The 57,671-nt window shown below is 46.0% G+C and carries 51 protein-coding genes (2 of these 51 running past the window's edge); 5 read left to right on the forward strand and 46 right to left on the reverse strand.

All coding sequences use genetic code 11. The features are described 5' to 3' along the window. Nucleotides 1-46 carry the start of an ABC transporter ATP-binding protein gene (locus AB4114_RS02260; RefSeq protein WP_441986913.1) on the reverse strand. 1,709 nt of this gene lie to the left of the window's left edge, so 46 of the gene's 1,755 nt are visible here — the first part of the coding sequence; its start codon is at nt 44-46; its stop codon lies beyond the left edge, outside the window. A 182-nt stretch (nt 47-228) separates the two neighbouring features. On the opposite strand from AB4114_RS02260, the gene AB4114_RS02265 reads away from it, so the two are divergent. Continuing rightward, nucleotides 229-435, forward strand: coding sequence for a YrzA family protein (locus AB4114_RS02265; protein WP_436237274.1), 207 nt, complete (start codon nt 229-231; stop codon nt 433-435). Nucleotide 436: 1 nt separating this feature from the next. Continuing rightward, nucleotides 437-1,345: a helix-turn-helix domain-containing protein gene (locus AB4114_RS02270; RefSeq protein ID WP_441986914.1), complete on the forward strand. Its 909-nt coding sequence runs from the start codon at nt 437-439 to the stop codon at nt 1,343-1,345. A 27-nt stretch (nt 1,346-1,372) separates the two neighbouring features. On the opposite strand, the gene AB4114_RS02275 is transcribed toward AB4114_RS02270, so the two are convergent. The 32 genes from AB4114_RS02275 to AB4114_RS02430 all read right to left on the reverse strand — a co-directional run bounded on the left by AB4114_RS02275 (nt 1,373) and on the right by AB4114_RS02430 (nt 40,969). Next, entirely contained in the window at nt 1,373-2,332 is a 960-nt protein-coding gene (locus tag AB4114_RS02275; RefSeq protein WP_441986915.1) for an acetylxylan esterase, read from the reverse strand. A 24-nt stretch (nt 2,333-2,356) separates the two neighbouring features. Next, a complete protein-coding gene (locus AB4114_RS02280; RefSeq protein WP_441986916.1) occupies nt 2,357-4,003 on the reverse strand; it encodes a hypothetical protein in 1,647 nt (548 codons plus the stop codon). Between the two features lie 338 nt (nt 4,004-4,341). Beyond that, nucleotides 4,342-4,536: a hypothetical protein gene (locus tag AB4114_RS02285; RefSeq protein WP_441986917.1), complete on the reverse strand. Its 195-nt coding sequence runs from the start codon at nt 4,534-4,536 to the stop codon at nt 4,342-4,344. A gap of 7 nt (nt 4,537-4,543) precedes the next feature. Next, nucleotides 4,544-5,659 (reverse strand): alanine dehydrogenase, encoded by a 1,116-nt coding sequence (gene ald / locus AB4114_RS02290; RefSeq protein WP_441986918.1) that lies wholly within the window; start codon nt 5,657-5,659, stop codon nt 4,544-4,546. A gap of 122 nt (nt 5,660-5,781) precedes the next feature. Further along, nucleotides 5,782-7,437, reverse strand: coding sequence for a PucR family transcriptional regulator (locus AB4114_RS02295; protein WP_441986919.1), 1,656 nt, complete (start codon nt 7,435-7,437; stop codon nt 5,782-5,784). A 256-nt stretch (nt 7,438-7,693) separates the two neighbouring features. Further along, on the reverse strand, nt 7,694-8,968 hold the full coding sequence (locus AB4114_RS02300; RefSeq protein ID WP_441986920.1) for a hypothetical protein: 1,275 nt from the start codon (nt 8,966-8,968) through the stop codon (nt 7,694-7,696). A gap of 121 nt (nt 8,969-9,089) precedes the next feature. After that, complete coding sequence (locus AB4114_RS02305; protein ID WP_441986921.1) at nt 9,090-10,178, reverse strand: response regulator; 1,089 nt, start codon at nt 10,176-10,178, stop codon at nt 9,090-9,092. 5 nt (nt 10,179-10,183) lie between these two features. Next, entirely contained in the window at nt 10,184-11,980 is a 1,797-nt protein-coding gene (locus AB4114_RS02310) for a cache domain-containing sensor histidine kinase (protein WP_441986922.1), read from the reverse strand. An 86-nt stretch (nt 11,981-12,066) separates the two neighbouring features. Then, entirely contained in the window at nt 12,067-13,602 is a 1,536-nt protein-coding gene (locus tag AB4114_RS02315) for an extracellular solute-binding protein (RefSeq protein WP_441986923.1), read from the reverse strand. Nucleotides 13,603-13,643: 41 nt separating this feature from the next. Further along, a complete protein-coding gene (locus tag AB4114_RS02320; protein ID WP_441986924.1) occupies nt 13,644-14,522 on the reverse strand; it encodes a carbohydrate ABC transporter permease in 879 nt (292 codons plus the stop codon). A gap of 17 nt (nt 14,523-14,539) precedes the next feature. Further along, a complete protein-coding gene (locus AB4114_RS02325; protein WP_441986925.1) occupies nt 14,540-15,508 on the reverse strand; it encodes an ABC transporter permease in 969 nt (322 codons plus the stop codon). A 130-nt stretch (nt 15,509-15,638) separates the two neighbouring features. Next, a complete protein-coding gene (locus AB4114_RS02330) occupies nt 15,639-15,884 on the reverse strand; it encodes a Beta-galactosidase C-terminal domain (RefSeq protein ID WP_441986926.1) in 246 nt (81 codons plus the stop codon). Nucleotides 15,885-15,956: 72 nt separating this feature from the next. Next, nucleotides 15,957-16,655: a DUF1961 family protein gene (locus tag AB4114_RS02335; protein WP_441986927.1), complete on the reverse strand. Its 699-nt coding sequence runs from the start codon at nt 16,653-16,655 to the stop codon at nt 15,957-15,959. Nucleotides 16,656-16,852: 197 nt separating this feature from the next. Further along, nucleotides 16,853-19,714, reverse strand: coding sequence for an Ig-like domain-containing protein (locus tag AB4114_RS02340; protein WP_441986928.1), 2,862 nt, complete (start codon nt 19,712-19,714; stop codon nt 16,853-16,855). Between the two features lie 99 nt (nt 19,715-19,813). Next, nucleotides 19,814-20,923: a glycoside hydrolase family 172 protein gene (locus AB4114_RS02345; protein ID WP_441986929.1), complete on the reverse strand. Its 1,110-nt coding sequence runs from the start codon at nt 20,921-20,923 to the stop codon at nt 19,814-19,816. A 257-nt stretch (nt 20,924-21,180) separates the two neighbouring features. After that, entirely contained in the window at nt 21,181-22,341 is a 1,161-nt protein-coding gene (locus AB4114_RS02350) for a DUF2264 domain-containing protein (RefSeq protein ID WP_441986930.1), read from the reverse strand. Continuing rightward, nucleotides 22,334-23,455, reverse strand: a complete 1,122-nt coding sequence (locus AB4114_RS02355) for a glycoside hydrolase family 88 protein (protein ID WP_441986931.1) — start codon at nt 23,453-23,455, stop codon at nt 22,334-22,336. Before AB4114_RS02355 ends, AB4114_RS02350 begins: the two co-directional genes overlap by 8 nt. A gap of 502 nt (nt 23,456-23,957) precedes the next feature. Next, a complete protein-coding gene (locus AB4114_RS02360; RefSeq protein ID WP_441986932.1) occupies nt 23,958-24,740 on the reverse strand; it encodes an SDR family NAD(P)-dependent oxidoreductase in 783 nt (260 codons plus the stop codon). Between the two features lie 150 nt (nt 24,741-24,890). Beyond that, on the reverse strand, nt 24,891-25,976 hold the full coding sequence (locus AB4114_RS02365; protein WP_441986933.1) for a Gfo/Idh/MocA family protein: 1,086 nt from the start codon (nt 25,974-25,976) through the stop codon (nt 24,891-24,893). Nucleotides 25,977-26,624: 648 nt separating this feature from the next. Beyond that, entirely contained in the window at nt 26,625-27,290 is a 666-nt protein-coding gene (locus tag AB4114_RS02370) for a hypothetical protein (protein ID WP_441986934.1), read from the reverse strand. A gap of 97 nt (nt 27,291-27,387) precedes the next feature. Next, the gene (gene glpX / locus AB4114_RS02375) at nt 27,388-28,353 is read right to left on the reverse strand and encodes a class II fructose-bisphosphatase (protein WP_441986935.1); all 966 of its coding nucleotides are present in this window, start codon (nt 28,351-28,353) and stop codon (nt 27,388-27,390) included. A 45-nt stretch (nt 28,354-28,398) separates the two neighbouring features. Beyond that, entirely contained in the window at nt 28,399-29,202 is an 804-nt protein-coding gene (locus AB4114_RS02380) for a pyruvate, water dikinase regulatory protein (protein ID WP_441986936.1), read from the reverse strand. Between the two features lie 16 nt (nt 29,203-29,218). Then, nucleotides 29,219-29,854: a helix-turn-helix transcriptional regulator gene (locus tag AB4114_RS02385; protein WP_441987052.1), complete on the reverse strand. Its 636-nt coding sequence runs from the start codon at nt 29,852-29,854 to the stop codon at nt 29,219-29,221. Between the two features lie 336 nt (nt 29,855-30,190). Further along, nucleotides 30,191-30,733: a chromate transporter gene (locus AB4114_RS02390; protein ID WP_441986937.1), complete on the reverse strand. Its 543-nt coding sequence runs from the start codon at nt 30,731-30,733 to the stop codon at nt 30,191-30,193. Between the two features lie 19 nt (nt 30,734-30,752). Continuing rightward, nucleotides 30,753-31,397, reverse strand: coding sequence for a chromate transporter (locus AB4114_RS02395; RefSeq protein WP_441986938.1), 645 nt, complete (start codon nt 31,395-31,397; stop codon nt 30,753-30,755). Between the two features lie 142 nt (nt 31,398-31,539). Beyond that, entirely contained in the window at nt 31,540-32,454 is a 915-nt protein-coding gene (locus AB4114_RS02400) for a DMT family transporter (RefSeq protein ID WP_441986939.1), read from the reverse strand. Nucleotides 32,455-32,659: 205 nt separating this feature from the next. Continuing rightward, nucleotides 32,660-33,163, reverse strand: coding sequence for a hypothetical protein (locus AB4114_RS02405; RefSeq protein ID WP_441986940.1), 504 nt, complete (start codon nt 33,161-33,163; stop codon nt 32,660-32,662). A gap of 209 nt (nt 33,164-33,372) precedes the next feature. Then, a complete protein-coding gene (locus tag AB4114_RS02410) occupies nt 33,373-34,668 on the reverse strand; it encodes an ABC transporter substrate-binding protein (protein WP_441986941.1) in 1,296 nt (431 codons plus the stop codon). Nucleotides 34,669-34,886: 218 nt separating this feature from the next. Continuing rightward, nucleotides 34,887-35,108 (reverse strand): DNA-binding protein, encoded by a 222-nt coding sequence (locus AB4114_RS02415; RefSeq protein ID WP_441986942.1) that lies wholly within the window; start codon nt 35,106-35,108, stop codon nt 34,887-34,889. 3 nt (nt 35,109-35,111) lie between these two features. After that, nucleotides 35,112-36,260, reverse strand: a complete 1,149-nt coding sequence (locus tag AB4114_RS02420; protein ID WP_441986943.1) for a glycerate kinase — start codon at nt 36,258-36,260, stop codon at nt 35,112-35,114. Nucleotides 36,261-36,290: 30 nt separating this feature from the next. Continuing rightward, entirely contained in the window at nt 36,291-37,172 is an 882-nt protein-coding gene (locus AB4114_RS02425) for an NAD(P)-dependent oxidoreductase (protein WP_441986944.1), read from the reverse strand. A gap of 650 nt (nt 37,173-37,822) precedes the next feature. Further along, nucleotides 37,823-40,969, reverse strand: a complete 3,147-nt coding sequence (locus tag AB4114_RS02430; RefSeq protein ID WP_441986945.1) for a glycoside hydrolase family 2 TIM barrel-domain containing protein — start codon at nt 40,967-40,969, stop codon at nt 37,823-37,825. 131 nt (nt 40,970-41,100) lie between these two features. Between AB4114_RS02430 and AB4114_RS02435 the strand changes: the two genes are divergently transcribed. Then, a complete protein-coding gene (locus tag AB4114_RS02435) occupies nt 41,101-41,937 on the forward strand; it encodes an AraC family transcriptional regulator (RefSeq protein ID WP_441986946.1) in 837 nt (278 codons plus the stop codon). Nucleotides 41,938-41,993: 56 nt separating this feature from the next. Here AB4114_RS02435 and AB4114_RS02440 read toward each other — a convergent pair whose 3' ends face one another. The 6 genes from AB4114_RS02440 to AB4114_RS02465 all read right to left on the reverse strand — a co-directional run bounded on the left by AB4114_RS02440 (nt 41,994) and on the right by AB4114_RS02465 (nt 48,183). Further along, a complete protein-coding gene (locus AB4114_RS02440) occupies nt 41,994-42,287 on the reverse strand; it encodes a hypothetical protein (RefSeq protein WP_441986947.1) in 294 nt (97 codons plus the stop codon). 141 nt (nt 42,288-42,428) lie between these two features. Beyond that, nucleotides 42,429-43,301, reverse strand: coding sequence for a sugar phosphate isomerase/epimerase family protein (locus AB4114_RS02445; RefSeq protein ID WP_441986948.1), 873 nt, complete (start codon nt 43,299-43,301; stop codon nt 42,429-42,431). A 72-nt stretch (nt 43,302-43,373) separates the two neighbouring features. Then, entirely contained in the window at nt 43,374-44,234 is an 861-nt protein-coding gene (locus AB4114_RS02450; protein ID WP_441986949.1) for a sugar phosphate isomerase/epimerase family protein, read from the reverse strand. Between the two features lie 32 nt (nt 44,235-44,266). Further along, on the reverse strand, nt 44,267-45,331 hold the full coding sequence (locus AB4114_RS02455) for a Gfo/Idh/MocA family protein (RefSeq protein ID WP_216626054.1): 1,065 nt from the start codon (nt 45,329-45,331) through the stop codon (nt 44,267-44,269). Nucleotides 45,332-45,463: 132 nt separating this feature from the next. Further along, complete coding sequence (locus AB4114_RS02460) at nt 45,464-46,432, reverse strand: quinone oxidoreductase family protein (RefSeq protein WP_441986950.1); 969 nt, start codon at nt 46,430-46,432, stop codon at nt 45,464-45,466. Between the two features lie 104 nt (nt 46,433-46,536). After that, nucleotides 46,537-48,183 carry a putative bifunctional diguanylate cyclase/phosphodiesterase gene (locus tag AB4114_RS02465; RefSeq protein ID WP_441986951.1) on the reverse strand — a complete coding sequence of 549 codons (1,647 nt, stop codon included), beginning with the start codon at nt 48,181-48,183 and terminating at the stop codon, nt 46,537-46,539. A gap of 288 nt (nt 48,184-48,471) precedes the next feature. Here AB4114_RS02465 and AB4114_RS02470 point away from each other — a divergent pair, with 288 nt between their 5' ends. Together AB4114_RS02470 and AB4114_RS02475 are read left to right on the forward strand one after the other, a co-directional pair. Then, complete coding sequence (locus tag AB4114_RS02470; RefSeq protein WP_441986952.1) at nt 48,472-49,236, forward strand: phytanoyl-CoA dioxygenase family protein; 765 nt, start codon at nt 48,472-48,474, stop codon at nt 49,234-49,236. 82 nt (nt 49,237-49,318) lie between these two features. After that, nucleotides 49,319-50,149, forward strand: a complete 831-nt coding sequence (locus AB4114_RS02475) for a helix-turn-helix domain-containing protein (protein ID WP_441986953.1) — start codon at nt 49,319-49,321, stop codon at nt 50,147-50,149. 97 nt (nt 50,150-50,246) lie between these two features. Here AB4114_RS02475 and AB4114_RS02480 read toward each other — a convergent pair whose 3' ends face one another. From AB4114_RS02480 to AB4114_RS02510, 7 genes are all read right to left on the reverse strand, one after another. After that, complete coding sequence (locus tag AB4114_RS02480; protein WP_441986954.1) at nt 50,247-52,067, reverse strand: heparinase II/III domain-containing protein; 1,821 nt, start codon at nt 52,065-52,067, stop codon at nt 50,247-50,249. Nucleotides 52,068-52,239: 172 nt separating this feature from the next. Beyond that, nucleotides 52,240-52,872: an SGNH/GDSL hydrolase family protein gene (locus AB4114_RS02485; protein WP_441986955.1), complete on the reverse strand. Its 633-nt coding sequence runs from the start codon at nt 52,870-52,872 to the stop codon at nt 52,240-52,242. Nucleotides 52,873-53,148: 276 nt separating this feature from the next. Beyond that, nucleotides 53,149-53,319 (reverse strand): Spo0E family sporulation regulatory protein-aspartic acid phosphatase, encoded by a 171-nt coding sequence (locus AB4114_RS02490; protein WP_441986956.1) that lies wholly within the window; start codon nt 53,317-53,319, stop codon nt 53,149-53,151. A 128-nt stretch (nt 53,320-53,447) separates the two neighbouring features. Continuing rightward, nucleotides 53,448-54,245 carry a polysaccharide deacetylase family protein gene (locus AB4114_RS02495; RefSeq protein WP_441986957.1) on the reverse strand — a complete coding sequence of 266 codons (798 nt, stop codon included), beginning with the start codon at nt 54,243-54,245 and terminating at the stop codon, nt 53,448-53,450. Nucleotides 54,246-54,319: 74 nt separating this feature from the next. Then, the gene (locus tag AB4114_RS02500; protein ID WP_441986958.1) at nt 54,320-55,390 is read right to left on the reverse strand and encodes a dihydrodipicolinate synthase family protein; all 1,071 of its coding nucleotides are present in this window, start codon (nt 55,388-55,390) and stop codon (nt 54,320-54,322) included. A gap of 2 nt (nt 55,391-55,392) precedes the next feature. Beyond that, nucleotides 55,393-56,409, reverse strand: a complete 1,017-nt coding sequence (locus AB4114_RS02505; protein ID WP_441986959.1) for an NAD-dependent epimerase/dehydratase family protein — start codon at nt 56,407-56,409, stop codon at nt 55,393-55,395. Between the two features lie 641 nt (nt 56,410-57,050). Further along, nucleotides 57,051-57,671, reverse strand: partial view of a hypothetical protein gene (locus AB4114_RS02510; protein WP_441986960.1) — the final stretch only. The gene runs 732 nt beyond the window's last position; only the last 621 of its 1,353 coding nucleotides appear in the window; its start codon lies off the right edge, out of view; the stop codon is at nt 57,051-57,053.

Genomic DNA, 57,671 nt, shown 5'->3' on the forward strand with positions numbered 1-57,671 from the left:
GCCAATTCTTTAACAAGAAGTCAACCAATAACCGTGTAGGCTTCAAAACGACATCACTTCCTATTACAATTTTGACTCGCTTGTAAGTCTTTCTCCATGTATTAAAAACGTCCGTTCCATGCATTTCCCAGTATACGCCTATTCAGTTCCACTTCCTATATCAGATATTGACGTTATAATAAGAGAAGTCGTCATAAATTTACATAGACCTATAGGAGGCGCAGGATCATGGACTTTATTTTAGATCGTATCGAAAATAAAATTGAGTTTTTTCAGGCTTATGATTTAAAAACACTTGAAAAGAAAATCAATGATCAAATCGACAATAACAAGGCGCTGATGCTCGATGTATATGCCATCCAGCATAACATCGTATTCGACCCGAATGCAGGGAAAATGCTGTATAGCGCTGTTGTTCATTTCAAAGTGAAATAGCATGAAGATGAAGCGCAGCATTACGGAATCGGGAGGCCACTTATATTTCGTTCCCGAACTCCCACTCTACGTGAATCGAGTTCATGAATCCTTCGACATGCAGCAGCATACACATGATTTTATTGAAATCAGCTATGTGGCAGAAGGCAGAGGCTCGCATTATATGGACAGTGTTCGTATGAATGTTACGAAAGGCGACCTCTTCTTTTTGCCTGTTGGCATATCTCATGTATTTCGTCCCGCATCTACGAATCAGAATAAGCCGCTGATCGTGTATAATTGTATTTTTACACAGGCATGGATGGACCAATTACTCCAGCATGCGGCGGCAATGGGTGAGCAAGAAATTCCACATTTTTTTCAAAAAGCAACTGACGCTAGTGGCGGTGTAGAATTCCTTTCATTCCATGAACAAAATGGTGAGTTCCAACCATTGTTTGAGCAATTACATTTCGAGTTTAAAGCTCGAAGAGCCGGTTTTATTACAGTCATGCAAGCGTGTGTTGAGCAACTGTTCGTCTATATGCATCGTGCGAAGTTTGATCGGCATCCTCAAGTTCCTCCAACTAGCATGAATAGCATTGAAAACTTGCTGACATATATTCGAATGAATTGCAGCAATCCGATCACGCTTGTCGAGGCGGCTTCAAAGCTTTCCTTGAGTGAACGCCAGCTCCAACGACAATTGAAAAAGCTCACAAGTATGAGCTTCACAACGTATGTGCAGCATGCCCGGTTAGAAGCGTGTTGTCAGTATTTACGTGAGTCCTCCGATAAAATCAGCGATATTGCTGAACGTGTCGGATATCAAGATATGAAATTCTTCAATCAGCTTTTCAAAAAAATGATCGGTGTCACACCGAGGCAATATCGCCAGCAGCAAGCTGAGCGCAAAAAACCACTCACATGAATTGAATGAGAGTGGTTTTTTAATTTGTTAAAGATCCATCATGAATTGGAAAGTCAAATCGTTGAAGCCTGGAAGTCCTTCATGTCCGAAATCCGGGAAGATTTCTAGCTTTTTGTTTGCAGTGATTTTATTGTAAGCAGCAAATTGGGTAGACGGCGGGCATACAGTGTCCATGAGACCTACGGCCATCATCACATCACCTTGAATTCGATTAGCTAGGTTTTGAATATCAATGTAGCCTAATTTCGTGAAATATTCTTCTTCACGTTTGTGCTGTGGGTCATGACGACGGAAGAAATCCTTCAATTCTTGATAGGCATCCTTCGCCAAATCCATCTCCCATACACGCTTATAGTCACTTAAGAAAGGATAGACGGGTGCTAGTTTCTTAATACGCGGCTCAAGTGCTGCACAAGCAATCGTTAACGCACCGCCTTGCGAGCCTCCCATTGCGCCTACGCGTGCAGGATCCACTTCAGGCATACTCATTGCTATGCCAGCAAGCTGTGCGGTATCTAAGAATATATCACGGAACAGGAGCTGATCCGGGTGATCATCCAATCCACGAACGATGTGTCCTCGTAGAGTCGTCCCTTTGGTTCCGCCAACATCCTCCGAGAATCCACCTTGACCACGGCAATCCATGGAGAAGAAGGAATAGCCCAGCGCTGCGTAAGAAAGTTTATCGTTCCAATCACCTGAATTACCGGAGTAGCCATGGAACTGAACAATAGCTGGATGCGGTTCAGTCATGTTCTTCGGACGAATATATTTCGCGTAAATGCGAGCACCTTTAACACCTGTGAAATACAGATCAAAGCAGTCCGCATAAGGTACTTGAAATTCACTTGGTCGAAGCTCGATTTGGGGATCTACCGCCTTCATTTCAGCGATTGCACGCTCCCAGTACGTATCAAAATCTTCAGGTCTTGGATTTCGTCCTTCGTACGTGTGAAGCTTTTCTAATGGATAATCAACTGCAGGCATGTGTCCATCCTCATTTCTATGAATTTAAGCGATCGTATACGAAGTGAAATCGATGACTTCACCATCAATACGTGGACTGATTTCCTTCGTTGGATCGCCGCTTAACAACAATGTTTGATTGGACAGGGAAGTATATGTAATCGTGTTATTTTCACCGTATGTAGGTTGTTTGTCTTTCATCATTTCTGCAAAATGGTGAACATCGCGAATGCTAAGTAGCTCTGCATTGGATTGATCAAGGCATTCGACGACGACTGCATTCGTTCTACCACGACTAGTTACAAAACAACGATCCTCCAGAACTTCACGATGATACGGTTGCTGGATGTATACGGCCATTAAGGCGTTGCCTACCCGTCCAAAAAGTCCACTTGGTGACTCTACCCACTCACCTAGCGGCAAGCACCCTTTGATATAGCCAGGTTGGTCTTCTGGAATGGAATAAGAGGCCATAATTACTTGTTTATGAAAAAGCACTTCTGTGTATTCGCTTTGATGGCGCAAATCTCCTTCTGGCTGCTCCAAATCCGGATGGAAAAAATAAGCATGATTCACACCTTGTACGTGATCTAGCGGGAACGCAATGTCCCAGCGATGCTGTTCGTTGTCGAACTCGCGAATTCGTTCCCACATGCCGCCCATTGCAAAGCTTTCTGTGACGTATACATAACTGTGGAGATGATCATTCTCTTTTTGAGCTTGACCGATTTGTTTAGGAATTTGTCGTTTAATTTCGACGGGTACTGATGACCGATGCAAGGCAGTCTGAATAGTTTGTGCTGGCGCTTCATACGCAAGGAATCCCGCATATTCAGTTCTTGGCATGTGAGCCGGCAGCTTGAAGTCCCCGTATTGCACATAATCGTGCAGCACATTCGTATCCTTCGGCATGTCATGCGGCCATATCCGCGCGTGCGGGCCTATCCAAGCGCCACCCAAGTAGAACGTCGCGCGCTCGCTCCATAAATAGTCCAGCATGCGAGCTAATTCGCTTCGGATGTCTGTATCTTGGATCAACTGCCACGCACAGGTAAAAGCCTGCACCCAATGCCAGAACCATGGCAGTCCACCGTATTCGGTCATCCCATTGGCTGTGACACGTTTGAGTGTCAATTGCAGACTTTCGTAACCATCCTTGATTAAAGCAGCATCTTCATAACGTTGTCCGAAAATCAGCTTCGCAGCCGTATATTTGGCTTCGTGATGACCATAACTTGTTAGCGGTTTCCGATAAAAGTTGCTGTCGTAAATATGACGAAGCGTCTTATCAAATGCCACGCGGAGCGCTTCACTCAACTGCTCTTGATATCGCTGGGCAAAATAAACCATCAAGCTCCCCATGAGCTCAACTGGCAATGTATTCTTCGACGCCTCTTGAGGCGTTGGTCTTAAATTGAGTGGCCAGTGACCATAAGTGCTGCTAGCTGGATCTTGATCTTGTATCTCAAGTAGGTGAATGAAAACACCTTCAGCTTTATCCTTTGCCTCTTTGCGATCGCCTTCGAAGGTGATCGTGGGATCCACAGAAGCAGCGAATAGATAAGATGCGTAATAGAAATTGTCACGCACGTCCCCTTCAAAAAGAAAGCCATTGCTTAGAACTGGCTGTTTATAAGCTGCTTGCGCAATATTCGCAATAATTTCGTCTTGGCGTTGCTGTATCGTAGTCAATTGGTCATCTCCTATTGAGGAACATAGTCAAGTGAAGAACATTTTCGAAGTCCAAAACTTGTGTTGAAACGTTTCACTTCACCAATTTTATATGTTAATAAATGTAGCGTCAATGCGAATTTGAGAGATGTGGGATTGCTAGTGGGTTGGGTTACTTATGAAGCATCAGGGGACTCCCTGTCGACTCCTGACCTTGTGGAAACGGATTAACTGGAAATTGTACAGCTATTTCGATGAAATCTCCCCGAAAAATCGATTTAAATGTAAAGTATGTAGGTAAATATCCCACTTTTTTTCAATCCCGCCAACTCCACTGAAAATAACTACAGAAAATTCATCTATTTGATATTTAAACGGACTTCAGCAACTGGATAAAATCCATCTATCTGCGGTAAGAACATGGCTAGTGTAAGCATCCAGCCGTCTTGAACCTTAGGACAGCTAGTCGTTACTTTCATCATCAATTCCATTTTGAAATTAGAAATCGCCTGCCCATGAAAAAGAGCCTCCGCAATCCCGCGGAGGCCCTTCATCTTATTTCTATCGAATCAGCGAATAAATATCCGTGTACGCATAACCATGTGCCTCTGCTACGGCTTGATATGTGACATGACCTTGTGTCACATTAATCCCCTTGGCGATGGCTTTGTTATCGAGCGCTGCACGCGCGAAGCCTTTGCCCGCGATTTGTAGACCATAGCTGGTCGTCACATTCGTCAACGCCAATGTAGAGGTGCGCGCCACGGCTCCCGGCATATTGGCTACGGCATAATGGATGACTCCATGCTTCACATAGGTTGGCTGATCATGGGTTGTAATGCGGTCGATCGTCTCGATCGATCCGCCCTGATCAATGGCAACGTCGATGATGACACTGCCTGGACTCATCGTTTTCACCATCTCCTCGGTCACGAGCCGTGGTGCGCGAGCGCCAGGAATGAGCACCGCGCCAACTACAAGATCCGCACGGCGTACAACTTCAGCGATGTTGTAGGGATTGGACATGATTGTTTTCACACGGCCGTGAAATTGATCATCCAATTGACGAAGCCGGTCGGCATTCAAGTCAATGATCGTTACGTCAGCACCAAGGCCTATGGCCATTTTTGCAGCATTTGCGCCGACAATACCGCCTCCGATCACGGCTACTTTACCTGGCTCAACACCAGGGACACCGCCTAGCAAAATACCTTTGCCGCCATGAGCCTTCTCTAGAAAATGAGCACCGATCTGCACTGACATGCGTCCAGCCACTTCACTCATCGGTGTCAGGAGCGGCAAGCTCCCATTGTCAAGCTGGATCGTTTCATACGCGATGGCTGTTACATTTTGACTAACAAGGGCATGCGTTAATTCCGCTTCAGGAGCAAGATGCAGATACGTGTACAAAATCAATCCATCATGAAAATAGCCATATTCCTCAGGCAGTGGTTCTTTCACTTTGACGACCATCTCTGACGACCATACCTCCGCTGCGGTTGCAACAATCGTCGCTCCTGCCGCTTCATAATCTTCATCTGTGAACCCAATGCTGTGCCCTGCCAACGTTTCGACCCGTACTTCATKTCCTGCTTGTTTGTATGAAAGCACCGAGCTCGGTGTCATGCCAACGCGAAACTCATTATTTTTAATTTCTCTCGGAACGCCAATAATCATGCCCCATCAACCTCTCTTGAGGACCCCCTAATGAAAGGATCGCTCTCTACTTGTCTCCAAGTATAAGAGAGAATTTGCTACATGCCATTAGACATTTTGTCAAAAAACTACCGCTTTTCTTTTCACAATTTTTTCTCCGGATGAAGGAGCTGATAGGCTCTGATTCCCACTTGCAGTGCCAATCTTTTCTCGGGAAGCATATAATCAGCGCCCAGCAGCTCTTCAATTTTGTCCAATCGATAATAGAGAGATTGTCGTACGATAAAAAGCTGCTGCGCAGCAATTTGCTTCGATCCATCATGGTCGAGATACACTTTAAGCGTTCGCAGCAGCTCGCTGCCTTTTAGGCTATCGTGATCAATGATCGGACCGAGATAGGATCGGATGAATGACGCCAAAATGCCTTTGTCCGCGATATGAAATAACAGTTCAAATACGCCTAACTCATCATAAAACATGACGTTCTTCTGCTGCAGCGTAACTGTTAATGACAACGCTTGGAGTGCCTCCTGATAGCTGCGATGCGCGTTCAAGAAGCTTTGATTAGGTTGCCCAATGCCGATCTTCAACCGTGTCCCCGCGTGATCCTTCATCCCTTGAAGCGAGTCAAGCACATGCTGTAAGCGATCCTTCGCTGGTTTCTTAGGAGCTTTATCGAAGGCAAGGACAACAAGTCTGTTATGTTTTAACGTAATTAAGGGGTGAAATAGCTGCCCCTCAAAAATCGGTCTAGCCGCGAGTGACAAATGCAGACCCGCAGATTCGATCCCATCATCTTCTGCGGTCATACCGTCTTCTTGCTCCTGCTCAAATTCGATCAAAAGAACCTGATACGTTAGTGCATTTAGACGTTTAAATTCGGCACCGATCAGCTCCTTGATCTGCTCCTCCTCTTGAATGCGCATATGAAGCAGATCATCTACCCACAGTGTTTGCGAATACAATTTCCGCTCTTCCATGTACCGTTTCCGCAACAAATCCTGCGCAATAGACAGGGAGGCTGAATCTAGAATTAAATACTCGTATTCCTGTGGCTTGCGATCCAGCACGAGCAGGATGTGTGCCCAGGTTTTGCCCATAGCCCCAACAGGCTGAACAATAACGGATTGACCCTCTACGTCTTCAAAATACAACCCTGCTCCTGTTTCGTCATACCCGCTTTCTGTACTTCTGCTTGCTAGGAAAGCCAGCCATTGCGCTGACTCCCGTTTGCCAAGCGGCGGAGTGAATTTCGGCCCAGCATCGACTGGCACATAAATAACTTGACCCTTCGTGCTGCTCTGCAATAAAGCAAGTACATGCGTGACACCCTGGGAAGACAACGTCATGCGATGAAATTCACGTGATATTTTCTCCAAATCCTGAAGTGCTTTATGATGCTGATTAATAATATGGGCATGGATATCCTGTGTGATATCAATAAATCGAACCGCTTCCGGGAAAATAATGAGCGGGAAATCGTGAGCCTCGGCCGCATCCATCCATGCTTGGGKAACTGAACTTATATAGTGTCCCATCTCAATACAAAGACAGGTTACGTTTCTGTGGATTAGCTGCTCTAGATAGATCATGAACGATTTCGTATCGTTCTTAAATGCGGCACCCGTCGTTAAGATCATCTCGCCACCTTGCAGCAATTGTTCAAACTGAATCACCTCGATAATGTGAACCCAGCGTACCAATCGTCCTAAGCCCATTTTGCCAGCCGCGATATAAGCCTGTTGAAAGGATGGGCGTGCCAATACCTCTTCAACGGTTAATTGATAGTTTTGATGCATGTAAACTCACTTCTCTCTGCTCGTTCTCGATCTATGCTTCACCAAAAGTTATCCACAATATCTGAATCAGAGTATTTGTGGATACGATAAATGAATTACGTTCATAATGGATTCATTTTAAGTGTACACGAAAATCTAAAAAGATTCATATCCCTACGCCAATTTCGTCCGTCTACTTCCAACATGAAAACGCCGCCAGCTCTAAGAACAATGAGCTAGCGGCGTATGATCCATGCGTACAATCAACTTCACCTAATTACAATTCCTGCGAATGTCTGATCCGAAGTACATCTTCATTCGCTTGACAAACCAATTCCGCGAACTCTCCATAGGGCTCGTCAGCAAGATCCAGCAGCCCATAGTTCCCAATCAAACCTTGCGGATTCCCATAGTCGTACATGGCGAACCAATGTGTTCCCACAACAAAGGGCATGCGAGCCGCCTCTTCCACAAAGTTGCGATACATTTCTCCCCTGCGAGCCTGAGACCTGACAATAACATTGCGGGCACCGTTCGTATTGATCAGAAATCCAGCTTCCGCACCTGCACAAAAGCTAAACTCTGTGATCATCATCGGTAATCCGGTTCGCTCATGAATGTGACGCATCCACCGTTCAGGCAGGTTGAAACTATAAAAGTTCAACGTAATGACATCGGCATAGTCCTTCATCACATCAAAAACAACCTCTGGTGTGCTCGTTCCAACCATCCGGTCTCCTAGGTTAAGCCGGTTTGGATCATATCGCTTGAGCGCAGCCGATGTCGTTTGGTAATACACGTCTGCTATCTGACGAAGGAAAGCCATTTTATCCGCTTCCAGCGCTTGCGGATGATCCGCTCGGTAAACCGCAATATGCGCCAAATCTTCAAAGTCCGTATACTCTGCTCCCCATGTCTCATTCAAAACCTCAATCGAGCTGTGGTGTTTCCTCAACATTTCGATCCAAGCCATCTTGCCGTACCCTCTTGCCGGCTGTTCCAAATAGTCGTCAACTAAGCTCGTATCGTTAGCACCGTTGCCAGGGTCATTGTTGCCCCATTGGCCCCCGTGTCCCCACCAATGTATTTCATTATCGGTATAATACCCGATAACACCCGGATCGTTCAATAATGCTTCGCCACGCCCGCTCATAAAGCAATCCAGACAAGCGCGTTCCACAGAAGCATGGAATTTGGGATCGAATACATCAGGGAAACCTGTCCCCCAATCTGTATTCACCTTCGGAGCAAATCTAGACATGCGGATTTCAACCGTTTTCGGCGTACCGTTTCCCCAATAATAGGGTTCATGCCAAGCGCCTAATGTATTGAAGCCGAACTGCTCAACCTGGCTTAGCTTTTCCGTAGCCCATTTGGGAAACCATTCTCGATTTCCGCCATATTTGTGTACCAGATCTGTTTTCAACCAATGTGCCTGATCCACGATCTGATTATGTACACCATTTACACCAACGGAATAAAAGGGTTTGTTTTGTGGCGATATAAACGACCAATTTCCGTTAGATTGCTCTACTTTATAGAATTGACTCATGCTATTCCTCCTATGAACTAATCAATGAGATCGCTTTAATTTCATTGTAGGAGAATCGATTCCGCGTCACAATGAAGGCATGGCACGATATATATCGGAATAGTCGGAAAATGAATCTGACTTAGCGCTCCATTCGTTTTTTGAATTCGGCGGGAGTTAAGCCAAACTGTTCTTTAAATACCTGAGAAAAATGAACACTATTATCGTATCCTACATCGTGTGCAATCTCATAAATTCGCTTATCGGTCCCAAGAAGCAATTCTCTCGCTTTCCCCATTCGGATTTGAATCAAATAGTTCCAAACCGTCGTACCGGTTTCCTGTTTGAATAAATKGGCGAAATGATTCCTGCTAATTGCAACCCGATCCGCAATTTCCTGCAGATTCAGCTTATCCGCATAATGTTCGTTGATGAACGCTTTTACCTCTTCTATCGCCCTGCGGGAAGGTTGGTCCTTAACGGCTTGCGTGACTGCAAAAATCCGCTGTGCCCCTTCCTCCAGACGGCGAACAGCACACAACCGAAAATAGCTGCGCACTTTATCATGTAGAATCGTCTTCTCCCACAGGCCCAAATCCTTGCCCTCTTGAAGCTCGATCTTTACCTTTTCTTTCTTCAGCTCTTCCACAATCATTTCCAACCATGCCATGGAGAGTGGATTTAACAAATAGAATCGGTCCCCTGCTAGACTTTCCAACATATCCAATGTATCCACGACTAGGAGCGGAAGCGTCTCGAGTTGAACGGTCTGAATTTGCAGCACCCATCGTTGCAGCATGTCCTGATGATGAGGAATCGATCGCATGAACAGCATGGCGGCTTCTGCTCGCCGCTGCGAGGACACCTCACCAATTGCTCTGGCAAGTGCTCCATTCAACTGTTCCTGGTCCACAGGCTTGATAATATAATCGATGGCACCGAGCTGCATGCTCGTTTTGGCAAATTCAAATTCATCATAGCTGGAAACGACCACAGAAATCATCCACGGATATCTCTCGTTGACCTTCGCAATCAGATCCAGTCCGCCCATCAGCGGCATTTTGACATCCGTCACGCAGATATCCGCGTAATGTTCCTCCAGCCATTCCAGAGCCTTCACACCGTTGGCTGCCAAGCCAGAAACAACGGTTTCCTCGCTGAATTGCTCGATTTTACTAGTTAAACTCGACCGTATAAGGTGCTCGTCATCTGCGATAAGTACACGGAACATTTCAGCTATCGCTCCTTTGGGCTGTTGAATCTATGGGGAATCCTTACAGTGACCTTAACGCCTCCAAGACGGCTTCCTTTATCAATTGCCACACCTACACCATTCATCTGGTAAAAGGCTTGCAAACGGAAGTGAACGTTTAAGAGACCGACATTCGTTAGCGATGCGTACTCTTCTTGCGATGGCGTCACCTTAAGCAGTCGAATACGGAAAGCTTCCAGCTTCTCTTCGTCATAGTTTTTACCATTATCCTCAAAAATGATCGAGATGAAGTCACCGTCCCGCTGCGCTGATACCTCCAAATGCGTCGGCTCACCAGTGGTTTCAATGCCGTGTTTGATCGCATTCTCCGCAATTGGCTGAAGAATAACCTTTAAACAGAGTACCTCTCGGCAGTCTTCTGGTATGTGAATCTGGTAGCTGACTTCCTCTCCAAAACGGATCCGGCTTATATTCATATAATGATTGACATGCGCAATTTCATCCTCCAACTTCACAAGCATATCCTGGTAGTTGGATGTGTATCTAAGCATGCGGGATAACGAGATGGAGGTCTTCTCGATGTCCGAATGTCCAGCTAAATGAGCCATAGAATTAATAGACTCTAGTGAATTATATAAAAAATGAGAGCGAATCTGGGACTGCATCGCAGAAAATACAGCTCGTTGCTGCATCAACTGTGTCTCCGTCAACTGTAGGATCGAGTCTTCGAGTTCATTCAACATCCGATTGAAGGAATGGCTTAAATCCGACACTTCGTCCGTACCTTCAATATGAATGCGATCCCTGAAATTCCCATACTGAGCCCGCTTCATATGGGACCTGAGTTTGGACAAACGGCTTGTAATCGAAGTGGCAACCAACGTGACAAGAATGATTGCAAGTATAATTCCCGTCGATGCGATCCCGATCGTGACGTTACGAACCCTGTTGATGCTGGACGTAATATCTTGATTGGAAAGAATCGCGACCGTTTTCCAACCGGTGTAAGGGATCGTATCGAATACAATCAGCTGTTGTGTTTCTTTCCGAAGGTAAGTACCGCTTTGAGCAGTCAATTGTTCGGTAATATCAGGTTCCAGAACGCTGCCCACTTTCGATTGATCCTGGTGAACCAAGATGGTTCCATCAGGTTTGGCAATGAGACCTATGCCTTTATCCCCAAGCTGCATCTGGTTGAGAATGGTTTGCACTGGTTCCAGTGAAATATCCATCTTCAGGAACCCTTTGGCCTCAGGCTCACCAAATTGTCCAGCCATCGACAAGAGGAGTACTTGCTCCGGATTATTTTTATAATTTACGTATGCGGTACTTTGAACGACACGATGATGGACCTTCTCGAGCCGACCGACTTCACTCAACCATGGCTCGTTGGCCATCGAATAATCCTTGGATAACCCAAAAGTGAGTGCATAATTAAATTCGCCGCCCTTATCCGATAGCATGGATATAGACATAATCTCAGGCTGGCGCACTAGAAAAGACCGCAAGTAATTACGCTCCAAAGAATGAAAACCGGAAATGAGCTCGAAGCGATCCGCTGGATCAACTTTAAGCCACTCCGTGAACTCATTGCTTGTTCCAAGAACCAGAAGTCCACGTTCATATTCCATGTACTGCCGGTTCAGATTGAGATTGGCTTGGCGCAAGATCTGCTCGCTGAAATGTGAAACGTCCTGCCGTATGGTCCGAGACGTATCGTAATAGCTGAAAAACCCGATCATCGACACCATTGACACAATGATAACGATGAGCAGGCTAACCAGCTTCCATTTTAAGGAGGCATGTATTTTCTTCCACACTTCTGCGTCTGCACCCCCATATAGGTGAAGAAGAACAACCCTCTCCCGGGAAACCCGATCGAGGGTTGCTTTCCAAACCCAATGACCTATTTTTTCCTATTTTTATTGTACCAGTCTGTACGCTCCTTGACCATCTGATCCCCGCCCTGCTTGCGCCAGGTTTTCACGAATTCGTCAAAGTGTTCAACAGGTGCTTTGCCAAGTACAATTTTGCTGCCTTCTTCAAGGAACATCGTATCGATGTTATACGTGTTTTTGGCTGCTGGCATACCTACAGCCTCATTCTTAAACCCTTCTTTATCGCCTACAGCCCATGCAGCCTTCAACTTGGCGAAAGCAGCAGGATTGCTCAGCTTGGCTTCCTCTACCGCTGGATTCGTACCATGAATCTTGAAGATCACGTTAAACGCTTTATTTTTCTCCATCTTCGCTGTGTCAACTACGATCTTGCCGTTTTCCTTTTTATACGAATCTCCTTCTTGCCCCAAATCGGTGAACATCTGGCCTTCTTCGCTCATCAGCCAATCAAAATACTTGATGACTGCTTCCGGATTTTTGGTACTCTTCATGATGATGTACGTTTTGGCAACCGGGCTCCAGCGGGTGCCCAGAGGACCGTCATAACCTGTACCTCGCGGAGTCGGAATAGCGACGACATTCGGTTTTTCGTTAGGAATCGTTTTGTCTAAATCCGCTTGCCATTGCCATGCCAGTTGTTGGGTGTGCGACCACATGCCGACCAACCCGGATTTGATTTTCTGTTCCCAAACAGTTCTGGAATTCGTCAGAAACTCAGAATCCATTACTTTTTCATCCACCATCGATTTGATAAATCCAAGTGATTGCTTCATATTAGGATGAATATTCTGGATGATCACTTCGTTGTTGTAATACACTTCCGTATAGGAGTTATTGACACCCCACATCCYGAAGATATTGTCGCCCCAAGTGAATTTCTCCCGCATGGAGAATGGGATCTCATCCTTCTTGCCGTTTCCGTTCGGGTCTTTATCCCGGAATGCTTTCAGCACAGTCATCAATTCTTCCGAAGTTTTCGGAGCCTGCAGTCCTAGCTTATCCAACCAGTCTTGACGCACGTACAGCGTTGAATTCGAATTACTGGAAGGCTGCGGAATGGCTAGAATTTTACCGTTAACAGATACTGCATCCCATGCAGCTTGGGGAATATTCTTCTTCAAGTTAGGACCAAATTTATCGATCAGATCGTTCAGTTCAAGAACCTTGCCTGCGGCAATCAGGTCGGCTTCAGGACCAGACCAGGATTGATAGACATCTGGGAAATCGCCGGATGCAAATTTCAATTTAAGCTGGTCTTCATACTGCGAATGAGGTAGGGATACCAAGTCCACATCCGTGTTCGTTTTCTTCTCCATGAAGAGAATGTTGGGATCATTCGCATCCAATGGAGGAAGTGACTGATCGGAAGCAAACATCCTGATTTTAACCGGTGCCGCTGGTGTTGCGGTAGGTGCTTGCGTTGCTTCTGCCGTTTTAGTTGCTGCTGGCGTGCTGACCGTATTCTCTTCCCTGTTTCCACAGCCTGCAGCTAGTAGCGAGAAAGCGGACAAAATAAATGCTGTTTGCTTGAACCCTTTTCTCATATAAACCTTCCTCTCAGATCTTGTTTATAAATCAAAGCGTGTTATTCTTTGATCGAACCGATGAGTGCACCCTTGATAAAGTGCTTCTGGATGAAAGGGTAAACCAAAAGGATCGGAACTGTCGCGACTAGAATTGTAGCCATCTGCAGACCTTGGGGTGAAAGAACGACGTTGGATTCAACTAGCGATGCCATTTCCTCGTTCATGTTGAACTGTGCAATCAAATTGTAAAGATACAGCTGCAACGGCCTCTGTTTGAAATCGTTAATGTACAGAAGAGCGGAAAAGTAATTATTCCAATGACTGACGGCATAAAAGAGAATTAAAGTCACCATGATTGGGGTTGATAAGGGAACTGCAATTCGCCACAAAATGGAGAACTCCTTCATCCCATCTACACGGGCTGCCTCGAACAGTTCCTCTGGCAGCGACCGGAAGAATGTCAGGCATATGAACATATTGAAGGCCGAAATCGCACCAGGAATAATTAAAGCCCATACCGTATTCAGCAAGTGAAGATTTTTTACAATTAAGTATGTCGGAATCATTGGCGCTTGGAAGATCATCGTGAACACAATCAGCAACAAAATGATATTTTTTCCTTTAAGACCCTGCTTAGCGAGCGGATATGCCGTTACGACTGTCATGAACATATTGACCACCGTTCCGACAACGACGATGAATAGGGTGATGCCAAATGATCTCCAGAACACTTTATTTTCCATCACAACTTGATAATTCGTAACATTTAAACCTTTGGGCCAAAAAGTGACCTCCCCCCGGATCAGCGCCTCTGGCGAACTAAGCGAGCTTGCGATGATATAGAGGAAGGGCAGCATAACCGCAGCGCACGCAATGAGCAGTACGATGTAGTTAAGCGCATCGAAGACTTTTTCTCCGAATGTGAGACGATAGCGCATCGCTTGTTCCTCCTCTCTTAGAATAAACGCTCGCCTGTCGTGCTGCGACTGATTCGGTTAGCAACAATCAATAGTACGAACCCGACAATTGACTTAAACAAACCAATCGCCGTTGTCATGCTGTATTCACCTTTGAGAATGCCTTCCCGATAAGCGTACGTATCGATAATGTCCCCAACTTCATATGTAATGGGACTCAGGAAGACATAGATTTGCTCGACGCCCAGATCGAGGGTATGCCCGATTTTCAATAGCAGAAGCAGCATGATCGCCGGCATCATACCCGGAAGCGTTACATGCAGGAGCTGTCTCCAGCGACTAGCTCCATCGATTCGAGCAGCTTCGTACAACGAAGGATTGATTCCAGCAATAGCTGCTAGGAAAACAATTGCGCTCCACCCCGCTTCCTTCCACATGCCAGAGCTGACAACTATCGTACGGAACCAACTCGGCTCTTGCAGGAAAAAGATGGGCTCGTAACCGAAGGCCTTTACCATGTGATTAATAAGTCCGATCTGGGGGGACAGGAGCATGTAACCGAAGCCCGCAATAATGATCCACGATAGAAAATGAGGCAGATAAACGATGGTCTGTATGGTTCGGCGCATCGCCATGCTTCTGATCTCATTCAAGAGAATGGCAAGTATGATGGGAGCAGGAAAAGCAAAGATCAGTTGATAAAAGCTAATGGCCAACGTATTCCATAACAGCCGTCGGAAGTGTACAAACTCGAAAAACTGTTGAAACCATTTGAAGCCTACCCATTCGCTTTGCAAAAAGCCCCCATACAAGTTGTACTCTTGAAACGCTATAATGCTTCCTAATAAAGGAACATACTTGAATACTAAAAAGTATAAAATACCTGGCGCCAACATCGCATAAAACGGCCAAAAACGCCTCATATAACGAAATGTTGGGGTTCCGGCAAGTCGCGTGTGCTTATTCTGAAGCGCCGCATCCTTCGCACTTGTCGGTGCAGTACTCATGAAGTTCGCCTCCCTCTTTTCTAAGATGTACCTTGATGTCTTCTTACTTAAATTGTAAGTGAAGCGTTTACACGAAACAATAAGGGGATCAACCGAAAAGCATAGGAATCGTCTTAGGTTGTTGAAAACCTTATTGCTGAACATACAGTACCATCACATCTTGGGGGTTCAGTACGACCACTCCACTGACAGCTCTGTCCGTCAATGCATCGGTATATGTGGTATCAAGGTTAACGGTTACTACCTCTTCCGTATGGTTGATGACAAAGAGAATTTTCCTTCCGCTATCGTCAGTTCCAACTCTGACCATAGCTTCGACGCCTTCAGGTAATCCGAACAAGATCGGGGTAATGCCCGCTTCACTGCAACCGGGCATCTGTTTCCCAACGTTCTTCTAACCAATGCTCCGGATAATAACATGCACCGAAATACATAGGCTTTTCTCCTCCTAAATCTTGCGGGTTGTTCCGTCTTCATCCAGACGGTAAACTTGTAAATTCGCGTATTCGGCGATTAAAGGCGCCATTTGACGAAAACCAATTTTGCCACTACCCAGAATGGGACCGAATGTCCTGCCATCGTCCTCCCACTCCAATATAGGCAGTTCGTTAATTGCAAAATGGACCTTAGCCMCCTGCTTCCTAAGCATCAGATGATAGGGCGGCATACAATCCTCCACATTCGGGATCGGATCGGCTCCTTGGGCCACTAAATGAAAGCCGGAGCTTTTCCTCAGGTTGCTGATATGAAAGCTTCTTTCTTCAGGGTACCTTCGTCGGAAATACGCGATATGCAGCGTGCGGATGTCTCCATGGGTATACTGCTCATATTGTCCGTACCTTTCGTTCAGAATGGGGTCGAACAAATCTTCACCCTTCATTCCGGCTGCAGCAAAAAACATCATACTCAGCCCCGGCTCCTTGACTGGCCAGAAATCCCACTCTACCTGAATGTCTCCAGGAAATTCCTCCGGGCACCAGAATACATAGTTGGCCATTTGCCCCAAGTTTGGGTCAAGAGCGTTCTCCATCCGCATCCTGCCGTTTGGAAATGAGATTTTGGCCTGTCCCTCTAACTTGAAGCCCCGAATATCCTCAATCGATGCCAGCTTGTTTTCGTAGATTAGCGTTCGCTTTTCTTTCGTCATTGTCTTTATTCCCCTTTCAAGAATGTCTCCTACTAATAATAGACGTTCACTTATCTTTTTTCTATGTCCGTTGCCTGCACCCAACAATGAGGAGATCTTCCGAATTGCATAGGATAGCATGATTTTATTACAAAACAAGCCGTTCTGAATATGCAGAACGGCTTGATCTTACATGGAGGCAGTATTTTCCCAGCTCATTAAGGCAGAAGGCCCATTCCCTGGTAAGGCGATGTCGGATCCAGTCTGAAATCATTCTTCATCGGTGTCAGAAGACTCCATGTGGTAGGATTCGTGGCAGGATTTTTACCCGTATGGGTCCCCGCTTCTATGTTTTGGTACAGATTGCCTGTCGGGAAATCATACACATAATCACCATAATTAAAATAGATCGGAACCGCGTATAAATCCGAATAGTCATCCCATCTCTCTACCAAGCTCCAGTCAAAAGTGGAAGTGAAAGGCGTTACATCCTTGAATTTAATCGGAGCCAAGTTTGTTACTGTGGTATTGCCCGATGCGGAAATATTACCTACGGTCCCGTTGTTTCCAGCAAGGGTATCAATAAATACTTGACCTCCATCTCGCGTATTGTTCGTGAAGACCATCGGATTGTGCGTATTGTCAGAAACATAGAACATTTTGTTCGAATTCACATGTCCGCCAGGAATTTCATCGTAATGGAAATTGATTTGTCGAATCACATTATTTTCAAACCTGAATTTAGATGCATAATTGGAAGGCGTATCATGAATATAGGCAAGAATATCTCTGCTATGGGAGAAGTAATTATCATGCATCACCACTTCATCCGTAGGATCCGGCGTCTCTCCGGGAGCCGCAGAAAATCTTAACGTAAAGAGTGTGCTCGCCGTACCGATGAATACGTTGTTATAAATCTCAGCACTGCCTGTTCTTTGCCCATACTGGAACGTACCGTCCTGCCATTGTTGGAACGGATCTTTCCAATCCAACGCGTTCATGATGACAACGTTATTATAGACCTTCACGCCATCACCCATATTGGTCAGCTGTATGCCTTCTGTCCCCGCCCTCAATACCCTGTTATTATAGATTTCCAGATTGGTAAAAATATGCTGCTTGCTGATATCACTGCTGGTATTACCGATGTACATGCCTTCCGATTCCGAATCGTGGATGTACATATCATGGATTTTAACGCCATCCATAGTGGCAGTCGGAACACCGTCCGTTTTAATCAATAGGCCAGCGAAACCGGCATTGGCGACCTCTATATGCGATAGCTCAAAGTTCGTAGCATTCTTGCTTACGCTGATGCCGTTGGAAGTGTTGCGGCCAACTTCTATCCCATATTGGCCATCTGAAGTCGAATAATTTCCATTCAGATGCCCTTGGAAATTGATATTTCCGGTTTTGAGCGCATTGTCATATTTGCCCGTTAATATCCAGTGCTTACCACCTTCGATCGATAAGGTATACGAGTACGTGCCGCTGACTTTGACCTGCCCGCCATAGTTGCTGATAATCAGAGGATTGCTGGCAGTTCGTTGCGGAAGATTACCAAGTTTCATGTATTGATAATTACCGGCAGGAATGTACAAACGTTCAAGTGTTTGCCAATTCACATTCGGGAATGAAGCTTGCAAATCAATATAATAGATAGAGGTTGCTCCTTGAACGGGCAATATCAGTTGACTGTATTGTGAAATAGCAATCTCGAGAGTTCCGAATACACCCGATCCATCTTGTGCAGTTGCCTTTATCGTTACATTCCCGTCCGATACCGCTGTGAGTAAGCCGCTTGCATTAATGGTAGCGCTGCCAGTTCCATTGACAACCGACCAGGTAACATTCTTATTTGTCGCATTGTAAGGCTGTACAGCAGCTGACATCTGCAGCGTACTTCCCGTTAATATACTGGTTGCTCCACTGGCTCCCGTAACCGTTATTCCACTAACAGGGTGATTTAACGAGTCCTGGATTCCGTTTCCATTTTCGTCGATCCACCCGACAATTGCGTATTCATTAGCCCTGTTGGTCATCGTAAGAGGACTGCGGGCTAACAAGTATCTGGCTTTTGGTGCCACAGGGTTGCTGCTGACATCATTATCTTTTATCCATGGTGTGGTCGATCCTGTAGAAAGGTTTTGCGCACTGTTGAAGTTGATCCGAGTTTCCGCAAAACCATTGTCATTTGTAGTATCCGTATCATCATCCCACCAAAGTGATGCATAAGGGGTCTGATTCCCTGTGCTTGAGGCTCTGTACTTGGTCCACGTTGAAGTTATCCTTACCTTGCTCCAGTCTGATCCAAAATCAATATAACCGACCCTGTCTGCGTATGCTGGCGCATCTATGCCTGTTACGCCTCCCGTAGGATCCCCAGTTAACGGACTGAGAGTCGGCTGTCCATCAAAAGATCTGTCCATTGGGAAAAACTGACTTCCGCTCGCCTGCCCAGCTAAGGGAGGGGTAATGACTTTGATGGACTCTTCAAAAAGATATCCGACAATAGCATACTCACTTGCTCTGTTTGTCATGTTGATCGGAGAGCGGAGCATCATATACCGTCCCAAAGGCTCAACAGGACTGCTGCTGACATCATTGTCCCGTATCCAAGGAGTTGTCGTTCCTGTGTTGGGAAGACCTTGTACGCTGTTGAAGTTAATGCGAGTTTCTGTTAGGCCACTATCATTCGTCATGTCGATATCATTGTCCCACCATATTTCGGTGTAAGGAGTCATATCGCCGGTACTTGATGCTCTGTACTTCGTCCAAGTTGAAGTGATTCGTACATTCGCCCAATTCGGTCCTAGATCCAGATAACCAACCCGGCTTGTGGAGTAAGCAGGCGCATTGTTCGTTCCCGCACCGCCTACTGGCACTCCGGTAGAATCGAGAGCGATATCAGGACTGTCAAAGGCATAATCCAACGGGAAAAATAAGCTGCCCGTCGCCGCACCAGCAGCAGCAGGCTTAATAATCTGCTGTTCACCGCTTGCCATTGCAGCGCTTCCAACAAGCAATAACGCAAGCAACATCATGAAACCGATCAACATACTCGTGACCATTCTTTTCATCCACTACTTACCTCCTCATCGTGATTCTATGTATACATAACCGCATAAGCGTGTCATGCCGCGCAAATCAGGGGGGATTTCTCCGACGGATGGCCTAACTCACTCCAACTCATGCCCCCAAAGCTTGCCAGAACCTTTGGACTTTCTCCACACATCTCGCCAACGGTGAACGTCGCTCGCCGTAATAACCGGCATATTTTGACGCAATGATCTCTGCGGAATCGCTGGAAACGGTTTGTGCGGCTCACTTTGGTACCAGTAGGCCACACTGGCGATATCTAATGTCAGTACATTGGCATGCCCATGCTCAATACTAGACCGGAGCGATTTGCGGAAATGAATGGCATCTTCCAACAAGAAGCGGTAACAGTGGGTCCGTCCCATGAAGCCGAGCTTATCAGGTACTCGGGCGTACCCGAAGTAAGGATGGGCATACAACTCGTTCGGGCACCAAGAAGAATTGAAGAAATCCTCCGTACCTGTGCCATGAAGGGATCCCGGCCAGGGTTCACCATCCACCATAAACATGTCGTCGCCTTCTCCATACCACATCGGTCCTGGACTATCGACATAGTAATTAACGCCGACAAAATGCCCACGTCCCTCAATTTCTGCAAACAAATAATTGCCTTCATCCGTTTGATTTTTCGGTGGTTCACCCATAAGTCCCCACTCGTTCTCTTGCTCGCCTGACGGTTCGGTTATTTCCCGATTCCACCAGGCGTGAAATCGTCCTGCATCATCCGGTATCGAAGCATGCTGCTCATAATCGATGTAATAATAAAAAGAAGGAACATCAAACTCTGAATCGTTCTCTATTGTGATTTTTGCGCCTTGGGCGAATGGCATGGGGAAGTAGCAATTCAATCCTTTTCCTCCCTTAGGAGCCGCAGCTATTGGTAAGGAGATAAATGGATAATTCTCACCCCAACCCTGCCCGAAGAAATCTCCGATCGGACTTTGTACGCTTGGTTCCGATTCCCCGTCCCAATACATGCGCACAATCAGATTGCGATTGTACATAGGATCCTTCGCATTGATTGTGATCCAGATATGCTTGATGATCCCCGCATTTTGAAGATGGGCAAGCACCGCCGTTTCCCCAGCTTTAATACTGATATAATCGTCATTTCCTCCCGATCGGTCGTAGCTCGAAACTCGAAGTGTTCGGCAATCCTGAAATCGATACAATTCATCCAATAAGCCCATTAAGATCTCTCCTTGGTTTAGTGGTCTTAGGGAAGTTGCCCCTGCTTCATAATTCTAATTGTATGGGTGGTCTGAGAATCAAACAATGAGGCAATCTCCCGATTTGCATAGACATCGAACGGTACTTCATCATTCACGCACCTCGCCCAAGTAGAGGAACCTGGTTCCCTTTCGCAGCACCGATGTCCCCTGCTAGAGCGTTATGCTGTTAAAAAAAGCACGTACCCATCCCATCGGGACGAGTACGTGCTTTGTATTTATTCATATAACGCTTTATCTATGGCAACCGTCTGACCCGACCAAACTTGCTGTGAGGTCCACGGTACATCCGCACCTTGCCAGAACTCATCATTCGCTGCCAAGCCCAGCGGTAGAAAGACTGCAGAGCATAAGTATAAGCTACCTGTTGAGATGTACGGCTCGCCAATTTCTGGCTGATGTCCGCATAGTCCAATCTGCAGCCAACCGCCTTCATCGAAGGTGCCTGGTGCTTCAATCAATCTGCGAATGACAGCAGTTAAAGCTCCGCGTACTTGAGCCGGTTGAACGCCGACAGGCAGCTCGCGCCGCTGTGCGGTCTGCGCTAGCGATTGGAAAGCTCCGAAGCGATAAGCTAACGAACGCCCAATCGCTGGGAATGTGCCTTCTGGCGAAATCATGCGCTCCTGAACCGCCGCATATCGCTGCGCGCGCTTCAGGATATTCTCACGCATTTTGCCCCAATCGGCATAATACGTTTGCACATGCTCAATGATATCCACCATCATCGGCTGAATAACGAAGCTGTTGTAGTAATCCGCATGATAATCCACGCCATCACCATACATGCCGTCGCCTAGATACCATTGTTCATGCTGCTTTAGTGCAAAATCAACACGCATATGATCCCAGTCCTCGCCCATAGCACCAAGCGCGGTTTCCGTCATCGCCGCGAAAAGCAGCCAGTTATTGAAGCCTGGCTTGCGAGTGCGTGATGATTTCATCGCGGCAGCGAGATTCTTTTGAACGCGAGGGTCCAAGCTATGCCAAAGCGTATTCGGCGCACGTAAAATAGCATGCGCTAAGAATGCGGTATCTACGATTGGCTGCATCCCCTGAGCAAAGTTCAAGAAATCCGGTGATTCCGGATCCGTTGCCGCATCCATCGCTTCTCGAACGAGATTACCGTACGCCTGACGAAGCTGTTCCTCCTCGGCATCTAATGCTGGTGTCTCTAACCAAGGTGCCATCCCGACGAGGGTACGACCGAACGCTTCGAGATGCGTGAACGCGCGTTGCTCTTCTCTTTTACATTCAACTGGCATGGTGGCTCTAAGTTGTCTACTTGCTAGCGCCCGAAGGACAGGCTCAGCGATGCGAAGCATCGTCTGAATCCAATAGGCGCGATCTGTTGCCACAGCCGGTTGTGAATTACTCATACCAATACCCCTTGAATCCTTTTTCTAGACGAAGCAGAGCTTCTAAGTAATAGTAGTCACCCCAAATGACATAATCATCCGGTGCAGCCCCGCCGCGAACACTGTATGAACCGCGCTCAAGGAAACCTTGTGCATCCGGCTTGCCAATTGTAGCGTAGGATTTCACCAATCCAGCCATCGAGCGCTGAACGCCATTTTCCAAAAACGCACGATCAGGATCATCTGCTGCCAAATGCTCAAGAATCTCCAAAGCCCCTGCTGAAGCAATCGCAGAAGCAGAACTATCACGCTTCGTCTCGGCATTAATTGGTGCATTGAAATCCCAATATACAACATCATCTTCAGGTAAACGTTCAAAGAAATAACGCGCTAAACGTTTGGCTGTCTCTAAGTATAATGGATTTTTCGTATAGTGGTATGAAAGCGCAAAGCCGTAAATTCCCCACGCCTGTCCTCTTGTCCAAGTAGATCCATCTTGATAACCTTGATGCGTTCCACCGCGAAGTGGTTCCCCTGTTTCTTGATCGAAGTAGAACGTGTGGTAGGAGGAATCATCCCCACGAACCAAATAACGGCGTGACAAATCAGCATGGATGACTGCTACTTCTTTATATTTCGTATCTCCGGTCTGTTCATATGCCCAATAAAGCAACGGTAGGTTTAATAGGCAATCGATAATAATCCGTCCGCCATTATGCTCGTCACCCTCAGGTCCCCAAGCTTGAATGTACTGGCCCTTCGGTCTCCAACGCTTCATCAAAACATCAKCAGCTTGCAAAGTAAGTTGCTTCGCATTCTCATCTTTCTCAAGAATCCACTGCGCCTTCGAAGAAAGGGAATATAGGAAGCCAATATCATGGTGATCCAATCCAACGTTATTTTCAAGTCTTTGTTTAAAGCTCGCTACCGTTTTCTGTGCAGCCTTTTGGAATACTTTGTCACCGCTATACTGGTAGCTCAGCCACAAAATCCCTGACCAGAAGCCATCCGTCCAATCGGTATTCGGATTCAAATGATAAATATCGTTCTCACTGACATGAGGGAACTGATCCCCGAAACGCTCAATATTCACTTTCGTCTTCTGCAAAGCATCCTCAATAGCTTGTTTCCACATGATAGAATCACTCCGTATCCCTTGTTATAGGTTGCTCAGTACCTGCTTCAAATTCACGAGCGTGTTAAACGTTTAACACTTACATTTAGATTAAATTGAAACGTTTAACCTGTCAAGCAAAATTAATGATTTTCACGTCATTTTTGGACAAGAGCGTTGATGCCCAAATACTATCGATCGGTGAAGTGAATCAGTGAGGTGCTTTATTTTTAAAAATAGGCTTAACCCACTAAAAAAAAATAGAACCAACGTCGATTTTCTTACGTAATACTATTCATGCATGACATTCTTTCAGGGTTAGGGAGGTTTCTTGCTTATGACAATGACATTAGCTTTTCACTTTAACACTTCAATACGGGATGCTATCTCTGAGATCATCTGGTATCTAAGAAAGAAACGTAGAATTTAATCCTAGCACCATGCCCTAAAAAACATAGAAGAAAGAACAAAGCCTATGGCTTTCCTTTAACGGAGAGACATAGGCTTTGTTCTATTTGAACTTTTATAAGGCTGCGCCTTTTCCACCATCAATATTCACAGAGGTCCCCGTTACGTAGGATGCTGCATCTGAGGCTAAAAAGGTAATCACATTCGCCGCTTCCTCTGCATTACCAATACGGCCTAATGGAATATCATGCCGCGGATCACTTGCGAACTCCTCCCAAGTAAGCTCTGGAGCATGCTTTTTCCAAACCTTCTCGATTTGGTCACTGCGAATAGTTCCAATACATACGGTATTGACCCGAATCTGTGCCGATCCCAAATCTTTGCTCATCGCATTCGTTAAAGCCAAACCAGCTGCTCTGCTAACCGATGTAGGAAGCGATGAGGCTGGAGGTGTTTTGGCAGCGGATGTTGTAACATTCACGATTGAGCCGCCGCCTGCTTCTCGCATATGTGGAATCGCAAATTGCGAGCAATGGATAGCCCCGAATAATTTCAACTCCAAATCTTGGCGCCACACAGCCGAACCTACTTGTTCAAAAGGTGCAGCAGCGGAAGTCCCAGCATTATTCACAAGAATATGTAAACCGCCAAAACGTCGAACCGTCTCTTCAATTGCTCTCTGACAATCAGCTTCCGATGTCACATCCGCCCCTATCGTGAGAACTTCGCCTTCGGTTAGATTGGCAATTTGGATTGCAGCTTCCTGAAGCTGCTCTACATTTCGCGCAAGTATAGCCACTTTCGCCCCTTCGCGGGACAAAGAAATGGCGGTAGCAAGTCCAATCCCTTTGCTTCCCCCGGTGATTAAAGCCACCTTATTTTGCAAGCCTAATTGCATATGGTTCGCTTCCTTTCCCTCAATAACAAAATAATAGCAATCTATTGATAAGCATACGCCATCACTGCGCCATTTTTCAAATATCATCTAAATTAAAAGTAAAGAAAAACCATCAGGACGTATCATCCTCATGGTTTTCCATTACCATTTCTATTGGTTTAAATAAACAGCTTTGCCCGTACGAGCGGACTCATAAATAGCTTCAAGAATTTGCGATACAACGTAAGCTTGCTCAGGCGTAACAACCGGATCAATATCTTGATCAATCGCGTTGATCCAAGTACGCATTTCTACATCAGCTGCGCTTTCGCTTTTACCATCGTAGAAAGCAACTCCGCCTGCTTTCAAATCAACCTCGGTTGTGTAAAGACGACTGTGCTTCTCACCATTGATGCGAAGGCCGCCTTTCATATCCGCTCCACCTTCAGTCCCGCTCAACGAGCATTTCGCTTCGTCTACTTCAAGTGTGTTTAACGCCCAGCTGGATTCAAGAATAATCGTTGCACCATTCTCCATCACGATCATCCCGAAAGCGGAATCCTCTACCGTAAACTTGCTAGGATCCCAAGGTCCCCAAGCGTTAGCAGCGTTTTCTTTGTGGGACAATTCATGGTAGGACGTACCCAATACAACCTTCGGCTTATAGTTGTCCATCATCCAAAGCGTAAGATCAAGTGCATGTGTACCGATATCGATTAACGGACCGCCACCTTGCTTCTCTTCGTCAAGGAATACACCCCATGTCGGTACAGCACGACGACGAATGGCATGTGCCTTAGCAAAATAAATGTGACCAAGCTCACCATCAGCACATACGTTTTTCAAATGCTGACTATCCGGACGGAAACGGTTGTTATAACCAATGGTCAACTTTTTGCCAGTGCGTTTCGCTGTTTCAACCATGCGCTTCGCATCTTCAGCTGTTTTGGCCATCGGCTTCTCACACATAACATGCTTGCCAGCTTCAAGAGCAGCAATTGAAATCTCCGCATGTGAAATATTCGGTGTCAATACATGCACGATATCAATCGTAGCATCTTGCAATACTTCTCTATAATCTTCGCAAACGAGCGCGCCTTCAATCCCATATTTCGCTGCAGCTGTTGCTGCACTCTCTTGGATGATGTCACAAAATGCGACTAATTCAACATTTGACAACTTGCTCAAACTAGGCAAATGCTTACCATTTGCAATTCCACCGCAACCAATAATACCAATACGATACTTACGTGACATGTGAAGACCTCCAGTAGGTTTTTTCCTTGCATGCAAATATATGATATCTAGACAACTTTCTTAAATGTAGCACATGAAAACGCTTATTTTAAGTCTAACATTCGGACAATGATACTAAGAAATTGCGACACGTCATGGGGATACGGATTGTGGACATCAGATACGGAGATGTGATGTGGACATGTGAGGTGGATGCTGGATCTCAGCGCTCCCATCCAGCCTTTTTCCGCTGCACTAAACAAATTAATGGATTTTAGGTAGTTAATTTTACTGCTTCTCCCCATCTGGGAGCATTAGATGGATTTCCTACTGCTAATTTCCGCAATAATCCACCAAAACGGCCAATCTCCCTGATATTAGCTGTATTTTTTCCATCTATTCGTTAAATCTTGGATAAAACGCCAATTTTAACAGTATTTTTTACAGTTATTTAAAAGCTAGCTACTCAAACGAGCACACTACTCCTGCTACTACTCTTACTCTTACTCTTACTCTTACTCTTACTCCACTCAAACCAATTTCTACTGCAACCAGCTTGTCACACATCATCTCAACCTATTAATCAAGGGTGAAAGCTCCGCTTCCCCCAGACCTCAAACACGACAAAAAAACCAGGAGGAAATTTCTCCTGGCACATACTTGACTTCCCTAACTACCGCCTGCCCGCTTCTGAGCATCCTCCAAATAACTTCGATACAGCCCCTCATTCGGTTGTTCCTGCGTTAAATTCTCGTAGTAGCGAGCAACTTTTTGGAAATAGTAGGCATGCACATCACTTGTCGGCACAAGCCGGTAGGGATCCCAGCGATACGTTTCTACCTGGTACGCTTGACCTTGCTCCTGCGTCCATAGGGCAATTTCACATAAGCCATCTGGACCATTCCGCGTCGGCATATCTTCGATTTCCAAATGAGAATAGGTCGTACCAGGTGGAATTACACGCTGAAAACCTGTTTGCGTCCATTGAATAATATCCAGTTCTGCTATCGGTTCATCCGCCCGCTCCCAACCAATCAGGACATCCCAGCCTTCTTTGCGTGAAACAGGCGCTGCAGCAAAGTCCTTCACAGCAAGATTTCTTCCTGTTGATGCCGACCCGATCGGAAACCAATTACCTGAGTACTCTTTCAGGGAAAACAAATATTGATGGTCTAAATATCTATATAGGGCTGTGATTTCTGGAAACCCATCACCATCCACATCGGCGTATAGAATCGCCGCGGGATCTCCCTCCTGCTTCAGCACGACAATCTCGGCCTCCTCAGGTATGCAACTGCGGACGACGGAAAGAAAATCAATTGAAGACAAGCTCATGTTATCCCTCTTTTCGCATCTTCTCAACACAAGTATATGCAGGGGGGAACTTGGCACATGTCTTTGATGATATTCCTAGTTCCGTTGTTCTTTAGAATTAAGCACTCCCGCGTTGCTCCTCATGCAACTGGTGAACACATTGGATAAAACGCACGGTCTGCGTCTGGGCTCTCATCACAACCGAATGGGTTTGCGCACGACCGCCCCAGCCATATTTGACACCATCTAAGAAATCACCTGATGTGACCCCAGTTGCCGCAAAAATAATATCGGAATCGCCCACAAGGTCCTGCATACTTAACACTTTCGATGGATCCGCAATCCCCATGGCTAGACAACGTTGATGTTCTTCTTCATTCTCAGCCAGCAAACGCCCTTGCAATTCGCCACCCATACACCGCAATGCTGCTGCTGCAAGGACACCTTCGGGAGCTCCCCCCGAACCTACATGCAGATCGATCCCAGTTTCTGGGAACGCCACCGCCATCGCGCCTGCCACATCACCGTCGCTGAGTAAATAAATTTTGACTCCTAGTTTACGTAAGATCATAATGTGTTCAGCATGTCGATTGCGATCCAGGATGGAGACCGTCAGCTCTGAAATTTCCTTATGCAGAATGCTTGCCGCTTTTTGAATGGTCACCTCAAGCGGATCTTCAAGACTCAGCTTGCCAGCCAATCGCGGACCAACCGCCAGCTTCGCCATATACATATCAGGGGCATGGAGGAGATTGCCCTTTTCTGCGATAGCCACAACAGATATGGCATTATTCCGACCGCTAGCCACAATATCAGTTCCTTCTAATGGATCAACGGCAACATCAAATTCAGGTCCAACGCCACTGCCTACCTCTTCTCCAATGTAAAGCATTGGCGCTTCATCCATTTCCCCTTCACCAATAACAACTGTCCCCCGAAAAGGAACAGCACTGAAATACTCCCGCATCGCGGAAGTTGCGGCTCCATCCGCATCATGCTTATTCCCTTTCCCTGTCCAGCTAGATGATGCAATAGCTGCTGCCTCTGTTACCCGTACGATTTCCAAAGATAAGTCTCTGTGCATAAGCGATCCACCCTCTCGAAATTGGTTTGATTCGTGTTTGATGCGTTATGATCTTTCCGCCAAAATTAAGACTGCTGTTTCCTCAATAGCTTTCTCGCTCACATCAATAATCGAACAACCCAGATCACGATACAGATTCATGGCATAAGCTAATTCTTCCTCTATGCGCTCTTTCGTCGCATATTTAGCTCCAAAAGGAAGACCAACGGCTTTCAGCCGTTCTGTACGAATACCAATCAGCTTATCCACACTCATCGTCAGTCCGACAAGCTTCTTCGGGTCTAGCTCAAATAAGAGACTAGGCGGTTTAACCTCTGGAACTAAAGGATAATTCGACACCTTAAATCCTTTGTGCGCCAAATATATGCTAAGCGGTGTCTTAGATGTTCGTGATGGTCCGATCAGGACGATATGGGCCTGTTTCATTGCGCTAGGATCTTTGCCATCATCACTATTGACTGTAAATTCTACCGCCTCAACCCGCTGATAATACTGTTCATCTAACTGATAGAGCAGCCCGACTTTACGCTTAGGCGAATCCTTAAACGTGTCAATAAAGGCTTGCATCATAGGGCCCATAATATCGATGGCATTCACGTTCAATCGGATAGCTTCTTGCCGCATCATTTCTCTTAATTCAGGCAATACAAGCGTGTAGGCGATAAACCCCTTCGCTCGCGAGGCTTCTTCTACGATCGTTCGTACTTCATCTTCCGTTCGAATGGATCCATGTCGCTTCACGACAACCTGACTTGCATTAAACTGCCGAATCGTTGCTTGAACAACCGTATTTGCTGTTTCTCCTACCGAATCCGAACATACGAAAATGGTATGCAGCTTCTCTCCCATGTAAATTCCCCCTGATTTACGTACCTAGCGCTACATCCAGCAGCAATTTGGTCATTGTTGTTTTCGTAATTCGGCCTACAACTTCCAGCCCTTCCCGGCCCTCAATTGCCTTGACGACGGGTAAGGTGTCCACTTCATGATGAATCATCTTCCGTGCTGCTTCCAGTACGTTATCTTCAGGGTTCACCGTAACAATGTTCGGTTGTCTGGTCATCACCAACGAGACTGGCATTGCCGTTGCCGTTGCTTGTCCTAACGTAACCTTGAGTAAATCCTTTCGTGAAACCACGCCTGCTAGTGCACCCTCCTGATTAACTATCATCAAACTCCCCACATTTTCGAGAAAAAGGGCAACAACAGCATCACTAACGGTGACTGTTTCCCGAAGCAAAACGGGAATGCCCATTACGTCCTTCACCTTCACGGACTCGATCAACTTGCTTGGTGCATGGACGTCGTGTGCTGCTGTTCCGAGAAAATAGCCCACCTTTGGTTTGGCATCGATATGCCTTAACATGACTAAGACTGCTAGATCCGAGCGAATGGTCGGTCGACTAACCCCCAGCAACTCAGCGATGCGTTCTCCAGTAATAGGTGCATATTTGCCGACGAGATCAATTATTTCTAACTGGCGAGCCGTAAGTTCGATGATGTTTCCCTCCTAAAGCAACAAAGTAATGTTATATAGTATGTTCTATTTGTTTTATATTGTACATTATATAACATTTATCTGAAATATAAAGATGTTTATTGCCCATAAAAGAATTTTTTATCACTTTAACAAGCGGAAAATAGAAAAAATCCTTACCCATCACCTCATAGAGGTTGGAGGTAAGGATTAGGGGTGAACAATCAATAAGACTGTAATCGACATAGAGGCGTCCAGATTCCTCCTTCAATTCCTTTAAGTCGATAAAATCGACTTAGATCCGCCCGCCAGCGGCAACTAGATCTCCCGTTCTCAGGAACTGTCGAAACGGACAACTTTTTACAAGAAAAAAGCGATTCCCAGAATGCCAGCCCCAACAATAACAACAAATGGATGCACTTTATATTTTACAATCGCCATAAAAGCACCGAACGCAATGAGAAGTGTTGCAACTTGTTTCCACGTGACTCCTGTATCTACCGTTCCGAAGGATGATTGGCCAAAATGCAGCGCTGCATAGACGATAAAACCTGTCACAACAGGCTTGAGACCGTAAAAGGATGATTTGAACCACGGATGCGAGTGCCAACGAAACAAGAAGGCCGCTACGAGGATGATGACCACCAAAGACGGCAGTACCATGCCTAACGTTGCAAGAATAGCCCCAGGGATACCCGCTGTCTCATAACCAATTAACGTGGCACTATTCGTTGCAATGGGACCAGGGCTGGTGCCAGACAAGGCAATCACATGATAAAACTGTTCTTCCGTCATCCAGTGATGCCGCTCGACCTCAAGCTGGATGACAGGAATCATGGCATAGCCGCCGCCAAAGGATACGAGACCAATTTTGAGAAATGCGATGAATAATTGGAGTAGCATCTACGAATCACCTCGTCCCTTAGATCCCATCCGCCATAAACCATTCAGCGGTCTTGTTGTCAGCATTATTAGATGCAGGTAGTTCTGTATGAGATGGAGGTTTTACCATGCCCCATTTGTTCTTAAGATACATGGCGACGAGACCGGCTACTACGCCGAGTGTGATCAACACGAGAGGCGATACCTGAACGACGAGCATGACTATCACAGTTCCTACTGCTATAAGGAGGGTAATCCGATCGAAGATCGAAGATTTTGCCATTTTGTACGCGGCTGCCGCAATAAGACCTATAATCGCAGCATGAATCCCCTCCATGAGGGCTTGCATTTTCGGGTAATGCTCAAGCCAAGCGTAAAGCACACTTAGCACGAGGACGATCAGAAAGGTCGGTAGTGTAATCCCTACGACAGCCGCGATGGCTCCTGCAATGCCTGCGAGACGATAACCGACCAACGCAGATACATTGACACCAACTCCACCAGGGGCTGCACCGGAGATGGCCAGGAGCTCTGACATTTCCGCGTCTGACATCCAATTCTTCGTGAAGACTACCTCTCGTTGAATGGCAGGTAGCATGGCATAGCCGCCACCAAATGTAAGCGGGCTAATCCGAAGAAATGTCCAAAATAGGCGAATCAACTTGCTGAATGTGTTCCCTGTCATTTTGTTCTCCCCCTCCACTTAATTCTATATTGAACTAAAGTAGAGGGAGAATCCAATCAATAATCGTAATCTCTTTACAAATATTTGCTTATATTCTGGGACTTCCACCCAATTCCCCCACAATGCCTGCAACCAGTTATATTCACTTTGATAAAAAGGGGCGCATTTGCTGCTTCATAGCTCTATTCGTCAAATACACACCTAACACGATGGATAAGGCTCCCAACAGATGATATAGCTGCAAAGATTCCCCCGTAAAGGTGGTTGCAAAGATTGCGCTAAACAATGGTATGAAGTTGAGAAATCCTGCACAACGCTGGGGACCAGCAAGCTCTATGGCTTTATTCCAGCTCAAGAAAGCTACGATGGACGCGAAGATTCCCACATAAAGTAACCCGCTTACCAAGGCGGGACTCCACGACACCTTAGGTGCCTTGATGATCCACTCGATGGATGAACTTGGAATCAACACCACGAGTGCAACGGTTACTTGCACCAGTAAAAATGGGCTTGAAGGAAAGCGACCAGCCATTTTTTTCATGCCCACTGAATATAAAGCCCAACATAAGACAGCGATTAGCATGTACATATCACCTTGATTGACGGATAACCGGAGGAGGGCAGACAAATCCCCTTGACTAATAATCCAACACACACCTAGGATCGATACACCAATACCAGGCAGCGCCCACCAGGCAAGTCTTTCCTTCATAACAGCCCAAGTAATGAGAACAACGAATATAGGCGTCGCCGAATTCATTAATGAGGCATTGATGGAGCCCGTGTACTGGACAGCGATATACGTGAGTGAGTTAAATCCGGCTACTCCTGTCAGGGAGAGGAAAACAACCATTTTCCAATTCGCGAGAAATTCATGTTTGAGTCGCCAGACAGTTTTTCCATAAAATGGTAGTAAACATAAGAAAGCAATCATCCAGCGTGCTGCCGCCAAAGTGATTGGAGGAATATGTAAGACGAGTGCCTTACCTGCCACAAAGTTACCTCCCCAAATGCAAGTGGCTAGGATTAATAAGAAATACGGTGATTGTTTCAACATGGCATATGTATCTCCTTTAAGTTAACGTTATGGATTTTTATAAGAGGAACGACAGTCTTGAAATGCCTCTTGGAAAAAGATACATACTAAAGCATAGCGTTGGCAAGCATTATTATAAAAACGCAAACAAAAGTCTCCGTTTTCTCGGAGACCTCAGGTGAACTATCAAGGGCAATTGTGAGACTACAGTGTGATTCAACTGATGCTACATCTCATCTTCCAGAAAACGCACCTCACAAAAACAACCGAGAGGAATCATTTCATGCAAATACAGCAGCATGCTCCCCTTCTCTTGCTCCTCCATTCGCCTAAGCGCATCGAAGTCAAAATGAATGATGCTGTTGATGACGTCATAATGCTTAAAGCGCAAACGCCCATATGGGAATTGCCGATTGATCGCAGCTAGAATCCCATATTGATTCAAGTTTGAGCGGAGTGCAGTTAGTGCAATTTCGGAAGGCACTTCTTGCAGTAATGGCACTTTGTCTGCTCGCACCGCGTTATACGCCTTCACTTGAAAGACCACATACGGATACAAGTAAGCGTTTGCATACTTTTCCACATTCAGTTCATCTTGCTTAGATAGCTGCATATCTTCCGTCCATGCATAAATGGTCGCCTTATATTTATCTGAAGTGTGAATTCGGATGTACCTTAAATGGGGAAAGCGAGTTTTCACTAACTTTTCCGATAATAACCGTGTTCCCACCAAGATCACCTCTTTCGTTCCTGCCTTTGTAGGATTAGTATATGCATGAAAATAAAAACAGCCATCCTTTTACTTTGAAAAGGTAGCTAACTTTATCGCCTCGTTTACTCATCTATATTCGAGAGCTTGGCCTAATATGATGCAGCGACAGCAAAAGCCGTCCCATGAGGTCAAATGACCACAAGGGACGGCTTCTTAAACTACACTATTTACAAGCCTTTCGCTTTCAAGAAAGCTTGCCATTGCTTCGTTGTTTCCGCATCAATCTTGTCTTGACCAGCCGCTTTCAGCTTGTCGATGTATTTCTGCAGTTGATCGGCAGGATCTACTGCACCGGTTTCAAGCGCAACTTGGAACTCGTTATCCACGGCAGTCACATTGGCAACCTCAGATTTGATGGTGTCTCTATTGACATCAAAGCCATAGGAAGCCGGAACCATGGCGCTTTCGTTCAATTTAATCGTTTTGTCCCATACATCTGGTGTCTGTGCACCTTTCAAGAACGCGTTAAATTGGTTCCCGAACACCCAATCCACATTCGGCGCATAACCGGAATCCTTGATCGGTTCAATATATTTGTCATCCTTTTTCGTATAGTGCTTGCCTTCTAACCCATTCGAAATCAGATTATATAACACTTTATCTGTGTTAAGAAGGTTTATGAACATGAGGGCGCGTTCTGGGTTTTTGGAKGTTTTGCTAATCACCTGCATAGCGCTCGCAACCCCCGTAAAGTAGGAATCCGAAATCGGCACATACACAACAGCGTTGCCGCCATTATTCGCCATTTCATCCACTTCGCCGCCTGGCTTCGTCGTAAACTCAAGGCTTACCGCCACTTTCCCCTTCTTCTTGAGATCTGTAATGTTTTTGAGCAGCGGTGCATCCTCGTTGATATAGCCAGCTAAAGACCATTTATGCATCGTCGTGAAGAAGTCCTTCTTATTTTGCAACTGCTGAATTTTCGTGATGGACGTGTACGTTTTATCATCCTTCTTGTAAGCAACCGCAAGACCATCTGCGGCGACCAGATTCGGGTCTGTATAGAGGCCCCATGAATTCTGAGCCATCCCGAAAGGAATAACATCCTTTTCATTGTCCTTAATCGTTTTCAGGAAAGGCTCGAGGTCTTTATACGTCTTAATTGAATTAACATCCAATTTATATTTATCCACGAATTGCTTTTGAATGACGAGACTTTTCGTCTTGGCTGCGATTTGATAAACCGGGAAGCCGTATACTTTGCCATCCGTCGCTTTCATATCCGGCCAGAATTTGTCGGGAATGTTCTTCCGGGCTGCGGCCGCATTTTTGCTAATCATCGCATCGGTCAGCTCCAAGAGCGCACCCTTATCAATGTTCGGCTGATAGCTGAGCAGCCAATATTTCGAGCCCCAAGCCACATCGAAGGCTTCACCGGAGGCCATAATGGTGTTCAATTTCGGATCGTATTCATCAAAAGAAAGTGGCTTAAGGTCTACTGTGGCATTGATTTTACTCTTCACATATTTATTGACTTCCTCATTCACGAGAGCCTGATCTTTACCTGGCGGATTACTTGKATAATAAAACGTTAGAATGGCGCTTCTTTACTTCCATCGTGATCATCATTGCCGGTTGTCGCTACATACAATTGGGTTGATACTAGCATGAGCTTACTCCTTTGCACATCATAATATCCTTATTTATGACTAGGAGCTTGTCGGTATACCATTTTCATTCACTAGGAGCCTGGTTTAAAGGATAAGCCCTTCGCAGCTAGTTCTTCTCGAATCAAATCTCTCGCTTTGGGGCCCATGCCATGCAGCTTCATAAGCTCCGTCTCGGTGATTTGGGTGAAGTCGTGGAGCTTCGTAATACCTGCTCCTGCTAACGCTCGCCTCGCTGGAGCCGCTACACCTTTGGGGAGTACCAACTGGTCTTCCACTTGCTTATTCGTTGACATGGTCTATACCTCCTTCTTTCGTCCAGCCAAAAAAGTACGCATGACTTGCTCTGCCTTCTGCGCTAAAAGCTCAGGTGTGCGAATCATCGCCTCCTGAAGTGTCATCGGACCGCTCACAATACTGTGAATACTCGTCATACCATATTCATATAGCTTCTCAATCCCATACCCGATGGATCCAGATAAAACAATAACAGGTACACCAAGCTTTGAAGCCGCCTGCGCTATCCCCATCGGCGCCTTGCCGGAGGCGGTCTGAGCGTCCGTCTGCCCTTCGCCGGTGATGACAAGATGGGCATCCTGCATATGCTCATTTAACTTGGTCATCTCGATGACCACGTCGATACCTCGCTGCGTGCTTGCAGGGAAGAACGCTTGAAACGCACCGCCAAGCCCACCCGCGGCGCCAGCTCCAGGGAGATGATGCACCGCAATCCCCGTATGCGCTAGCATCAAATTGGCAAAGTTGGTGAGTGCTGCATCAAGGGCTTCAACCATCTCGGGTGTCGCACCTTTCTGCGGTCCAAAGACATGCGATGCCCCTTGCGGACCAATAAATGGATTCGTGACATCTGAAGCAATGGTAAACCGCGATTCACGGATAGCGCGCTCATCCCACTTTGAGGCATCAATTTGTGTAAGGTGAGAAAGGGCTTGTCCCCCTGCTCCAATCTCACGCCCTTCCGCGTCTAGGAGAAGTAAGCCTAAGGCTTGAAGCATGCCGCTTCCACCATCATTCGTTGCACTGCCGCCGAGCGCAAGAATGAAGGAACGGTAACCATGATCGAGTGCATGGCGAATTAATTGACCCGTGCCGTAGGTTGTCGCCAGCATCGGGTTTCGGTTTTCCTCTGGAATTAGCACAAGACCGGAAGCTGACGCCATTTCAATCACACACGTAATGCCGTCTCCTAGGACGCCATATGAAGCCATTACCTCATCTTGCAGCGGACCTCGCACGGGAACAGTGATCTTACTACCCTGTGTGGCCTGCACAAGGCTATCTACGGTCCCTTCCCCTCCATCTGCCATCGGGATGAGGACGGTTTCTGCGTCTGGCATAGCCCGCAGAATCCCCTCACTTATCGCCTTGGCCACTTCTTCTGAGCTAAGACTGCCTTTAAAAGAGTCAGGTGCAATCACGATTTTCATTAGTCAACCTCCAGGTCGAACAGCTCACGCTTATTTATCTATTAATTTATACAACGCTTGGGTGCCACTTTCCTCTTCACCCATTGCGGCTAATTGTTCATAAAGTGATTTGGCAAGAGTTAAACCTGGTAGCTCTACTTTCATTTCTTCGGCCGATTGCAAAGCAATCTTCATATCCTTAATAAAATGTTTCACATAGAAACCTGGCGCAAAATTATCAGCAATCATTCGCGGCCCCAAATTACTTAAAGACCAGCTGCCCGCGGCACCTGTTTCAATGCTTTGCAGCACCGTTGTCGGATTAAGCCCCGCTTTCTTCGCATAAACAAGCGCTTCAACAACACCCATCATGTTGCTTGCAATCGCAATTTGATTGCACATCTTCGTGTGTTGCCCTGCTCCCGCTTCACCTTGATGGACGATATTCGTGCCGATTTTTTGGAAAATAGGCAGCATCTGCTCGTACACGTCGCGAGCACCGCCAACCATAATGGACAAGCGTGCTTCTCTTGCCCCAATATCTCCACCAGAAACAGGTGCATCCAAGGCGAATAGTTGTCGCGTCAGCGCTTCATCATAAATCCGTTTGGCAAGTGAGGGGCTCGACGTCGTCAAATCGATTAGGAAGCTACCTGGCTCTGCCTGGGTAAGGATGCCATCGTGCCCAAAATAGATGTCTTCGACATCCTTTGGAAATCCAACCATCGTCATAATCACCTGACACTTCTGTGCTAATGCGCCAGGCGTGTCCTGCCAATTTGCCCCCATTTCCAATAACTCCTGTGCCTTTGCTTTTGTACGTGTGTACACATGAACTTCATATCCCGCGTGAATAAAATGTCCTGCCATGCTTTTACCCATCACGCCTGTGCCAATGAGTCCTATGATTGGTTTTGCTGTATCTGATGTCATCTGTATGTCCACCTTTCCCAGGTATCTAGTAGTCGATTATATCTCCATTTAAACTTATCACCCTCTTCCTTTCTGGTCAAACGTGATACGGCAACAATATTTGTGCGTTAACGTTCGGTGGACGGCGGAGTAGCAGACCTTGCGCACAATTTTTGTGCGCTGGCGTGCGACGGGCTTCGGCACTGACGACCTTGCGCACGATATTTGTGCGCTGGCGTGCGACGGGCTTCGGCGCTGACGACCTTGCGCACAATTTTTGTGCGCTGGCGTGCGACGGGCTTCGGCGCTGACGACCTTGCGCACTATTTTTGTGCGCTAGCTTGCGACGGACTTCAGCGCAGACGTCCTAGCGCACAATTTTTGTGCGCTGGCGTGAGACGGACGACGGCGCTAACTACCTTGCGCACAATTTTTGTGCGCTAGCGTGCGATCGGCGACGGAGTAGTAGACCTTGCGCACAATATTTGTGCGCTAGATTGCGACGGACTTCAGCGCAGACGTCCTAGCGCACAATTTTTGTGCGCTATCGAAGCCATTCAAGAATGAACAACAGCTCCTCGCCCCCATAAACAAGGGAACTGCCTCGCTTTCACCAAAACAAAAAGCCGTTCCACAGGTGAAACCACCCATGGAACGGCTTTTCTCAACGACTAAATACCTTGGAAAGTGAACGCATACGCATACGTTCGGTTCGCGAATAACGTAAACTCGGGATGCGTTCTTGCTCCCCAGCTATCGTCTCCACCAACGCCCATCTGCTTGTAATTCACACGAACCACAACTTTATCACTCGCAGGTAGTTTATAAGGGTGATCGTGCGCTTCCAACTCGGATGGCGAGTACGGCAACGCATTAAGCTCAACGGTTGGCAAGCCCGCAATTCGGAGTCCGCGTCCAGCCGCATTCGTTAGGGTCGCCCAGCGAACATCGGTCTTATTGCCGCACTCTTGTGGACGCAAGTATGGAACGAATTGCTCTTCGACAGTTCCGTTATGAAGTGCAAGCTTTGCACCGACATTACGATCCCAGTGATTTTCGTACGGCCCGCGGCCGTACCAGGTTAAGTTCTCGAAAGCAGCATCTAGTTCGAACATGACGCCTACTTCAGGAATTTCTGGCAGTTTGTCACCCGGCGTTAATTGCATCCCAACTTCAACTTCCCCACTTGCAGACACGGTGTAAACCAGCTGAACTTCGGAAGCAGGTTTTGTCGCCAATTCATAACGTACACGAACCTCAGCACGTCCAGCATCCAATACTTTCGCGTCCAGTGAAAGGAGTTTACGTCCGCTGCCCGCTTCCTGCCATGGTGCGCAACGAATGTGGTGCTGGTTCCCGCGATCGTTATCCGTATAGGCACGCCAGAAGTTAGGTACTGGCCCACTTTGGAATAACTCGCCCCCGTCAAACTGATAGGAAGTAATATCGCCAGTACCTGCGTCAACTTGGAGTGCAAAACGCTCCCCTTGCAAGCTGATACGCTCTGCAGTGAACACGACTTGAACAGCAGTCTCCGTAGATAGCGCAGCCGCGGATTCTTTTTCCACTTCCCAGTTGCGTGCTTGGGATGCTGCATTCACTGCAGAAAGAATAAACTGCTCCCATGCGATTTCATGTCCCTTAGCTGCCCATAACGTATCGTCTCGCAGTACCAAACTCAGTGTTAACACGAATTCATCGTTCGGGAAAAGACGCTCAACACCGTCAAGCTTTAGCTCAACCACAGTCGTTTCACCTGGTGCAACCGAGTAAGATCCAGTGAACGGTTGGCTTTCGACAACCCCATTGCGTGCAATCGTCCAAGTCCAATCAAATTCATTCAAGTTTGTGAACAAGAATTGATTGGTTACCTTGATTTGCCCCTTAGCCGCAACAACCGCTTCGAACTTCACATTCTGGTAGCACTTCTTCACTTCGTGCAGCTTCGGTGACACCGAACGATCAGCGAAGATCAAGCCATTGCCACAGAAGTTGCCATCATTAGGCGCGTCGCCAAAATCGCCGCCATACGCTTGATAAGTAACGCCATCAGGCGTCGTTGTACGAATGGATTGATCGATCCAATCCCAAATGAATCCACCTTGTAAGACTGGGTATTGATCAAACAGCTCCCAATATTTAAATAGGTTACCGCAAGAGTTCCCCATCGCGTGACTATATTCACAAAGGATAAACGGCTTTTTCGGCTTATTTTTGGCGTATTCTTCAATCTTTTCAATTTTGGAATACATATGACTTTCGATATCTGACGCACGATCTGATGGACGCCAGTGGAAAACACCTTCGTAATGAACCACACGGGAAGGATCGGATTCACGCAAGAAATCATGCATTTTTAAGAAATTGTCCCCGCCTGAGGACTCATTGCCAAGTGACCAGATCACGATGGAAGGATGATTCTTGTCTCTTTGCAGCATCGAGTTCGCTCGATCCAGTACAGCACCTGTCCATTCAAGTCGGCTTCCTGGCACCGATTCACCCAATTCCTCCTGCCCATACGTCCAGGAACCATGCGTTTCAAGATTCGTTTCATCAATGACATACAAACCGTATTGATCACAAAGCTCATACCATATCGGATTGTTCGGGTAATGCGAAGTCCGTACAGCGTTGATATTATATTGTTTCATGAGCAAAATATCGGCAAGCATACTTTCCGCATCGACGGAACGCCCGCGATCACGGTCAAATTCATGGCGATTCACACCTTTGAAGACAATGACTTCGCCGTTGATTTTCATCAAACCATCTTCAATTTCAAACTTGCGGAAACCAACTTTACAGCTTTCTGTCTCTAGAAGCGTTCCTTCTTCATTCCATAAACGAAGAACGAGCGTGTACAGATATGGATTCTCAGCACTCCATTTGGCAGGTCGATCCATAGGCGCGGAGAATTCCACCGCTTGGCTCGCCATGTCACTCGTTTGAATGCCTACTCGAAGCGGCTCTCCCCATAGGGCTTGCTGCTCACCATCGTATAGCATCGCTTCCACATGATGGACACCTTGACTCTTCCCGTCATAGTTAGTGATCGTCGCTTGAATGTGCAGCTCAGCATCCTCGCAAGCCGCATCCAGATTCGTATTTACTTTGAAATCAGCAATATGTGCTGTTGGTGTCGAGTACAAATACACATCACGGAAAATCCCGCTCAAACGCCAGAAATCCTGATCTTCTAACCAGCTTGCATCGCTCCAACGATATACTTCAACAGCTAGCTTGTTCTCACCCTCAACCAAATAAGGCGTGATATCAAAATCCGCTGGTGTAAACGAATCTTGGCTAAAACCAACCAAATCACCGTTCACCCATACATAGAAGGCCGACTCCACACCTTGAAAACTCACATACACAGGCTGACTGTTCCAACCCTCGGGGATCGAAAAACTACGCACATAAGAGCCAACAGGGTTATACTTTACCGGGGCAAATGGAGGCTTAAGATCCTCATGGCCGACCCATGGATAAATAATATTCGTATACTGCGGGAAATCAAAACCTTGCAGTTGCCAATGTGACGGCACAGGCATATCCGCCCAATTGCTGGTGTCAAAGTCTTTTTTATAGAAATCATGTGGACGTCCTTCTGCATTTTCGGCAAAATGGAATTTCCATGTGCCATTTAAGTTTTGATAAAATTGCGATGCTTCCCGTACGCCAGCCAGCGCTTCTGCTTCCGTATGATAAGGCATGAGGGTCGCATGTGCTTCCAAGCGATTCAATTGATATATTTGCGGATTGTTATTCCATTCGGGGTAACCGTTTTCAGGAGCTGTGTATACAAATTTATTCGCCATGGGTGAAATTCCTCACTTTACGTTATTGGATAACAATTTAGCTTACCCCCTTATTGTACAAGACAATTATTTCTTTTAAAATATAAGAAACAACGCGTGATATATTAAAAAATGAAAGAGATGGTTGTTCCTTGGCGATTGATTATAGAAAGTTTTTTGTTATTACTGAAACCGACCGCAAACTCCCTCTCATTCTCGAAACGATCGGATATGAGCGCGAGCAGCAATTTTATGTACGTGAAGAAGGCTACCCTTGTTTTCATTGGCTGCAAACGATTTCCGGCAGTGGCGAAATTATTCTAGACAGCGGCCCCGTCAAACTGAGTGAACGGCAAGGCATGCTGCTCGCTGGCGGCGTCCCTCATGCCTATCAAGTCCCAGACACCCCTTGGTCGACTTGGTATTTAACCTTCGATGGTGCATTAGCTGCCTCTATTGTGCATGCTTTGGAAATCCCGCTTTCTACCCCAATTAGCTGGGGGGCCGACACACCGCTTGCTAGTATTCATGAGTATTACTATCATAAATACCGCGATAGCCACGACTTCACCGGCACTAACGGCTCCGTAGAAATCTATCAATTCCTGACGCTGCTGAAGAAGCACGGCATTATCAACAAGAGCGCCTCCTTCTCGCAAAGTCATGAACGGCTTCTGCCGCTGCTGCTCGAGTTGGAGCATAGCTTCGGCGCTGCGCACGTCGGACTTAGCTGGATGGCGACTCAGCTCGGTGTCTCTGCGCAGCATGTGAATACGTTATTTCGCCGCGCATTCGGACTCTCTCCATATCAATACCTGCTCCAGATGCGCCTGCAGAAGTCCAAAGAAATGCTGATCGCACAGCCTGATCTAACAGTCAAACAAATCGCAGAAGCCACGGGCTTTCTCGATGCATCGCATTTCATTTCGACCTTCCGTAAAGCCGTTGGGCAAACGCCGGATGTATTCAGGCAGCCGTATTTGAAGTGAACGTGAATCTTCCACGCAAAAAAACCGCCGCGGCGGTTTTTCAAAACATCTATAAATTAGTGATTTGGAACGAATTCACTATGCGTTTCGAGCAGCTTTTGGACGAAACTCTCAAAGTCTCGTAAATTCGACGAAAATTTGAAATCGGTTACACCCGTATGGAAATCAATAACCGTTAGAGCAACTCGATTAAGGGGGTACTCGGGAATGGGGTCAGAGGCAAGTGAAATATTTTTGAACGGATAGATGGATGTTTCACCATAGAAACGAAGCACTGTTAAATGATCATCTCGTAACTCCAACGAAATCTGCTGTTCCGAATCCGTGAAACTCTTCAATGTACTCATCATAAATCAATCCTCCTCTTGTCCTTTATTTTACTCTTTCTTTGGAAGATTAAGAAGCCCAATTTGTAAATATTTGTTGGTAATCCTAGCGTCATTAGAAGTTACTAGATGCAAAAAACCTCGCCACTGGCGAGGTTTCCATACCTATTTATATTTTTGAATAAAAGCTATCGCGCTTGCAATATCTTTCTCTGGCTGAGCGCCAACTTCACGCTCGATTGTCAGGTAGCCCTTGTAGCCAATTTCTTGCAACGCTTGGAAGTAACGTCCGAAATCTACATGACCTTCGCCTAAGGCCAACTCGCGGTAAGTATCTCCAGATGTCGCCGCCTCAGCGATGTTCTCGTGTGACATCGGCTTATAACCTAGTGAACCGTATACTTCACGCGGATCAGCTTGACGAAGTCGAATACCGTCCTTCACATGCGTATGAACGATATAATCCTTCAACGTGTAGACACCTTGAACCGGATCATCACCTGTTACCATCACCATATTCGCTGGATCAAAGTTAACCGAAACACCTTTGGTAGATAGGTTGTCTAGGAAGCTTTTCAAATGTGCCGAAGGTTCTGGCCCTGTTTCTACTGCGAAATAGGCACCTAAGCTGCTCGCATACACACCCAGCTCTTCACATGCTTGCAGCATCGTTTGATAAATAGGATCGTTCCGATCCTCGGGTACAACACCGATATGCGTCGTTACCACGTTCGACCCTAGTTCAACAGCAAGATCAAGAATGCGCTTGGATTTCTCAATTTTCGCGGCATTTACGGTCTGATCTTGGAAGCCATGTCCACCTAGATCGCCGCAAAGGGCTGAGATTTGAAGATCCAATGACGCGATGTAGTCGCGTAATTCCTTACGTGCTCCCGGCGTTAAGTTCGTAGGATCCATCTCGCCAGAAACCGCATATATTTGGACGCCATCTGCCCCTAATTCTTTCGACTTCTTTAATCCGTCCCGTAGGCCAAGTCGCAAACTATCTACCATAATACCGATTGGATTGCTGATCATATCTTAAACACTCCTTAAAGTTTTTCGCTAGAAAAACTGGCATCGTAAGCATAAGCTATCGCGAGCTTAGCGTTAGTTAATTTCGTCCCAAATTCTTCGGATATTTTGTAATCCGATCAATGTGCCTCGCTTACACTCTTCCATCCCCTCAAATTCCAGGGATATGTATCCATCGTAGCCTGAGCTTTTGACCACACGTAGAATTTCAGGAATATTCAAATCACCTTGCGCCACAATCGCTCCGCGCAAATAAGTGCCATACGTTGACTTGAACCAGCCTTCTCCCGGATTCTGATTGGAAGGACGAATGTAGAAATCCTTCACATGGACAATAGAAGCATAAGGAAGATTATTCGTCACAGCGGCAACAGAATCCTCGTCCACACATACAAAATTACCAACATCCAAAGTTGTCCGGAAATTCGCACGATCAACAGCATGAATCAGGGCTTGAACACGTTCACTATGCTGTACGAAGAAACCGTGATTCTCTACGCTCGTAACAATCCCAAATTGGTTCGCATAATCAGCAATTTGACGACATGCTTCTGCTAAGCGATCCAAATTGGCGTTGAAATTACGAATGGAGAGATCCTCACTTCGAGCAACATCGTGCCGCATTTTGGTAACACCTAATCTGGCAGCAAGATCAACCTCGCCCTTCACACGCTCGATTTCCTGCTGATACTCTTCCTCCGTCTCAGTAAGGAAATTAGCGCCGATGGCATAATTGGAAATATCAATACCTCGAGCCTGAGCCCTCTCACGAATCGCATCCGCAAGCGCAAAGTTACCCGGTAAATCATACCCCAATGGGACAATCTCGACATGTTCACCTCCCTGATCCGCAATCCAATCGATGACGTCCATGATGGACATTTCGCCAGACTTTAATGCCTGATACAGGCTATATGTGCTAACACCTAACTTCATATGCGCTCCTCCTATGCTCCGATTCGTTCGGACTATAATCTGATTTCTTGACCCTTCGCTGCAGATTCATAAATGCCGCATAGGATTTTCATTATTTCTAGACCATCTTCAACCGGACTAATCGGTGTTTCACCAGTTTGGCAGCAAGATACGAAATGATTGATTTCATTTTGAAAAGCACTGTTGATATCGATCGATTTGTTATTGATTTGAGGCGTTACATTCGTAATCGTATCCAAAATCTCCGTTACGAACACGATTTCAGGCTCAAGCTCAACGCCGCCTTTGTCGCCATACAATTTGACAGCGATTTCATCCTTCTTAGCATGCAAAGTGAAACTTACATCCACCATGAGGGAAGCCCCATTTTCAAAACGAATCAATACATTCGCCAAATCCTCAACCGTGTTGCGTTCCGCATCATAATCCGCTGCTTGATAGAAAGATAGGTTCTTCACATTCTTCCGATTGCCCAGCTTGTTATACGTATGCCCACTTACCGCAACTGGTTTCGGCTTGCCCATCAAGTACCAACATACATCAATCACATGTACACCAATATCGATCAGCGGCCCGCCGCCAGAGCGCTCAACGTCCGAGAACCAACCGCCTGGATTACCTAATCGACGAAGGCAAGAAGCTTTGGCATAATAAATCTCACCTAGTTGACCATTATCTATAAAATGCTTCACAAGCTGAGCATTCGTATCATATCTTCGCACAAATCCAACTTGAAGAATCTTCCCTGTTTCACGAACCGCATCTTGAATACGTTGCGCTTCTTCTACTGTTTTACATAATGGCTTCTCTACCAAAACATGCTTGCCAGCATGAAGAGCAGCAATACTGATCTCGGCATGCGTATTGTTCCAAGTACAAATACTCACTGCGTCAATCTCCGGGTTCGCCAAAAGCTCGTTATAATCGGTATAAATGTTAGCAATGTCATATTTCTCCGCTTTCGCGGCAGCTCGTTCACGATTAAGGTCACAGACAGCGACAATGACAGCATCCTCGGATTTCGTATAAGAAGCAAAGTGCAAATCTGAAATTGAACCTGCACCGATAACACCAATTCTCAACTTGTTTATGCTCATTGCACATTCCAGCCTCCCTTTAAATAACTACTACTTAAAGTTAACATGCTTTGGACATAGCGAGAATACCTAAGATAAGCAGCTCCATGGACTATATGTTCAAAATGACCMCGAAGATTCATCACTGTTCGCTTACGGTATTAGCAAAATTTTGCCTATACTCTGTCTACTCTCAAGTAATCGATGCGCCTCGGCGCCATCCTTGAGGGAGAACGACGTCAGCGTATCCATCTTCAGGCTCCCCTCACGCAGTGCTCCAAACAAATCATGAGCCCGCTTAATCCGATTATCCAAGCTGGTCACGTGATTCCAGAGGTCGCCGCCGGTTAACGTTTTGGAGGTATCCATTAGCATTCTTGGATCCACAGGTGCTGGGTCTCCACCTGCCATACCATAGAAAACGACGGTTCCCTTGATTCGGACTGCGGCAAAGCTATCCATTAAGGTGGAGCCTACCGAATCATAAGCTACTTGTACACCGTCCTTTTCATTTGACCACTGTAACACTTCCTGGACCCAGTCCTTGGAATAGAGGATGACCTCATCTGCTCCAGCGTCTAGAGCGACTTGCTTTTTAGCTTCGGAAGAGGTGAGTCCAATCACCCTCGCACCTTTACTTTTGCACAATTGGATCAAAAGTTGACCCACACCGCCTGCTGCGGCATGGATCAGAACTTCATCTCCAGCCTGGACGGGATAACTGTCGTTCGCCAAATAATGTGCAGTCATGCCTTGCAAAAGCAGGCCCGCCGCATGTTCAAACGAGATATCCGCGGGTAACGGAATCGCCCGATCAATAGGAACGGCAACTAGCTCCGCATTAGCAAAGGGCACATCGGCAAACGCAATCCGGTCCCCAATTTGAATATGCTGGATGTGCTCAGGCACGCTTTCAACGATCCCTGAACCTTCATACCCAAGAATATATGGCGGATTCCCAGCCAAATGATAATTCCCTTTGCGACGATAGACGTCCGCGAAATTAAGACCTATCGCTTTCGTCCTAACCAGAAGTTGTTCGCTATCTACGATCGGGTCAGGAATCTCTTTATATTGGAGAACTTCGGGACCTCCGAATTGTTCGAAAATTAGTGCTTTCATAAGTGACCTCCCACGCTTAATTAACCGTTGTTATTTTAACATAACCGATAGCAGAACCAAAAAAGTGCCTCCAACCGCTCTACAGCGAATGGAGACACTTGAAATTAATGAGCTATAAAAGCATGGTGAGAAGGCAATTCCATATATGGCATGGGTTTATTGATGTAATAGCCCTGAATACCCCAGCACTGCATGTCAGCAAGCATATGGAAATGATCACTCGTTTCAATGCCTTCTGCAACAACTAGTAGATTCAATGCTTTCGCCATGGCAAGAATAGCTGCGATCAATGGTACATTGCCATCTGCGATGAAAATACGGTCGATCTTCAGCTTGTCAATCGGCAGCTGCGTCAGCATACTTAGCGATGAATATCCTGTTCCAAAATCATCCAATGCGACGGTAAAGCCTGCATTCCGCAGCTTACCCAGAATGAGTTGTACTTCTTGCAACGAGTGCAAAGTCGTACTTTCTGTAATTTCAAGTTCCATGGCGGTTGGGTTTACACCCTCTTCTTGCAAAATTTGCAAGACTTGAGCAACAAAATTCAATTCATTGAGTTGGATGCGTGAGATATTGACAGATATTTTGAACAAAGGACCATAAATATCCTTCAGCTGATGCCAATCCTTGCAGGCTTGACGAATAACCCAATAGCCGATCGGTACGATAAGTCCTGTTTTCTCCGCAATCGGAATAAAGTCTCCTGGCTGTTTGTGCCCGCCATTCTCGCTATGCCATCTGAGGAGCGCTTCCGCACCAATCGCCATTTCTGAGGCTGGATTATAAATAAGCTGATAATGCAAATACAGTTCGTTCTTATCCATCGCTTGCGAAAGGGCTAACTCATGGATGAAATTTTCGACATGATCGTATTTAGAAGAGGCTTCGTACAAATGATAGCGTTTGCGACCTGTTCCTTTCGCTGTGTACAAAGCAATATCAGCTTGCTTTAGCAGATCTTGAATCGTTTCATCCTGTTTTCGCTCAGCAATCCCAATACTCACTGTCACTTTCACTGCATGTTCATCGACGCGGAAGGGTTCATGGAAAAGCCCGCTCAACTGCTCTGCCGTCTCTTCAATTCGAGTGTAGGGTACGGAATCCACGACTACGAATTCATCACCACCTAAGCGAATAAGTGAATAACGGCTATCACCGAATACCTCAATCAGCCGACATGCGACTTCAACAAGTACTGAGTCTCCAGCCTGATGGCCGAAAGTATCATTAATATTTTTGAAATTATCCAAATCCATTAAATAAATCGTCGGCGGCTCCAATACATGCTCGAGTAAATATCTGCGATTGAACAGATTAGAGAGATCATCTTGGTAAGCATAATTGTACAGAATGTTCTCATGCTGTTTGCGCACTGTAATATCTCGAGTCACTGAAAAAATAAAGCTAGCATTTCCATGCGCATCCAATATAGGCGTTAAAATGCTCTCGCCACTAAAAGTACCATTAGGTAATTTGACGCCATCCTCGTATCGAATCGTCTGCCGTTCATCGATTACTCTGGCATATTTTTTATATAAATAATCTGCCATTTGGCTCGAATTCGATTCAAAAAAAGTAGTTCCCATCTGATCCATCGTGATTCCACTAAATTTCGTCGCGGCATTGTTAACGTAATAATACGTAATCTCCGCATCCGTCACTTTCATAATGTAAATAGAGTCTTCAATATCATCCAGCATCATTTGCAGTAAATTCAAATCCAATGTTGTCGTTGCAGGAATTGTCATCCGTAGGACTCCTTTATCCGAATAACCTAAGCTTTTCGACCATGATGGGCCTATTGTACTATCTATTCGACATAATTCTTTCGTATCCTTCCTAAGTAGTTCTACATTCACCATTCTAGTTACAAAACGTTATGAATAGTTAACACCAAAGCGACATAGAAAGTTACCACCAAAACAATCGTTTTGTGCTAATCATAATCGTTTTACCTCCTTATTCGAACGTGCTGCGAGGCTTACAATTGTCTTATGCAAGTATTTATAAGCTAGCAAATACGGGAGGTTACACGCATGATAACAAAAGGGAATCCATTCTCACTTAGTCAATATGTTAATGAAGGCTATAGCGGGCCTATGCAGGGACTAACGCTTGAAGAATCCGATATGTACTATAATCGTTTCTTTGAGGTCATCGAACAGAATAAATATGAACCCGGTCCTACCAAAATGAATCTGTCAGCCTGGCAACAGCGGCATCATTGGGCCTATACGCTAGCTACACATCCAAGTATCGTTAACGCGATGAAACAGATTCTTGGAGATGACTTAGTGTTGTGGGCCATGCATTTTTGGTACAAAGAACCTAATAATGATACATTCATCCCTTGGCATCAGGACATCAATTATTGGCCGATGGAGCCTGCGATCAATGCAACCGCCTGGGTGAGCTTAGGATGGTCGATTCGTGAAAATGGTTGTCTTCGCGTGATTCCTGGCACACACAAGTCGATCGTCGAGCATGTTTCAACTGGAACTGATCAAAGTGCGTTCGAGCAAGGATTGCCAGCGGAGTCGATTGATGAATCGTTAGCGATAGACCTTGAGATGTCTCCAGGTCAGATTGCCTTTTTCAATGAAGCTACCTTCCATGGTTCTGAAAATAACAAATCGAATATACCGCGAGTAGCCTTCTCGGTTCGCTATACGACGCCTGAGGTCAAGTTCAAAATCGATGAGTGGGGCGGCGATACCTCGCGTATCCGTACCTTCCTTGTAAACGGTGAGGATCGTTTGAACCGAAACGAAGATATTAAGGGTATCGTACCTCAGGATTAGATAGGAAATCGTTGCCACCTCTGCATCCAGGCATGATAGAATAATAAGAGCAGACGAGATCCGGGGTGCGGAGGGAAAAGCATTGAATTCTTTTCAGATGATGATTGAGGCGTTGGAGATTCGATTTCTACATATTACTCAGTATCAACTTGATTATCGTTGGCAGGCCAAGGAGCGCAAATTACGGCACTGTGTGATGTGGTTTGTGCATAAGGGAAGCTTCCAACTTGCGATTGATCAAGCTTCCATGCGGTGCAATGAAGGCCAAATCATCATTTTGCCAGCCCATAGCTCAATTAGTTTTCATGCCATTTCGGATGAATTATTGCTAACAAGCATTAACTTCGATGCCGAAATCTCCTTAGTTAGCAACCGAAGCTGGGTGCAGCTTCTGAATCTTCCAAATATTTTTGAAGACAAGGCCAACAAGATTGAGCGGATTGTCCACGAAATGCTTATTCCTGAGAATGAGGTGACAGCTTATGCTCATCTTCTACAGCAGTCATCCTTGCTTCGAATTTTGTATGAGCTTCTGCGCACAGAAAATATAGCGGTGTCCAACTCCAGTTACTCACACTTGGACAAGCGTATCCATACCATCATCCATTTTCTTCACGCGCATCCGCAACAGTTGCCTGAAATAAAGGAGTTAGCTGAGCTTGTTCAGCTGAGTGATTCTCATTTGCGCAAATTGTTCATCAAACAAACTGGACAGGCTCCGCTCCATTTCGTGCACAGCATCAAAATTGAACAAGCCAAAAAGCTTCTCGCGACTAGCGTGAAGCCCATTTCTCAAATTTCTTATGAACTTGGCATCGAGAATTCAAACTATTTCTCTCGCATGTTCAAAATCAAAACCAGCTTAACCCCGCTGCAGTATCGGCAGCAATTTAGTCTGTGGTTGAACGATTAGGATGGACTAAAACCTACAGCTAATTCGGGCTGTTTTCTGCATATGCAACTGATACCCGATAAATAGCTGTAGGTTTTCCAACTAGAATGAACTTTATCTACTCCAGCTCCAACGTAACCCGTATACTCACCTGATCTCCCACCTCAGCCGCAGATAGATCAATTAAGTAGACAAGCTCTGTCCCGCCCTCGTGATTCTGGTGTTCAACGGATTGAATCGAAGCCTTCAACTGTTTCGCATCAAAGCGCATTAGTTGTTGTTGACCTAAACCAAGCTCCAATCGAATCTCACCTTCCTGCACGATAACTGGTTTGTGCTGTGTAACGAAACGTTCTGTTACTGAAGCGCCTGACTCACGGAAGTCAAATGAATCCAAGATCGTCAGCTTGCCTTGCCGTTTATCAAACTCGAAGCTTCGCTCAAAGTTCTCAAGTGTTGGCACTGCGTAGGCATGACTGAGTTCAAGCTTGAACTTGTCACTTGCATCCGTACATTCCGCAGCTAGTACCTGTGCACGATGCTGGATGCCCGCTTCCTGGTGTCTGCCGTTGATGATTGGCACACTATGACCCGCCGAACTGTTACAAAGGATCGCGTACCGCTCCTCACCAAAATATTGTTTGGTATATAGGCCCGCTCCCAAATCTTCAAACCATCTGACCCCATCCACGATCCATATGAAGTGTCCGATGTCATTGTGATTATGGGGCTCATCGTTATGTCCGCCTTTAGCTGCAAAGCTAACCAGCTTGCTGCCTACCTTCGCCCTGCTCACCATCCATTGTGCTTCTGGCAAGAAATCCGTTTGCAGCGGCATTTCTTCACGTTCTCGAAGCAGATCTTCATTCAACCACACCACGTTGCGTACGGCGCTAGCGAAGCGACCACAATGATCAATCGTTGCTGGCTGGTTGTCCAATGTTGGAATCCGAATCTCGTCAAATTGTTCGCACAAACGGCTGAAGATACCAATTTGAATGCCATTGTTCCGTGAGCAGTCAGAGAAATTGGCAATATGGTTGCCTTGCAGGAAACAGCTTTGTGGGAATTGAGCCACTCTGCGAGCCTTGGCACTCCATTGAAGAATGTCCACTTTACCACCTGTACGCTGCTTCAGAAGTTCACTGAAATACACGTAATAGCCGAAACCATAATACCAGTAACCCAAGCCTTCCAAGCAGGCGCCTTCTTCCGAAAACCCCTCAAGAAAGCAATCCATCGATGCGAGAACTCGTGCAATGACAGGCATCAGTATTTTCGAATCCTGAATGAGGTAAATAGCCGTCATACCGATATTCCCCGCACAAACAGCCGACCAATTGATATCGCACGTTTCCCACCAATAAGCTCTCTTGAGTGACACATAAGGCTCAAGAACCCGCTCCATAATTTCACGTTGCACCCTTCTTACCACGAGACCATTTAACTTAGCTTGGAACATATGGCAAGTCTCACTTAGCGCATGGGCCGTTTCTGAAGCAAATAAATCAATATGCTTATATTCTTCTCCTTCTACAGCAGCATCATGATTCATCAGATGAGCAGGCAGACACCACGTATATTCATCACAAATAGCCCAAATTGTATCTTCCAAAGCGGGCAGATAAGGTTCAACGCCATCCTTCAGCGCCGCTACCACCAAAGCCGCTAACCGTCGACGACGATCGAAATAGAGCGCTTCGAATTCAATTCGTGTTCCTTTGGATCGAAACAAATCCCACTCTCTAAAGGGTAATGCTGCGATTGGCTTGCTCCCGAACTCCTTGGTCAGCGGTGAAATCTCCTTATAGACAGAAGTAAGTAAAGGACTCTCCGTATGCCTTATTGGTGTTGTGGCCACTTGCAAAGCTTCGTGAAACAAACTGCCTTGATCGCTTTCAGCTTCTAGCAAAGCATCTAATAGATATCGACTATTCATCGTTCTACCTCCCTATGCACATACGATTTCGTTTACCTTTAAATATAACCGCTACCGATTTCAACAAACTAGTTATTATCTTTACCTCTATACGTCAAAAATTGACCTCTTCTCTATTATGAAAAAAAGCCTCACGCAACAAGCGGAAGCTTCCTTCTCCAAACCATATGTATTACTCTGCTGCCCCGACTGCCTTCAGCCATGCATTGGCAATTAATGCATGCCCCGCAGGGGATGGATGTACCCCATCCGGTGCCCAGAAAGCGCTGTCAGCTTGTGTTGACGCTTGTGCAAATAACCCATCCAAACATAATAAACGCGCGCCGAATTCTCTTGCTAATTCACGCACAGCGGTAATCTTCGGATCCAAATCTTCTCTCCATAGCTTGCGATCTTCCGGCACGGGTAGTACAAAAGGCTCGATAAGAAGCAATTTCGCTCCTGTACTAGCTGTTTGATCCAACAGTTGACGATATCCCTCTTTGAACTTTTCGGTCGAGGTCCCATCATTGCTATCAAATCTGCGCCACGTATCATTGATGCCAATATAAATCGAAACGAGATTAGGTTTCAAGTCCAAACAATCTTCTTGCCACCGCCCCTGAAGATCAGGCACACGATTGCCAGATATTCCGCGGTTTAAGAATTTAACTTGTTTCTCTGGATATTTCGCTGAAAATTGAGCAGCTGTCATAAGTGCGTAGCCTTTGCCTAAATCATTGCCATTCTCACGAACACGTCCGGCATCTGTAATACTATCCCCTTGAAATAGTACGATATCTCCTTGCTCCAACCATACTGCCATTCGAACGAATCCTCCTTTGATTTACCACTTTTGCTTCTTCTTACTTACTAATAATTTCCTCACAAATTATACCATGTCCTTGGAAGCGAGTGTACAACTAATATCAACGAAAGATGTGATGCATTTTACGTATATGCGTTTAAATAATGACAAATTTGGACAAACGTGCGTGAACTCAACCTCATTTATTATAAATGTCTTAACGAACCTGAAGCATTCGCTCAAAAACAAAAAAACCGAGATGCACACCCGTAAGTGTGAACTCGGTCAAGCTAGTTATGCGATCGTTCGGAGAAAAAGCAATTGATAATAGGTATTCAACAGTTCATCCAACTCGATAGAAAGTTTCAATACCGTTTCAGACAATAGGCCGTATGTTTGACTAGCAAGATTCAGTTCATTGCGTAATGTCTCAATCTTCTCTTCCAACTCATAACGATATCCCATATTGATCCCTCCGATTTCGAAATTCCTATTGTGGATAACTCACACGTTTTGTTACCTTTATCATAATTGAATATTGTTAAGAAACTATTAGCAAAATACACGAATTTACGAAATTTTACAGAAAATTGTTAAATTTTGATCACTTGACCTGCTGGAATTTCCAACGATTCGCCTTCAACACTGAGCCACACCGTCATAGCCGAAGGATTATGGATGATTTGACAACTAACAGAGAATCGCAGGTTGTCAAGCGCTTTCATATAGGCCACAATTTCAGCATTGGTTGCAAACCAAATGTCGGATTGTCCTTTTACTTTCTCGCCAAATTGCTCAAGGATCTCCCAGTTGTTGTCGTTTTCAAACTCATAACTGTGTCCCCATACATAGAATAATGCCATGCGTGAATGTCTTTGTTCTAACTGTACGAACGTATCAGCAAGCGCGAGCATGTTCTTATGGTGACATGATGGATGCCACTGCAAGAAATCTTTCGGCATTTCAAAGCTGCCGTGGCTAGCAACCGTCCGCGCATACTCAATACCTAGTGTTGGCAGCGCCTGGATGACACGATCTGAGTAGCTTCCAAAAGGGTAGCTCATGCCACGCACGGGATAGCCAACTAAAGATTCCAAAGCTTCGCGATCCTGCGAAATTTCACGAACAATTTGATCCATTGGTGACTGCTCTAAAAAAGGATGATCCATGGTATGAGCAGATACCTCATGACCCTCGAACAAGGATGCCACCTCAGATGCCTCAATATAGCTTTCTTTTCCCAAGAAACTACTGTTCAAATGAAAAGTTCCCTTGATCCCATACTCATTCAATATACGCACGAGCCTGCGATCATGTTCCCTCCCATCATCATAACTTAGCGTTAAAGCTTTGGTAACACCTTGTGGAAATCGGTCAAATCGAATGCGCATTGGAAATCCTCCCAAAATAAGTCTATTACATTCTTTCAATGTATCAGAAACTTCTCTGGCGGGCTATCATTTCCTTATTCGGCTAACCAATTCGATAGATTTGCTTTCACAAAAGCATCATCATTCAGATGTGGATAGTCTTTGTACATGCGGTCGATTTCTTCCGATTGTCCTGGGGACAATTCTTCATGCGGATTCAAACACCAAGTTCCTTTCAACAGCCCTTGTCGACGGAGCACTTCATGAATACCCGGAATACATCCAGCAAAACCATTGGCAGGATCGAAGAATGCTGCGTTCGTTTCGGTTACTTCGATATTACGGGTAAGCCATTCCGATGCCAGTGTKGGGTTCATTCTTATTCCCTTGATTTCGACTAACAACTCCACCGCTTTTTGCGTCCATACTGCCCAATGACCAAGTAAACCACCAACAATTCTTTTCTCTATGTTCTTACCCTCGAATTGGAATTTATAAACAGTTAGAAGATCAGTAATGATGTTATCATCATTACCTGTATAAAGTGCAATCTCATCGCGGCGCTCCGAGTAGCAGACAGCACGCACCACATCAATCGTTTGGTAGCGATTGAAAGGAGCCATTTTGATTGCGACAATGCCTGGAATGTTCGCGAATTGCTTCCAGAAGTCGAAGCTGTATACCTTGCCTCCAACAGATGGCTGAAGATAGAAGCCGATGACAGGCATTTTCTCGGCAATACGAGCTGTACGTTCCAAGATTTGTGCTTCTGTCCAGCCAGTCAAGCCTCCCATCGATAATAACGCAGCATCATAGCCCAGCGAGATTGCGATATCTGTCTCTTGCTCCGCTTGTTCGGTAGGGCCACAGATGCCGGCAACTTTAATAAATGGCCTGGTAAGTCCTGCGCGGTCCACCTCTTCAGCAGCCATACGAAGTACTTTCTCGTACAAATTATATTTCGGATCGCGGATTTCAAATTGTGTGGAATGCACACCAACAGCAATACCACCAGAACCTGCAGCCATATAGTAACGAGTCAATGCGCGTTGACTTTGCTCATCCAGCTGACGATCTGCGGTTAAGGCAAGTGGATGTGCTGGAATGACGAGCCCCTCATGCAACGCTATGCGTTGCTCATTACTTAATTCCCTACGTTGCGTCATAGTTAGAATTTCCCCTCTCGCTCTTGAAAATGAGTAGGTTTATTAATCATATTGCCCCCATGCAGGGTCCACTCCGCAACCCAATCCAGCATCTGGAGAAGTGATACACGCGGGTATCCAAATAGCTGCATACTCTTCGCCGCGTTGCTAAGCAACGCCGTTTCTGACTCTTGCCCCTTGAAGATAGGCTCAATACCCAGTCTTTGCCCCAGCTGCTGTGCCGCATATTTCACGGATACGGTCTCTGGCCCCGTCACATTCAAGAAATTAGCTGGACTCTGTGTCGCCAACAAGGAGCGGATCGCAATTTCATTCGCATCCCCTTGCCAAATACAATTGAAATGCCCCATGGAAAGATCGATGGCACGTCCTTCCTTCAAGGACTTCGCAATTTCCAATAGCACGCCATAGCGCAAATCAATGGCATAATTTAAACGATAGATCAAAACTGGCGTTCCATTCTTGTGACTATAGTGCTCGAACATTCGCTCGCGTCCAAGACAGGACTGTCCGTATTCCCCAATTGGAGCTGGGCTAATGGCTTCATGAGCCCCGCCATACGTAACCGGTGTGAACGGATATACATTACCTGTTGAGAATACAACGATACGGGACTTGCTATATTTCTCAGCTACGCGTCCTGGCAGGTAGGCATTCATCACCCAAGTGAAATGTTCCTTACCCGTAGTCCCAAACTTCGTGCCAGCCATGTAAATCACATTAGGAACATCTGGCAATGCCTGAAGCGCCTCATCATTTAACAGGTCGCAAGCAATTGTTTCTACCCCAAAGGATTGCAGTTCTTCCTGTAAACCACTTTCGGAGAATCTCGAAACGCCATACACCTTTTTATCCACACCTGCTGCCCGGATGGCATTCATCGCTAGCCTAGCTAGACTCGGTCCCATTTTCCCTCCGACACCAAGCAGCATAATATCTCCCTCTAATTCCTGCATAAACTGTATTAAAGCAGGTGATGGTGCTGACATGACTTTATCCAAATCTTCTAAAGTTCTCATTCTCGCAATCTCCTCACATCATGATCTATATTTAAGCTTCCTGACTGTAGTATACGGACTCTCAAACATAAAAGACAAATCTTTATATTGTCTTTTAATAAACACAACTTCTTCGTTAAACGAGATAACATCCGATTTGGCGGATGTGTGGGAGGTCGGTGGGCGGGACTGGCGGGAGGGCGGGACTGGGAGATCGACGKGCGGATGTGCGCGAGGGCGGCGAGCGGGACTGGCGGGAGAGCGACGGGCGGGATGTGTAGGCTTGGAGCAGCTAGAGCTACGTAAAGATACCATTAACTGTAAAATATACAGCTAATTATGCGTAATTTCCTTGAAAACTTGATTTAGCTGTAAAACATGTAGTTAAAACTGCCTCATTTGTTCCGATCGGCTAAAATCCACAAAATTAACTGTATGTTTTCCAGCTATTCTGCGTTTTATCAGGCTATCCCGAAATTTAGATGGAGAAAATCCATCTATTCGCTTGGTGCGCAAGCCACACATCATCGCGCCATTAATAGATAAGGGTAAGAATCGCTTACCCCACGACCTCTAAACAAATACAATCTTACATGTTCTAAAAAGAAAGAAACCGCTCCATGTGGCTGAAGCCAGCGCTGGAACGGTTTATCTTCTAAAGCTTAGACTCTGCTGGGATCAGCCGCCAAATTTTCCAAAAAGTGAAGTCGAAACGTTTGTTTCGGTCTTCCTTTCGGCACCTTCACATAGCCTACACTCGAAATCAAGTTGTGATCCATCCATTGCAGCAGGAGCCGATGCGTACTTCTGACAGTTACACCAAGAATACTCGCTAATTCATGTACTTCGTAATCCAGCTTGCTTGTCCGTGCTACAGTCGTCATGAGACGACTCAAATACGTCGATGTCATCCCGGCATCTTCTGCACTCTTCAGCAACTCAGGATCTGTCATCGACAAGTCCCTGCTAAGGGGGTCAGCCATCTCCAGAGGGCCAATTAACGTCTTGTCCTCCCGCACGATGAAGCAGGTATTGCCTCCGGCTTCTTTGCATCTGCGCAGCGCAAGGCGAGCATGCGTACCCGCTTCATTCGCACTGCGACCGAAGCCGATACCCATACTAAGAGAGAGACCCAGTGATTTCCAAACTTCCCGTGCGAGCGGAACTGATTTATAGCCAACCGTCTCGCGTTCAAAAATCCCCCGTGTCGTAAAAAACAAATACTCATCAGCGCCCAGATGTGTTAAATAACCATCCAACGACTCCACATAGTCGATCAGTTT

Source organism: Paenibacillus sp. 2RAB27 (genome assembly GCF_052115445.1).
GTDB lineage: Bacteria > Bacillota > Bacilli > Paenibacillales > NBRC-103111 > Paenibacillus_E.

Excerpts from the sequence above, each read along its gene's own strand:
- AB4114_RS02285 (WP_441986917.1), bottom strand. The coding sequence starts at position 4,536 with ATGAAGGGCCTCCGCGGGATTGCGGAGGCTCTTTTTCATGGGCAGGCG.
- AB4114_RS02480 (WP_441986954.1), bottom strand. The coding sequence starts at position 52,067 with ATGAATAGTCGATATCTATTAGATGCTTTGCTAGAAGCTGAAAGCGAT.
- AB4114_RS02445 (WP_441986948.1), bottom strand. The coding sequence starts at position 43,301 with ATGATCAGCAATCCAATCGGTATTATGGTAGATAGTTTGCGACTTGGC.
- AB4114_RS02275 (WP_441986915.1), bottom strand. The coding sequence starts at position 2,332 with ATGCCTGCAGTTGATTATCCATTAGAAAAGCTTCACACGTACGAAGGA.
- AB4114_RS02380 (WP_441986936.1), bottom strand. The coding sequence starts at position 29,202 with ATGGGAGAGAAGCTGCATACCATTTTCGTATGTTCGGATTCGGTAGGA.
- AB4114_RS02265 (WP_436237274.1), top strand. The coding sequence starts at position 229 with ATGGACTTTATTTTAGATCGTATCGAAAATAAAATTGAGTTTTTTCAG.
- AB4114_RS02450 (WP_441986949.1), bottom strand. The coding sequence starts at position 44,234 with ATGAAGTTAGGTGTTAGCACATATAGCCTGTATCAGGCATTAAAGTCT.
- glpX (WP_441986935.1), bottom strand. The coding sequence starts at position 28,353 with ATGCACAGAGACTTATCTTTGGAAATCGTACGGGTAACAGAGGCAGCA.
- AB4114_RS02485 (WP_441986955.1), bottom strand. The coding sequence starts at position 52,872 with ATGGCAGTATGGTTGGAGCAAGGAGATATCGTACTATTTCAAGGGGAT.
- AB4114_RS02415 (WP_441986942.1), bottom strand. The coding sequence starts at position 35,108 with ATGTCAACGAATAAGCAAGTGGAAGACCAGTTGGTACTCCCCAAAGGT.
- AB4114_RS02455 (WP_216626054.1), bottom strand. The coding sequence starts at position 45,331 with ATGAGCATAAACAAGTTGAGAATTGGTGTTATCGGTGCAGGTTCAATT.
- AB4114_RS02365 (WP_441986933.1), bottom strand. The coding sequence starts at position 25,976 with ATGTCACGTAAGTATCGTATTGGTATTATTGGTTGCGGTGGAATTGCA.
- AB4114_RS02490 (WP_441986956.1), bottom strand. The coding sequence starts at position 53,319 with ATGGGATATCGTTATGAGTTGGAAGAGAAGATTGAGACATTACGCAAT.
- AB4114_RS02390 (WP_441986937.1), bottom strand. The coding sequence starts at position 30,733 with ATGCTACTCCAATTATTCATCGCATTTCTCAAAATTGGTCTCGTATCC.
- AB4114_RS02495 (WP_441986957.1), bottom strand. The coding sequence starts at position 54,245 with ATGCGCATTCGATTTGACCGATTTCCACAAGGTGTTACCAAAGCTTTA.
- AB4114_RS02270 (WP_441986914.1), top strand. The coding sequence starts at position 437 with ATGAAGATGAAGCGCAGCATTACGGAATCGGGAGGCCACTTATATTTC.
- AB4114_RS02465 (WP_441986951.1), bottom strand. The coding sequence starts at position 48,183 with ATGACAATTCCTGCAACGACAACATTGGATTTGAATTTACTGCAAATG.
- AB4114_RS02370 (WP_441986934.1), bottom strand. The coding sequence starts at position 27,290 with ATGAGCTTGTCTTCAATTGATTTTCTTTCCGTCGTCCGCAGTTGCATA.
- AB4114_RS02300 (WP_441986920.1), bottom strand. The coding sequence starts at position 8,968 with ATGAGTCAATTCTATAAAGTAGAGCAATCTAACGGAAATTGGTCGTTT.
- AB4114_RS02400 (WP_441986939.1), bottom strand. The coding sequence starts at position 32,454 with ATGTTGAAACAATCACCGTATTTCTTATTAATCCTAGCCACTTGCATT.
- AB4114_RS02340 (WP_441986928.1), bottom strand. The coding sequence starts at position 19,714 with ATGAAAAGAATGGTCACGAGTATGTTGATCGGTTTCATGATGTTGCTT.
- AB4114_RS02345 (WP_441986929.1), bottom strand. The coding sequence starts at position 20,923 with ATGGGCTTATTGGATGAATTGTATCGATTTCAGGATTGCCGAACACTT.
- AB4114_RS02470 (WP_441986952.1), top strand. The coding sequence starts at position 48,472 with ATGATAACAAAAGGGAATCCATTCTCACTTAGTCAATATGTTAATGAA.
- AB4114_RS02420 (WP_441986943.1), bottom strand. The coding sequence starts at position 36,260 with ATGAAAATCGTGATTGCACCTGACTCTTTTAAAGGCAGTCTTAGCTCA.
- AB4114_RS02360 (WP_441986932.1), bottom strand. The coding sequence starts at position 24,740 with ATGCAATTAGGCTTGCAAAATAAGGTGGCTTTAATCACCGGGGGAAGC.
- AB4114_RS02395 (WP_441986938.1), bottom strand. The coding sequence starts at position 31,397 with ATGACAGGGAACACATTCAGCAAGTTGATTCGCCTATTTTGGACATTT.
- AB4114_RS02425 (WP_441986944.1), bottom strand. The coding sequence starts at position 37,172 with ATGACATCAGATACAGCAAAACCAATCATAGGACTCATTGGCACAGGC.
- AB4114_RS02320 (WP_441986924.1), bottom strand. The coding sequence starts at position 14,522 with ATGCGCTATCGTCTCACATTCGGAGAAAAAGTCTTCGATGCGCTTAAC.
- AB4114_RS02350 (WP_441986930.1), bottom strand. The coding sequence starts at position 22,341 with ATGAGTAATTCACAACCGGCTGTGGCAACAGATCGCGCCTATTGGATT.
- AB4114_RS02430 (WP_441986945.1), bottom strand. The coding sequence starts at position 40,969 with ATGGCGAATAAATTTGTATACACAGCTCCTGAAAACGGTTACCCCGAA.
- AB4114_RS02325 (WP_441986925.1), bottom strand. The coding sequence starts at position 15,508 with ATGAGTACTGCACCGACAAGTGCGAAGGATGCGGCGCTTCAGAATAAG.
- AB4114_RS02505 (WP_441986959.1), bottom strand. The coding sequence starts at position 56,409 with ATGAGAACTTTAGAAGATTTGGATAAAGTCATGTCAGCACCATCACCT.
- AB4114_RS02460 (WP_441986950.1), bottom strand. The coding sequence starts at position 46,432 with ATGAAAGCACTAATTTTCGAACAATTCGGAGGTCCCGAAGTTCTCCAA.
- AB4114_RS02330 (WP_441986926.1), bottom strand. The coding sequence starts at position 15,884 with ATGCCCGGTTGCAGTGAAGCGGGCATTACCCCGATCTTGTTCGGATTA.
- AB4114_RS02440 (WP_441986947.1), bottom strand. The coding sequence starts at position 42,287 with ATGATGAGTACATTGAAGAGTTTCACGGATTCGGAACAGCAGATTTCG.